Source organism: Candidatus Methylomirabilota bacterium, from assembly GCA_035709005.1.
GTDB lineage: Bacteria > Methylomirabilota > Methylomirabilia > Rokubacteriales > CSP1-6 > 40CM-4-69-5.
In genome coordinates, this window is sequence record DASTFB010000074.1 from 1 (window position 1) to 56720 (window position 56720).

General features: G+C 69.5%; 55 protein-coding genes (1 of these 55 running past the window's edge). 11 read left to right on the top strand and 44 right to left on the bottom strand.

Annotated features, from left to right (window positions below; translation table 11 throughout):
* Positions 1–171 precede the first annotated feature (171 nt).
* Complete coding sequence (locus VFR64_12220) at positions 172–2121, top strand: GAF domain-containing protein (GenBank protein HET9490505.1); 1950 nt, start codon at positions 172–174, stop codon at positions 2119–2121.
* On the top strand, positions 2121–4430 hold the full coding sequence (locus VFR64_12225; GenBank protein ID HET9490506.1) for a response regulator: 2310 nt from the start codon (positions 2121–2123) through the stop codon (positions 4428–4430). The genes VFR64_12220 and VFR64_12225 overlap by 1 nt, the downstream gene beginning before the upstream one ends.
* A gap of 23 nt (positions 4431–4453) precedes the next feature.
* On the opposite strand, the gene VFR64_12230 is transcribed toward VFR64_12225, so the two are convergent.
* Positions 4454–4930 (bottom strand): hypothetical protein, encoded by a 477-nt coding sequence (locus tag VFR64_12230; GenBank protein HET9490507.1) that lies wholly within the window; start codon positions 4928–4930, stop codon positions 4454–4456.
* A gap of 146 nt (positions 4931–5076) precedes the next feature.
* Between VFR64_12230 and VFR64_12235 the strand changes: the two genes are divergently transcribed.
* Positions 5077–5292, top strand: coding sequence for a CsbD family protein (locus VFR64_12235; protein HET9490508.1), 216 nt, complete (start codon positions 5077–5079; stop codon positions 5290–5292).
* Positions 5293–5904: 612 nt separating this feature from the next.
* On the opposite strand, the gene VFR64_12240 is transcribed toward VFR64_12235, so the two are convergent.
* The 4 genes from VFR64_12240 to VFR64_12255 all read right to left on the bottom strand — a co-directional run bounded on the left by VFR64_12240 (position 5905) and on the right by VFR64_12255 (position 9113).
* Entirely contained in the window at positions 5905–7050 is a 1146-nt protein-coding gene (locus tag VFR64_12240) for a thiolase family protein (protein HET9490509.1), read from the bottom strand.
* Positions 7051–7119: 69 nt separating this feature from the next.
* On the bottom strand, positions 7120–7959 hold the full coding sequence (locus VFR64_12245) for a DMT family transporter (GenBank protein ID HET9490510.1): 840 nt from the start codon (positions 7957–7959) through the stop codon (positions 7120–7122).
* A gap of 57 nt (positions 7960–8016) precedes the next feature.
* Complete coding sequence (locus VFR64_12250; GenBank protein HET9490511.1) at positions 8017–8919, bottom strand: TIGR00269 family protein; 903 nt, start codon at positions 8917–8919, stop codon at positions 8017–8019.
* The gene (locus VFR64_12255) at positions 8916–9113 is read right to left on the bottom strand and encodes a MoaD/ThiS family protein (protein ID HET9490512.1); all 198 of its coding nucleotides are present in this window, start codon (positions 9111–9113) and stop codon (positions 8916–8918) included. Before VFR64_12255 ends, VFR64_12250 begins: the two co-directional genes overlap by 4 nt.
* A 48-nt stretch (positions 9114–9161) precedes the next feature.
* On the opposite strand from VFR64_12255, the gene VFR64_12260 reads away from it, so the two are divergent.
* On the top strand, positions 9162–9719 hold the full coding sequence (locus VFR64_12260; protein ID HET9490513.1) for an NUDIX hydrolase: 558 nt from the start codon (positions 9162–9164) through the stop codon (positions 9717–9719).
* An 11-nt stretch (positions 9720–9730) separates the two neighbouring features.
* On the opposite strand, the gene VFR64_12265 is transcribed toward VFR64_12260, so the two are convergent.
* The 3 genes from VFR64_12265 to VFR64_12275 all read right to left on the bottom strand — a co-directional run bounded on the left by VFR64_12265 (position 9731) and on the right by VFR64_12275 (position 13341).
* Positions 9731–10024: a DUF6335 family protein gene (locus VFR64_12265; protein ID HET9490514.1), complete on the bottom strand. Its 294-nt coding sequence runs from the start codon at positions 10022–10024 to the stop codon at positions 9731–9733.
* Positions 10025–10493: 469 nt separating this feature from the next.
* Positions 10494–11789 carry a phenylacetate--CoA ligase family protein gene (locus VFR64_12270; GenBank protein HET9490515.1) on the bottom strand — a complete coding sequence of 432 codons (1296 nt, stop codon included), beginning with the start codon at positions 11787–11789 and terminating at the stop codon, positions 10494–10496.
* Between the two features lies 1 nt (position 11790).
* A complete protein-coding gene (locus VFR64_12275; protein ID HET9490516.1) occupies positions 11791–13341 on the bottom strand; it encodes a benzoate-CoA ligase family protein in 1551 nt (516 codons plus the stop codon).
* Between the two features lie 74 nt (positions 13342–13415).
* On the opposite strand from VFR64_12275, the gene VFR64_12280 reads away from it, so the two are divergent.
* On the top strand, positions 13416–13814 hold the full coding sequence (locus VFR64_12280; protein HET9490517.1) for a hypothetical protein: 399 nt from the start codon (positions 13416–13418) through the stop codon (positions 13812–13814).
* 30 nt (positions 13815–13844) lie between these two features.
* Here VFR64_12280 and VFR64_12285 read toward each other — a convergent pair whose 3' ends face one another.
* The 10 genes from VFR64_12285 to VFR64_12330 form a co-directional block, all read right to left on the bottom strand.
* Positions 13845–14309: a RidA family protein gene (locus tag VFR64_12285; GenBank protein HET9490518.1), complete on the bottom strand. Its 465-nt coding sequence runs from the start codon at positions 14307–14309 to the stop codon at positions 13845–13847.
* A gap of 29 nt (positions 14310–14338) precedes the next feature.
* The gene (locus VFR64_12290) at positions 14339–14740 is read right to left on the bottom strand and encodes a hypothetical protein (protein HET9490519.1); all 402 of its coding nucleotides are present in this window, start codon (positions 14738–14740) and stop codon (positions 14339–14341) included.
* 101 nt (positions 14741–14841) lie between these two features.
* Positions 14842–15075: a hypothetical protein gene (locus tag VFR64_12295; protein ID HET9490520.1), complete on the bottom strand. Its 234-nt coding sequence runs from the start codon at positions 15073–15075 to the stop codon at positions 14842–14844.
* A 356-nt stretch (positions 15076–15431) separates the two neighbouring features.
* On the bottom strand, positions 15432–16877 hold the full coding sequence (gene boxB / locus VFR64_12300; protein ID HET9490521.1) for a benzoyl-CoA 2,3-epoxidase subunit BoxB: 1446 nt from the start codon (positions 16875–16877) through the stop codon (positions 15432–15434).
* A complete protein-coding gene (gene boxC / locus VFR64_12305; GenBank protein ID HET9490522.1) occupies positions 16877–18547 on the bottom strand; it encodes a 2,3-epoxybenzoyl-CoA dihydrolase in 1671 nt (556 codons plus the stop codon). The genes boxB and boxC overlap by 1 nt, the downstream gene beginning before the upstream one ends.
* A gap of 6 nt (positions 18548–18553) precedes the next feature.
* Positions 18554–19102 (bottom strand): XRE family transcriptional regulator, encoded by a 549-nt coding sequence (locus VFR64_12310; GenBank protein ID HET9490523.1) that lies wholly within the window; start codon positions 19100–19102, stop codon positions 18554–18556.
* Complete coding sequence (locus VFR64_12315) at positions 19099–20115, bottom strand: xanthine dehydrogenase family protein subunit M (protein ID HET9490524.1); 1017 nt, start codon at positions 20113–20115, stop codon at positions 19099–19101. The genes VFR64_12310 and VFR64_12315 overlap by 4 nt, the downstream gene beginning before the upstream one ends.
* Positions 20116–20257: 142 nt before the next feature.
* Entirely contained in the window at positions 20258–22855 is a 2598-nt protein-coding gene (locus tag VFR64_12320) for a molybdopterin cofactor-binding domain-containing protein (GenBank protein ID HET9490525.1), read from the bottom strand.
* Positions 22852–23391, bottom strand: coding sequence for a (2Fe-2S)-binding protein (locus VFR64_12325; GenBank protein HET9490526.1), 540 nt, complete (start codon positions 23389–23391; stop codon positions 22852–22854). The genes VFR64_12320 and VFR64_12325 overlap by 4 nt, the downstream gene beginning before the upstream one ends.
* Before the next feature lie 27 nt (positions 23392–23418).
* Entirely contained in the window at positions 23419–24030 is a 612-nt protein-coding gene (locus VFR64_12330) for a cob(I)yrinic acid a,c-diamide adenosyltransferase (GenBank protein HET9490527.1), read from the bottom strand.
* 65 nt (positions 24031–24095) lie between these two features.
* On the opposite strand from VFR64_12330, the gene VFR64_12335 reads away from it, so the two are divergent.
* A complete protein-coding gene (locus tag VFR64_12335) occupies positions 24096–25277 on the top strand; it encodes an MFS transporter (protein ID HET9490528.1) in 1182 nt (393 codons plus the stop codon).
* 23 nt (positions 25278–25300) lie between these two features.
* Here VFR64_12335 and VFR64_12340 read toward each other — a convergent pair whose 3' ends face one another.
* The 11 genes from VFR64_12340 to VFR64_12390 form a co-directional block, all read right to left on the bottom strand.
* Positions 25301–25591 (bottom strand): LapA family protein, encoded by a 291-nt coding sequence (locus tag VFR64_12340; GenBank protein HET9490529.1) that lies wholly within the window; start codon positions 25589–25591, stop codon positions 25301–25303.
* Between the two features lie 3 nt (positions 25592–25594).
* A complete protein-coding gene (locus VFR64_12345) occupies positions 25595–27085 on the bottom strand; it encodes a UbiD family decarboxylase (GenBank protein ID HET9490530.1) in 1491 nt (496 codons plus the stop codon).
* 108 nt (positions 27086–27193) lie between these two features.
* On the bottom strand, positions 27194–29050 hold the full coding sequence (locus tag VFR64_12350; protein HET9490531.1) for a TRAP transporter permease: 1857 nt from the start codon (positions 29048–29050) through the stop codon (positions 27194–27196).
* Positions 29043–30716, bottom strand: a complete 1674-nt coding sequence (locus tag VFR64_12355) for an amidohydrolase (protein HET9490532.1) — start codon at positions 30714–30716, stop codon at positions 29043–29045. Before VFR64_12355 ends, VFR64_12350 begins: the two co-directional genes overlap by 8 nt.
* On the bottom strand, positions 30704–31681 hold the full coding sequence (locus tag VFR64_12360; GenBank protein HET9490533.1) for a TAXI family TRAP transporter solute-binding subunit: 978 nt from the start codon (positions 31679–31681) through the stop codon (positions 30704–30706). Before VFR64_12360 ends, VFR64_12355 begins: the two co-directional genes overlap by 13 nt.
* A complete protein-coding gene (locus VFR64_12365; GenBank protein HET9490534.1) occupies positions 31678–32463 on the bottom strand; it encodes a VOC family protein in 786 nt (261 codons plus the stop codon). The genes VFR64_12360 and VFR64_12365 overlap by 4 nt, the downstream gene beginning before the upstream one ends.
* A gap of 2 nt (positions 32464–32465) precedes the next feature.
* Positions 32466–33488, bottom strand: a complete 1023-nt coding sequence (locus tag VFR64_12370) for an LLM class flavin-dependent oxidoreductase (protein ID HET9490535.1) — start codon at positions 33486–33488, stop codon at positions 32466–32468.
* Between the two features lie 5 nt (positions 33489–33493).
* Positions 33494–34261: an enoyl-CoA hydratase-related protein gene (locus VFR64_12375; GenBank protein ID HET9490536.1), complete on the bottom strand. Its 768-nt coding sequence runs from the start codon at positions 34259–34261 to the stop codon at positions 33494–33496.
* Complete coding sequence (locus VFR64_12380; protein HET9490537.1) at positions 34258–35799, bottom strand: AMP-binding protein; 1542 nt, start codon at positions 35797–35799, stop codon at positions 34258–34260. Before VFR64_12380 ends, VFR64_12375 begins: the two co-directional genes overlap by 4 nt.
* Positions 35796–36815, bottom strand: coding sequence for a zinc-binding dehydrogenase (locus VFR64_12385; GenBank protein HET9490538.1), 1020 nt, complete (start codon positions 36813–36815; stop codon positions 35796–35798). Before VFR64_12385 ends, VFR64_12380 begins: the two co-directional genes overlap by 4 nt.
* Positions 36812–37255, bottom strand: a complete 444-nt coding sequence (locus tag VFR64_12390) for a carbon monoxide dehydrogenase subunit G (protein HET9490539.1) — start codon at positions 37253–37255, stop codon at positions 36812–36814. Before VFR64_12390 ends, VFR64_12385 begins: the two co-directional genes overlap by 4 nt.
* 180 nt (positions 37256–37435) lie before the next feature.
* Between VFR64_12390 and VFR64_12395 the strand changes: the two genes are divergently transcribed.
* Complete coding sequence (locus VFR64_12395; protein HET9490540.1) at positions 37436–37642, top strand: hypothetical protein; 207 nt, start codon at positions 37436–37438, stop codon at positions 37640–37642.
* Here the strand turns inward: VFR64_12395 and VFR64_12400 are convergent.
* The 5 genes from VFR64_12400 to recG form a co-directional block, all read right to left on the bottom strand.
* Complete coding sequence (locus VFR64_12400; protein ID HET9490541.1) at positions 37630–38493, bottom strand: Clp1/GlmU family protein; 864 nt, start codon at positions 38491–38493, stop codon at positions 37630–37632. The genes VFR64_12395 and VFR64_12400 overlap by 13 nt on opposite strands.
* The gene (locus tag VFR64_12405; GenBank protein ID HET9490542.1) at positions 38494–39684 is read right to left on the bottom strand and encodes a pyridoxal phosphate-dependent aminotransferase; all 1191 of its coding nucleotides are present in this window, start codon (positions 39682–39684) and stop codon (positions 38494–38496) included.
* Positions 39685–39686: 2 nt separating this feature from the next.
* Entirely contained in the window at positions 39687–40184 is a 498-nt protein-coding gene (gene coaD, locus VFR64_12410) for a pantetheine-phosphate adenylyltransferase (GenBank protein ID HET9490543.1), read from the bottom strand.
* On the bottom strand, positions 40184–40777 hold the full coding sequence (gene rsmD, locus VFR64_12415) for a 16S rRNA (guanine(966)-N(2))-methyltransferase RsmD (protein HET9490544.1): 594 nt from the start codon (positions 40775–40777) through the stop codon (positions 40184–40186). Before rsmD ends, coaD begins: the two co-directional genes overlap by 1 nt.
* Before the next feature lie 100 nt (positions 40778–40877).
* Complete coding sequence (recG, locus tag VFR64_12420; protein ID HET9490545.1) at positions 40878–42968, bottom strand: ATP-dependent DNA helicase RecG; 2091 nt, start codon at positions 42966–42968, stop codon at positions 40878–40880.
* A gap of 64 nt (positions 42969–43032) precedes the next feature.
* Between recG and rpmB the strand changes: the two genes are divergently transcribed.
* Complete coding sequence (rpmB, locus tag VFR64_12425; GenBank protein ID HET9490546.1) at positions 43033–43224, top strand: 50S ribosomal protein L28; 192 nt, start codon at positions 43033–43035, stop codon at positions 43222–43224.
* A 252-nt stretch (positions 43225–43476) separates the two neighbouring features.
* Here the strand turns inward: rpmB and VFR64_12430 are convergent, their stop codons facing one another.
* A complete protein-coding gene (locus VFR64_12430; GenBank protein ID HET9490547.1) occupies positions 43477–44430 on the bottom strand; it encodes a type IV toxin-antitoxin system AbiEi family antitoxin in 954 nt (317 codons plus the stop codon).
* 284 nt (positions 44431–44714) lie between these two features.
* Between VFR64_12430 and VFR64_12435 the strand changes: the two genes are divergently transcribed.
* The 3 genes from VFR64_12435 (at position 44715) to VFR64_12445 (ending at position 48476) form a co-directional block, all read left to right on the top strand.
* Positions 44715–45386, top strand: coding sequence for a helix-turn-helix domain-containing protein (locus VFR64_12435; GenBank protein ID HET9490548.1), 672 nt, complete (start codon positions 44715–44717; stop codon positions 45384–45386).
* A gap of 185 nt (positions 45387–45571) precedes the next feature.
* Positions 45572–46582, top strand: coding sequence for a TAXI family TRAP transporter solute-binding subunit (locus VFR64_12440; protein ID HET9490549.1), 1011 nt, complete (start codon positions 45572–45574; stop codon positions 46580–46582).
* A 10-nt stretch (positions 46583–46592) separates the two neighbouring features.
* Positions 46593–48476 (top strand): TRAP transporter permease, encoded by a 1884-nt coding sequence (locus tag VFR64_12445; GenBank protein HET9490550.1) that lies wholly within the window; start codon positions 46593–46595, stop codon positions 48474–48476.
* Between the two features lie 106 nt (positions 48477–48582).
* On the opposite strand, the gene VFR64_12450 is transcribed toward VFR64_12445, so the two are convergent.
* The 9 genes in view from VFR64_12450 to VFR64_12490 are tightly spaced (at most 43 nt apart) and all read right to left on the bottom strand, a layout consistent with a single transcriptional unit that may run on beyond the window.
* The gene (locus tag VFR64_12450; GenBank protein HET9490551.1) at positions 48583–48960 is read right to left on the bottom strand and encodes a metallopeptidase family protein; all 378 of its coding nucleotides are present in this window, start codon (positions 48958–48960) and stop codon (positions 48583–48585) included.
* Between the two features lie 19 nt (positions 48961–48979).
* Complete coding sequence (locus VFR64_12455; GenBank protein HET9490552.1) at positions 48980–51127, bottom strand: bifunctional (p)ppGpp synthetase/guanosine-3',5'-bis(diphosphate) 3'-pyrophosphohydrolase; 2148 nt, start codon at positions 51125–51127, stop codon at positions 48980–48982.
* Between the two features lie 42 nt (positions 51128–51169).
* Positions 51170–52111: a protein translocase subunit SecF gene (gene secF / locus VFR64_12460; protein HET9490553.1), complete on the bottom strand. Its 942-nt coding sequence runs from the start codon at positions 52109–52111 to the stop codon at positions 51170–51172.
* A complete protein-coding gene (gene secD / locus VFR64_12465; GenBank protein HET9490554.1) occupies positions 52108–53664 on the bottom strand; it encodes a protein translocase subunit SecD in 1557 nt (518 codons plus the stop codon). Before secD ends, secF begins: the two co-directional genes overlap by 4 nt.
* Positions 53657–54004 carry a preprotein translocase subunit YajC gene (yajC, locus tag VFR64_12470; GenBank protein HET9490555.1) on the bottom strand — a complete coding sequence of 116 codons (348 nt, stop codon included), beginning with the start codon at positions 54002–54004 and terminating at the stop codon, positions 53657–53659. The genes secD and yajC overlap by 8 nt, the downstream gene beginning before the upstream one ends.
* Before the next feature lie 6 nt (positions 54005–54010).
* Positions 54011–55171 carry a tRNA guanosine(34) transglycosylase Tgt gene (tgt, locus tag VFR64_12475; GenBank protein ID HET9490556.1) on the bottom strand — a complete coding sequence of 387 codons (1161 nt, stop codon included), beginning with the start codon at positions 55169–55171 and terminating at the stop codon, positions 54011–54013.
* Positions 55168–56202 (bottom strand): tRNA preQ1(34) S-adenosylmethionine ribosyltransferase-isomerase QueA, encoded by a 1035-nt coding sequence (queA, locus tag VFR64_12480; protein ID HET9490557.1) that lies wholly within the window; start codon positions 56200–56202, stop codon positions 55168–55170. The genes tgt and queA overlap by 4 nt, the downstream gene beginning before the upstream one ends.
* A gap of 43 nt (positions 56203–56245) precedes the next feature.
* Positions 56246–56572 (bottom strand): tRNA-binding protein, encoded by a 327-nt coding sequence (locus VFR64_12485; GenBank protein HET9490558.1) that lies wholly within the window; start codon positions 56570–56572, stop codon positions 56246–56248.
* A 20-nt stretch (positions 56573–56592) separates the two neighbouring features.
* Positions 56593–56720, bottom strand: partial view of a SpoIID/LytB domain-containing protein gene (locus tag VFR64_12490; GenBank protein ID HET9490559.1) — the 3' portion only. Its footprint extends 1030 nt past the window's final position; the window shows 128 of its 1158 coding nt (coding positions 1031–1158); its start codon lies beyond the right edge, outside the window — the gene reads right to left on this strand; its stop codon occupies positions 56593–56595.

The window sequence follows — 56720 nt, forward strand, 5'->3', positions numbered from 1 at the left end:
CGGCTCCGGCCTCGGTCTCACCATCTCCGCCGGCATCGCCGCGGCGCATCGTGCTAAGCTGCTAGCCTCCAACCGTCCCGGGGGCGGGGCGCTCTTTACGGTTGAGTTCCCGCTCGCCACCCAGGGTGGTCTGGCGAGCGAGGCTCGCGATCCGGGGATGAACGCTCGCGCATGAAGACGGTCCTGATCATTACGGGTGATGCGTCGCTGCTGGGGCGTCTGCAGCGGGCATTCGGGAACTGCACGACGTTCGTAGCTCGGAGCGACGCGGAGGCACTGAAGACCCTCCGGTCGGTGGAGGTCGAGGTTGTGCTCCGGGACACCCGGGGCCCGGCTAAAAACTTACCAGCCTTTGTCGCGCGAGCGAAAGAGCTCAGCCCGTCGGCACTGGTAGTGGCAGTGGGCGCCGGCGAGGAGGAAGCCGAGGCGGCCGACTTCACGATTCCGGCGGCCTTCACCCAGCGCGACCTGGAGGCCGCCCTGCGCCGGCTCGGCGACAAGCAACGCCTCCTGCGGGAGCTCGCCGTGCTGAAGACGCTGGCCCCGTTGGTCCCCGCCTCGCCCCAGCCACCACCGGAGGCCGCCCCCTCCACGCCCCCGGCGCTCCAGCATGTCCTCAAAGAGTTCAGCCGGGTTCTAGCCGCCGGGTTCGATCTGCCCCGCGTCCTCGACATGTTCCTCGAGGCGCTCGGCGAACTGCTGCGGCCGACCCGCTGCGCCGTGCTGATGCCCGACGGCGCCGAGATGTACCGGGTGCGGGCGCACCGGGGGCTGTCCCCGCAGGTTGCCGAGGCGGTGAAGATGTCGGCCTCTCACGGGCTGCCCCGCTGGCTGACCGTGCAGGCCCGCCCGGCGCGCCTCCAGGAGCTCTCGGATCCTGTCCTCATCGCCGAGCTCAAGCTGTTGGGTGGGGTGGTGGCGGTCCCGCTGCTAGCCCAGGGTGAGCTGGTTGCCATCCTGGTCGTGGGCCAACCGGTAGTCGGCGCCCCCTATGGTCGGCACGAGACAGAGATCCTCTTCGACCTGGCCACCCAGCTGGCCACGGCCATTCGGGACATCGATCTTCACCACCAGCTGCGCCAGGAGAAGGATTTCAGAGAGCGGATCCTCGCCCACATGTCGAGCGGGGTCATCACCATCGGCCGGGACGAGAAGGTGGGACTCATCAACCATCGCGCCGAGGAGATTCTCGGGCTCCAGGCGGCCGAGGTCATCGACCAGGATCTGCGCGCGCTGCCTTCCCCGCTGGGGGACCTGCTCTACGAGACGCTGACCCAAGGCCGCGCCCTGCCCAAGAGCGAGATCCAGCTAGCCCTGCGTCAACTCTGGCTGGAGGTCTCGACCTATCCGATCCACGGCGACGAGCCGGCCCCCCTGGCCGCGGTGCTGGTCTTCGAGGACCGCACCACGCAGAAGGAGCTGGCCGCCCAGAAGCGCCAGGCCGAGGAGTTCCAGCTCCTGGGCCGGACGATCGCGCGCATCGCCGACGAGATCAAGAATCCGCTGGTCTCGATCAACACGTTCGTCGAGCTGGTGGAGGAGCGCTACGACGATCCCGACTTCCGCAAGCTCTTCTCCTCGGTGGTCCGGCGCGACGTCCGCCGGCTCGTGCAGGTTTTTGAAAAACTTGCGGGGCTGGTCAGTGAAGGTGAGTTAAACTTCACAACGGTGGACGCGAACGCCGTCGTCGACGAAGTCGTGACGGCGGTCGAGGTCGACGACGGGGTGGGCAAGCGTCTCCAGCTTGACGTCAACCGCGACCGCTCTGCCCAGCTCATCCGAGTCGACACGGTCCAGTTCCGGAAAGCCCTTTCCTACCTGGTCTGGTACCTGACCCACAGCTCGCCGGGCGAGGACGCCAAAGTCTCGATTTCGGTGGGACGCCACGGCAGCCCCCAGGGCCCCGACGAAGTGCGCATCCTCGTCGGCTCGCGCACGGCCACGGTGATGGCCGACAGGCTGGAGCGCATCTTCGATCCCGTGCACATGGTGCAGGAGAACCTCATCGAGCTGGGGCCCGCGGTCAGCCAGCGCCTGATCGAGGCCCTCGGCGGTCGCCTCCTGGTCCGCCAGGGCCGGCACGAGCTGACCTTTCAGGTGACGCTCCCGCCCGCAGCCTGATGGCGAACGTCGCGGCGCCTCCCCTGCCCCGCCCGCGGGTCCTCATCGTCGACGACGAGATCGGTCCCCGGGAGTCGCTCCGGATGCTCCTCAAGCTCGCTTATGAGATCAAGACGGCGGACGGCGCCAACGCCGCCCTCCGGGAGATCGGCGAGTTCCGCCCGGATCTCGTCATCATGGACATCAAGATGCCCGAAATGGATGGCCTGGAGGTGCTGCGCCGCATCAAGCGCCAGGACCCGTCCATCGAGGTCATCATGATCACCGCGTACGCCTCGCTGGAGACGGTCAAGCTGGCGCTGAGCCACGGTGCCTTCGAGTACCTGATCAAGCCGTTTTCCCGGCAGGACCTGGACGACGTCGTCCGACGCGCCCTGCAGCGCCGGCAGGCCGATCTCGGGCAGCGCAATCAGGTGGCCCACCTGGTCGGGGAGATGCGCAGCCTGGCCGCCAAGACCCGGGAGCTGGAGGAAGCGGCGCGCCGGGAGGCGGCCGAGCAGTCGCTACGGGTCACCCAGCTTTCCATCCTCCGGGAGATGGCCCGCACCATCGTGGGCCAGCTCGTGCCATCCGAGATGACGTTGGCCGTGACCGACCAGCTCCGCCGGGCGCTCGGGTACGACGCCGTCGCCATCATTCCGGAGAGCGAGGCTCCGCCGTCGAGCGAGCTGCCGGCGCTGGTGACCTGCCCCATCCGCGATGCCGAGGGCCCGCTCGGGTACCTCGTCGTCGACAACCGGGCCTCCGGCCGGGCCATCGATCCCCGGGAACGCGAGCTGCTGGAGATGCTCTCCGAGTATCTGGCCATCGCCGTGCGCAACTCGCGGCTCTACACGGAGATCGCCACCACCAAGCGCTCCCTGGAAGATCTCATCGCCTCCGCCGGCGATGCCATCATCGCCGTGACCCGCGATGATCGGATCGAAGGCTGGAATCCCACCGCCGAGCGCATCTTCGTCCGGCCAGTGGCCGAGGCGCTGGGACGGCCGATCACCGACTTCCTGCCCTCCGGGCCCTACGCCGAAGCCAAGCGGCGGCTGGCCGAGGGCAGCCACGCGCATACCTTCGAGGTCACCTCGTCACCGGCGGGGAGGCCGCAAACCCTGGTGGTGACGCTGTCGGCCCTCGGCGGCGGTCAGGGCGAGTTCGAAGGGCTGATCGCCATCGTCCACGACATCACCATGCAGCGAGAAGTGGAGGGGCAGCTGCAGCAGTCCGAGAAGCTGAGCGCGCTCGGTCAGCTGGCCGGCGGCATCGCCCACGACTTCAACAACCTGCTGCAAGCGATCCTGGGCTACACCCAGCTCATGAAGCAGAACCTCTCGGACGAGAACCTGGTGTCCCGGTCGCTGAAGATCCTGGAGTCGGCGGCCCTGGACGGCTCGGAGACGGTGCGGAGGATCCAGCAGTTCGCCCGCCTGAGACCCGACGAGCAGTTCGTGGTGCTCGACGTCAACCAGATCGTGCACGACGCGGTGGCCATCATTCGGCCACGCTGGGAAGAGAAGACGGCCCATGAGAACCGTCCGCTCGACCTCCGCCTGGAGCTGGGGACAGTGCCGGCCGCCAATGGACGGCCGGCCGCGCTCACCGAGATGTGCACCAACCTCCTGCTCAACGCCATCGACGCCATGCCGAACGGCGGCCGGTTGACCGTGACCACCCGAACCGACAAGCGGGGCTGGGTGGTCCTCACCGTCGCCGACACCGGCATCGGCATGTCGGAGACCGTGCGCCGCCGGATCTTCGAGCCGTTCTTCTCCACGAAGGGGGAGGCCGGCTCCGGACTGGGCCTGGCCATGGTCTACTCGATCGTCAAGCGTCACGGCGGCGAGATCCGGGTCGACAGTGAGCCGGGGAAGGGCACCACGTTCACCATCACGCTGCCGGCGGCGACCGAGGCGCTGTCCGAGCAACGGGCTCCGGACCAGGAGGGCCCGCGCCGCCTGGCCCGCGTCCTCATGGTCGACGACGATCCCCAGGTCCTGTCCACCCTCGCCGAGCTCCTGAGCACGCTCGGCCACACGATCACGCAGGCCAAGAGCGGGCCCGTCGCTCTGGAGCTCTATACGCCAGGACGTTTCGACGTGGTACTGAGCAATGTCGGCATGGCGGGCATGAACGGCTGGGAGTTCGCCGGACGGCTGCGCGAGGTGGACGCCTCGGTGCCGATCCTGTTCATTACCGGCTGGGGCCTCCGCGAGGACGATCACGCGCGGCTGGTGGCGATGAAAATCCACCGGTGCCTGTTCAAACCCGTCCGCCCTGCCGAGCTCGACGCCGCGATCCAGGCCGCGCTTCCCGCCTGACCTCGGTCCGGCGCTCGTGAAGCTCACGCCGCCGAAACGGCGGCCGCACTGACCTCCAGCCGATCGTCCACCCGATAGAACGACCGCCGCCGTCGTAGCTCCCGCTCGACGACGTCGATGACGGCATCGCGCTGCGCGCTGGTCGACACCGCCCCGGTAACCTCGAGAACGACCGGCGACCCGCCGGACGTCGGCACGCGCGCCGCGAGGGTCACCGGCAGATGCCCGACGTCGCGGCGCAGGGCGCTGGAGATCACGGTCTCCAGCCGTCTCGCCTCCTCCTCGCGCCGGGGGCCGACATCGAACAGGGCGAGAGCCACGCCGACCACGAGCACGCCCATGAGCACGACCAGCCCCGCCACCAGGCCGAGCGCCACGACGCCGCCCGGCGATTGAGCGGAGGCCGCCGGGATGCCGCGGACCGCGCCCCACAGAAAGCGCGCGGCAAGCAGGACCGCGACCACGGCTGCGGCGATCCCGAACGTGCGGACCACCCTCATGCTCGGGGCAAGAGCGTGCAAGCACCATGCCTTCGACTGAGGGCCCGGATGGGCGCGATCTCTCACCGGTATCCGCCTTGCAACAACATTTCCCGTACGAACTCCCCAGGAAACCAACGACGGGATTGTGAAAGGAGCTTCCATCAATGAATCGCGACACGCTGAAGGGTCAGTGGACACAGCTCAAGGGCAAGATGCGCCAGCAGTGGGGCAAGCTGACCGACGATGAGATCGATCAGATGCAAGGCAATGCCGAAATGCTGATCGGCAAGCTCCAGGAGCGGTACGGGTACGAGCGTGAGCAGGCCGAGCAGGAAGTGGATCGCTGGCTCAGCAGCCAGGAGCAGCGCCGGGCGTCCTGACGTCGGCAGACGCCGCTGCGAGCCCCGCAACGGGCTCGCAGCGGCACGTCACGCATTCGGTCGCCGGCTCAACTCGACCGCGCCCGTGGGCCCCCAGTAGAAATCCGACTTTCCCCGTCCGACCAGCCGGTCCGCCTCCACACGGGTCAAGTTCAGCTGTTGCAGGCCGTGGGACGTCTGGGTCTGCACGAGAAGGGTCACGGCGCTACCGGTAGAACCGAGCCAGCCTCGGGCGCTGGTCGTAACTTGGTTGCCGCCGATGGTGGACGTCATTATCCCGACAATACCCGGGACCCGCTGATCCAGCGGGAGGGGACCGAGATACACTCCGCCGGCGGGGCCCAGTGCGGTCTGCTCGGTCACGACGAGCGTGAGCGGGGTCCCCGCCCAGGTCCCCGACCAGGTGCCCCGAAAGTCCGGCGGTGGCGGAGCCATTGCCGGCCGGGGAGCCTGCCCCAACTCACTCGCGCAGCCGGCGAGCAGCAGGGCAAGAGCGACGACGAGGTGCGTCACGCCCGCTTCATGGGCCGCCCGCAACAGATCTTCTGGACAGGGGCGACCTTGAAGCACTTGGGGCAGCGGAATCCGGCCATGTGCAGGTTCCTTTCCCTTCTACAGGCGCTCGATGATGGTGGCGATGCCCTGGCCGAAGCCGATGCACATGGTCTGCAACCCGTATCGCCCGTCCGTCCGCTCCAGCTGGTGCAGGAGCGTCGTCATCAGCTTGGCCCCCGAGCACCCCAGCGGATGGCCGAGCGCGATGGCCCCGCCGTTCATGTTCACCCGGTTCATGTCAGCGTCGAGCTCGCGCTGCCAGGCCAGGACCACCGAGGCAAACGCCTCGTTGATCTCGATCGCCGCCATGTCGTTCAGCCGGAGCCCGGCCCGAGCGAGCACGCGCCGGGTAGCCGGGATGGGCCCCGTGAGCATGAGGGTCGGATCCACACCGGCCAGGGCGGTGGCGACCACACGGGCGCGCGGCCGGATGCCCAGCGCCCTGGCTCGCTCCGTCGACATGAGCATGAGGGCGGCGGCGCCGTCGGAGATCTGGGAGGAGTTGCCGGCAGTGATCACGCCGTCTGGCTTGAACGCGGGCTGAAGCTGGGTCATCCTCGCGCGATCCACTGGCACGCGCACGCCCTCGTCGGTGTCGAAGATGGAGCCGTCGGGCAGCGTGAGCGGCATGATCTCCCGCCGGAACCGGCCCTCGGCGATCGCCCGCCCGGCCCGCTCGTGACTCTGCGCCGAAAACTCGTCGAGCTCGCGCCGGCTGAGTCCCCATTTCTCGGCGATCAGCTCGGCCGAGAGGCCCTGCGGAATGATCTGGTAGCGCTCCTGAAGTCGCGGCGACAGCGGGCCTTCGCCCGGCCCCATGGCGTTGGCTCCCATCGGCACTCGGGTCATGTGCTCGATGCCGCCGGCGATCACGCAATCGTACTGCCCGGCCATCACGCCCATGGCGGCAAAGTTGGCGGCCTGCTGGCCGGAGCCGCACATGCGGTCGAGGGTGGTGCCGCAGACGTCGAGCGGCAGGCCGGCGATGAGCGCGGCGTTGCGGGCGATGTTCATGCCCTGCTCGCCGAGTTGGTCCACGCATCCCAGGATCACATCCTCGATCTCGGTCGGCTCGATCCCGACCCGCCGGACCAGCTCGCCGAGCACGAGGGCGGCGAGGTCGTCCGGTCGCACGGGCGACAGCCTGCCGTTGCGCTTGCCGACGGCGGTGCGGACGGCGCCGACGATCACTGCATCTCTCATGAGCTCCTCCCGCGCCACTGAACGACGATTCATCTTATCACGCAGCTCGGGGCGCCTCGGACCGTGGGCTCATCCCGCGCGAGCCACGACGACGATCGCCGCCAGCACGCAAACCCCGCCCAGCAGATGCGAGGCCTCGATGGGTTCGCCGAGGACCAGATAGGAGAGCGTCACCGCGCTCACCGGCAGCACGCCGGTGAACACGGCTGCGGCGCTCGCTGGTACCCGGGCCACCCCTCGGGCCCACAGGAGGAAGGCGAGCACCGTCACCACGACACCGTAGTACCCGATGGCGAGCCACTGGCCGGGCGCGAGGTCGACGAGGCTGACGTGACGCAGGTCGTAGAGGGCAAAGGGCAAGAACATCAGCAGGCCCAGGATGCTGATGCCGGCGGCCACGACCAGCGGAGGCAGCCGCTGGGACAGCACCCGGCTGCAGATGACGAAGAGCCCCTCACCGACGACGGCGCCGAAGACCAACAGGTTACCGAGGACAGGGTGGGCGCCCCGCCCCGCGGTAGACGCCGCGAGGTTGATGGTCAGCAGACCGAGCACCGCCAGCCCGATGCCCAGCGCGCGCGGCCGCGTCCACGGCTCCCGCAGCAGAGCCACCGCCAGCGCCGCCGTCACGGCCGGCGTCGTGCTGGTCACGATGCCGCTTTCCGCGGCGCTGGTGAGGGTGAGGCCATACAGCAGCAGCGTGTTGAACAGGAAGATCCCCGTGAAGGCCTGCAACACCAGCACCTTCACATCGCGCTCGCCGAGTCTCGGCCAGCCCCGCTCGGTGATGAGCACCAGGGGCAGCAGGATCACCGAGGCGAGAGCGAAGCGGAGGCCGCCGATGAGGAACACCGGCAGCGTGGCCACCATCAGCTTGCCCACGACGACTGAGCTGCCCACGATGGCCATGGCGGCCGTGAGCTCGAGGTAGGGGCGCAGTGGGCGGTCCCGGGAGCGTCGCTGACGCTAGGTGGCGCGCTTGACCTGGTCGCTCAGCTTGCAGAACGCGCACACGGTGCCGGTGGTCACCTGCCCGCAGCGCGTGCACTCCCGCAGGTCCACCGCCTCCGCGCGTTCGAACGCGGCGCGCGCCTTGTCCAGAAAGCCGAACAGGAAATTGTGCTTGGCCCCCGGCGACGCGTCTTCCATCCGATTGAGGATGTCCTTGTGGAGGATCGAGGTGGCCCCCCTGGCGAAAGGACATTCCTCGACGATGTAGTCGATCCGCCGCAGGAAGGCGTAGGCGGCCGTCTCCCGCTCCGACAGCCTGTAGAGCGGCTTCACCCGGCGCACCAGCTTGGGGTGGGTCGAGGGCAACGCGGGCGACTGGCGGGGCAGGGCCTCCATCTGCCAGTGCAGGACCGAGCCGAGCAGCGTGGCGGCCTCGTCGTCCAGGTTGTGACCGGTGGCCACTACCGGAAAGTCGTGCTCGAGGGCCACCCGGTTCATCAGGTAGCGCTTGCTCAACCCGCAGCCCGAGCAGGGCGGCCGGCGGGTCACCTCCTGGATGGTGGGAACGGGGGCGCCGACCTCGTCGGCGACGCGGCTGATCAGAAGCGGCACGCCACGCCCGGCGGCGAAGCGCTCGCAGCGCACGCGTGACTCCACCGAGTAGTCGAAGATGCCGAGGTCGAGATAGAGACCGCTCGCCTGATAGCCGTCCTCGAGCAGGACGTCCCAGAGCGCCAGGGAGTCCTTGCCCCCGGATACGGCCACCAGCACGCGCTCCTCGCGGGTGAACATGCGGTGGCGGCGGATGGCCTCACGGACCTGGTTGCGGAAGAACTCGAGGTAGTCGGGCGCGCAGAAGGCGGCGTTGTGCCGCCGCAGCTCCAGGACCGCAGCACCGCCGCACTTGCGACACTTCATCGTCCGCCGGACATGACGGGGCGCAGCTCGATCGTGTCGTGGTCGTCCACGACCTGGTCGTGGGTGATCAGGCTGTCGCCGCGGATCACCAGCACAGATTCCGGGATGACAGCCAGGTCCCGCAAGATGTCCTTGACGCGGCGGCCACCGGGCACCTCGACCTCGCGCCGTGGGTTCCGGAGCACGACCTTCATGCCCGCCCGAGTATACTCTCGACCTGTGCTAGAGTGGCGCCCCCAAATATGCCCGACGGATCGTCGCTGGCCCGCACCCCCTGGAAAACCCTGAGCAGCCGTCGAGTCTACGAGAACCGCTGGATCGCGGTGCGCGAAGACCTGGCCCAGATGCCCGACGGCCGCACCACCCCGTACGGGGTCGTCGAATGCCGGCCTTGTGTCGGCGTGTTGCCCTTGCTGGACCGCTCGACGGTCCTGCTGGTGGGGCAGTACCGGTACGTGGCCCGCGGCTTCCTCTGGGAGATGCCGACCGGGGCGATGCATCCGGGGGAGCTCGAGGAGGCGGCCGCCCAGCGTGAGTTGCGCGAGGAGACGGGCTACGAGGCCGCCAGTCTGGTCAAGCTCTGCCACTTCGATACATCGAAGAGCGTGGTCGACGAGACCGCACATCTCTACCTCGGCGAGGGCCTGCGCCCGGCCCTCCGCGAGCCCGACCCCACCGAGTTCATCGAGCTGGGCGTGTTCGGCTTCGATGAGGTGCTGCGGATGGTGGAGCGCAGCGAGATCCGGGACGCCATGACCGTAATCGCCGTGCTGCACGCGGCCCGGCGGCTCGGGCGCTGACGGGCGGCGCGTCAGCGCCCGGGGATGTCCTCGTCGTCCCAGCGGTTGCGGTCGCGCGACTCCAGAATCTCGCCGGACGTGCGGAACTCCTCATCCGGACTGCGGCGCAGACCCAACGCCTCACCGATCTCGTCCACGCGGTCCTGATCGGGCGTCGCCACCGTGCCGCCTGCCGATTCCTCCCCGACGCTCGCCGCCCGACGCCAGTCGGCATCGACGTCGCCCGCCGTCAGCTCCGGGCTGGTCTCGGTGTAATCGGCCAGCTCTTGCGCCGCGCGCCGTTCCTCGTCGCTGCGGATCAGCATCGCCTCTCGCGGGGGCGGACCTTGGAGCGCGTCCTGGGACCTCGTCTTTCCGCTCCGCTTGCCACGCCTGACCGGTCTCTTCCTCCGGGCCATACGCCAGCGAGGCAAGCGAATCACGTGCCAGCGACCTCGCGCTGACGCTTGCAATCTGCTTCCGCGGTGTCCCCGCTGGTGATCGAGATCGGCACCGCGACCGGATGGTCGGCGCTCGCCATGGTCCTCGAGCGTCCGGCCCGGACCGAGGTCCTCCATCACGAAGACCCGCGCGTCGGCATCGCCCCCGAGGAAGCGCGGCGCAATGGGGGGCTCGAAACTCCGCTCGGTGAGGAAGGCCAGCGCGGCCCATTCGTCGAACCCCAGCTCGGGATCGCTCTTGAACCGCTCGACGATCACGGAAGCAGGCAGGGAACCCGGACTCCGGTGGCGGCGCCCAGCACCACCTGGGCGCGCTCGATCGGCTCGGGAAGGGTCAGGCGGAGGCCGACGGCTGCGGTTTCCTCACCAGGCGGCGGGCCTTGAGCTCGTGGCGCGGCAGCGTACGGGGCGCGACGGCGCACACGTCCAGGCGCAACCCGATCTCGGCGCGGAACGCCTCCTGGACGGCGCGGGTCAGCGTGGCGTCCGCGGCCTCGATGACCACCCGCACCTCGTCGAGCTCGCCGGCACGGAACACCTCGATCTGGAACTCCTCCACGTCCCGGAACCGGCGCACGATGGCCTCGATGGCCGAGGGAAACACGTTCACGCCGCGGACGATCAGCATGTCGTCCAGTCGCCCCAGAATGCCGCTTTCCAGCCGGAGGAACGTGCGACCGCAGCCGCAGGAGCTCTCGGCGAGACGGACGCGATCTCCCGATCGATAACGGATCGCCGGGGAGCCGAGCCGGCCCAGATTGGTCAGGATCAGCTCGCCCTCTCGAGCCGGCCGCCCCGTCTCCGGGTCGATCACCTCGGCGATGAACTCGGTCTCGTTGACGTGCAGGCCGGCCTGGGCGGCGCACTCGTATCCGTAGGCCCCCATCTCAGTCATCCCGGCGTGATCGAAGGCCCGGGCCCCCCAGCCTTGCTCGATCCGGACCCGCACCGGAGGAATACTCGCGCCGGGCTCGCCGGCGTGGACGGTGGTGCGCACGGCCAGCTTGCGCGCGTCCAGGCCGCGCTCGCGCGCCACCTCGAGCAGGTGCAGCGCATAGGACGGGGTGCAGACCAGCGCGGTGACGCCGAGCCGGTCCATCGACGAGAGCCTGGCCGCCGAGTCCTGGCCACCCCCGGGGACGGCCAGCGCGCCGATGGCGCGCGCACCCTCGAATCCGGCCCAGAAGCCGATGAACAGACCGAACGAGAAGGGGAAGAAGACCCGGTCGGTGGCCGTGAGCCCGGCGCCCCGCAGGACGAAGCCCCAGCACCGGATCCACCAGTCCCAGGACTCCTGGGTGTCGAGCCAGCGGATGGGCGAGCCGGAGGTGCCCGACGTCTGGTGGACGCGGACATAGCGCTCGGGCGGACAGGTCAGATTGGTCCCGAACGGCGGGTGCGCCGCTTGATCCTCGATCAGCTCGGCCTTGGTCGTCAGGGGCAGGCGGGCGAAGTCGTCCCACGATCGCAGGTCGTCGGCGGCGGCCAGGCCGGCATCGGCCCACTTGCGCTTGACGAACCGGTTGTCGCTCTCCGCCCCCAGCAGCGTGGCAACCATGGCGCGCAGCTTCCGCCACTGCAGCTCCCGGAGCCGGTCGCGAGCCAGCGTCTCCAGGCCGGCATCGAACATCTCAGCTCCGCAGCTTGAAGCGCTGGATCTTGCCCGTCGCCGTCTTGGGCAGCTCGCTCACGAACTCGATCCAGCGGGGATACTTGTAGGCCGCGATCTTGTCCTTCACGAAGGACTTGATCTCCTCGGCCAGCGCCGCCGACGCCTGGGCCGGCTCCTTGAGCACGACGAAGGCCTGGGGCTTGACGAGTCGGTCGCTGTCTTCCCTGCCGACCACGGCGGCCTCCAGGACGGCGGCGTGCTTGATGAGGGTCGCCTCGACCTCGACCGGCGAGACCCAGATGCCCCCCACTTTGAGCATGTCGTCGGCGCGCCCGGCGTACCAGAAGTAGCCGTCACGGTCCTGAGAGTATTTGTCGCCGGTCTGGATCCAGGACCCGAAGAGCGTCTCCTTGGTCTTGTCGTGCTTGTTCCAGTAGTACGCCATGGTGGAGTCGCCCTTGACCCGAAGGTTGCCGATCTCCCCCGGCGGCACCGGCCGGCTCTCGTCGTCGACGATGATGGCCTCATAGCCGGGCACCACCTGGCCCGACGAGCCCGGCCGCGCCGCGCCCGGCCGGTTCGACAGGAAGATGTGCAGGATCTCGGTGGTGCCGATCCCGTCGATGATCTCGACGCCGAACCGCTCCCGCCAGCGATGGTAGATCTCCTCGGGCAGCGCCTCACCCGCCGACACGCAGAGGCGGAGGGACGAGAGGTCGAACCGTTTGTCGGCCTCCTTGGTGGCCAGCATCGCGGCGTAGAGAGTCGGCACGCCGAAGAAGATCGTCGGACGGTGGCGAGTCAGGATGTCGAAGACGGCTTCCGGAGTCGGCCGGTGGGGAAAGAGCACGCTCTGGGCGCCGACACCCATGGGAAAGTAACCGGCGTTGCCCAGGCCGTAGGCGAAGAAGAGCTTGGCGGCCGAGAATACCCGGTCCGTGGGGCGGATGCCCAGGACCTGTCGGGCGTACGTGTCCAGGCAGACCCACATGTCGTGATGCAGGTGCACGGTACCCTTGGGAAACCCGGTCGACCCCGAGGAGTAGAGCCAGAACGCGCTCTCGTCGCGGGACGTCACCGCGGCGTCGAGATCGGACGCGGCCCGGGCCACCTCCTCTTCGTAACTCAGGTACGGGCCGGGAGGGCCTCCGGCGACCAGCACGTGCTTGACGTGACGGGCGCGCCCCAGCACGGGGCCGAGCTCGGCCATGAGCGGCGCCGAGACGACCACGGCCTTGGCGCGACTATCCTCGAGGAGGTACAGGTAGTCGGGCCCCCGTAGGAGCGTGTTCACGGGGATCGGAATCGCACCGATCTTGATCGCGCCCCAGAACGCGCCGAGAAATTCCGGCGCGTCGAGGCACAGCACGAGAACCCGCTCTTCCCTCGCCACGCCCCGGGCCTTGAGGACGTTCCCGGTGCGGTTGGTCACGTCGAGGACGTCCGCGTACGTCAGCACGCGGTCCTCGCAGATGAAGGCGACCTGGCCGCCCCGTCCCTCGCTCACGTTGCGGTCTACGAAATACGTCGCGACGTTGAAGTGCTCGGGAAGCCGCTCGGATGCGTTCATCCGGACTCCTTGTCAACTTTACCAGCGCTGCATGGCATCCCGGTTGCTCGACTCCTCAGGCAGGAGGAACGCGTATGAAAACCCTCGTCATTTCAGCGATCTCCACGCTCCTCGGCCTGGGTCTGGTGGCCGGCGCGGAGGCGCAGGCCACAGGTCAGCCCGGCTCGGGCACGGCGCTCGAACGTCCGGCGCCCCCGCCGGGCGACCGGCCCTCGACAGCGCCAGGCGCGTCGACCGATCGGCCCGACGTCAACGTCGATGCCAGGACGGGATCCGGGAACGGGGCCCGTTCCGAAGACGGCGGCGCCGCGCTGCCGCGGCAAACCTCGCGCGAGACGCCGGGGCTCTTCGGCCTCAGCCCCACTACGGCGGCCCTGCTGGCCGCCGCGCTGTTCATCATCGTCGTGCTGGCCGTCGTGTCCATGACCCGCGGCCGGTCCGATACGCGAGTCGACCTGGACCGTAGACTCTAACCCGGCCGAGGCGATGGCCGGCGCCCTCGCTCAGCGGCGAGCCCGGCGCCGTTTGGACGTGGCCTTGATTTTGCGGCCACGGGCGGCGGTCCGGGCCGGCCGCACGGCCATCGCCTCGATCTCCACCAGCAGTTCCGGACGCACCAATCGGCTGATGATCAGTAGCGTGTTGGGCGGGTACGTCTTGTCCGGGAAGTATTCCGGAAAGACCTCGGCCCGGGCCTTCATGAAATCGGCGATGTCCTCGGCGCGAGTCAGGAACGTCTGCAGGCGAACGATGTCGCGCATCGTGGCGCCGGCCGCTTCGACCACGGCCCGGACATTCTCCAGCGCCTGCTTGGTTTGCGCGATGACATCTCCGGCCGCCGCCTGGCCGCCCGGGGGGAGGCCGACCTGACCGGCCACCAACACGAGCTCACCGGATGGCACCACCATCCCGTGGGAGTACATCCCGAGCGGCGCTCCAAGGCTCTTCGGCACGATGGGTTTGGGCATGGCTCAGTCTCCCCGCGCTCCGGGATCGATCACGGCCGGCATTGTACTCTCGGCCTGCGCACGAAGGCGAAGCGGTAGTCTCGCCCCCACACGCCATCGAACCCCTCCAGGCCCAGCTCCCGGCGGGCGGCGTTGCTCCAGAGACACAGGACGTCCCGACGGCCGAAGAACCCGAACCAGGGATCGTGGAGAAACACCACCGGGCGCCGCCGCTGCACATCGGGATGCTCGACGCCGAAGTACAGCGCGTCCTCGTACACGGGGCGCTCGAGGCCGAGCCCGCTCGCGGCCGCGATGGCGGTCTCCGAGGTCACGTCGGCCGTGAATTCCACCAGGACGATCTCGCGTCGGCCGATGTTCCCGAAATGCCGCGCGGGAAAGTTCTCGGACGTCACGCACGAGTGGGCATAGCCATAGTCGCCGGCGGCCACCAGCTCTTCGGTCGAGCGGCCGTCCCCGGTCGTGATCCAGTACGTCTCCGTGACCCGCGCTCCGCCATCGAGGTTCAGCCGGGACTCAGCCTCCTGACGCCTCAGCGGAGCCGCATGGGCGATGCTCCACCGGTCAGCGCGAGGATACCCCAGAACACCAGAGCCAGGCCGACGCAGAAGTAGAGCGCGAGAAAGAAACGGAAGGCCAGCGGATTGTCGTCGCGGTTCGGCCGATAGGGACGAAAGTAGGCGGTGCGCGCGGGCAGCACGCCGGAGACGCAGCCTCGTCGCGCGACGACGAGCAGGACCACGCCCGCCACCAGCAGAAAGAGCACGCTGAGTGCGCGTTCCCTCAGTTGCGCGCGTGCGCGAATCGCCGTGCAATTTTCAGAGCCGCCATGAAGGCCAGACTGATGGTCCCGTACATCAGCACTTCGAACGGCCACAGGTTATGCGACGTCGGGTCGTGGGCCGTCTCGACCACGATCCTCAAGGACCACGAAGCCCATCAAGGCCGCCGGGACCGCGGCCGCCATCCGCCAGCCCTGGCGCCACTTCCACAGCGCTGCTCACGCCGGCAAGCCACGCAACGAAGAGGCGAGGACGATGCGCTTGCTCATACGTGTACTCTGCTACGAGCCGCCAAGAGAAGTCCGCCGGTCGGCGGCCGCGTCCCAGGCGCGGCCGGGGCTCAGGGCCGGGTGTCGGCGCCGGCGACCTTCCGTAGCCTGACGTACTCGAAATCGAGGGGTTGGCCGTTGATGCCGCGGGGCGGCGGGGCGATCCAGCCGGCGAACCGGCCCGGCTCGGTGACCGGCACCATCAGGCTGCTCACGTAAGCCTGGTCGCGCTCGGTGGGCAGCCACGCGGCCTTCCTGGCGTTCCATTCGGCCTCGGTGATGACGCGTCCGTCCGGCGAGATCCGGGCCTCGGCGAACGAGCCGATGGCCCGGTGAAACCCCTTGTGCGGCAACCGGAGCTCGAGGTCGATCCCGTGCTTCCTGATGATGGCGTTCCAGCGGTCCACGCCCCGCTGACAATCCGCGATGTAGTCGTCGCGCAGGCGCTCGTTGACGGTGACCAGCGCCGGCAGGTCCTTGGTGACGATCCGGTCGCCTTCCAGCACCGTGACCGGGTAGGTGGCGTCCGTGAGCGTGTGGTCGTCGTCCTTCTTGGGCTCGTCGAACCGTCCCTTGAGGCCCATGGTGTAGTAGGTGGCCGCGTTGGTGGAGACCTCGGAGCCGAACAGGTCGAGGGAGACCGAGTAGTGGAAGTTGATGTACCGCTGAATCGTCGGCAGGTCGATCCCGCCGTGGATGCGGACGTCGTCGCTGCGGTGCTGGCGCATGAGCTCGCAGGCCCGCTGCACGATGCGGCCCACCCCGGTCTCGCCCACGAACATGTGATGGGCCTCCTCGGTGAGCATGAAGCGGCACGTGCGCGACAGCGGATCGAAGCCCGACTCCTGGAGGCTGGCCAGCTGGTACTTGCCGTCACGATCGGTGAAGAACGCGAACATGAAGAAGCTGAGCCAGTCGGGCGTGGCCTCGTTGAAGGCGCCCAGGATGCGCGGCTTGTCGCGGTCGCCAGACCGCCGCTGCAGCAGCGCCTCGGCCTCCTCGCGGCCGTCCCGCCCGAAGTAGGCGTGGAGCAGATAGACCATGGCCCAGAGGTGCCGTCCTTCCTCCACGTTGACCTGGAAGATGTTGCGTAAATCGTAGAGCGAGGGACAGGTGCGCCCGAGGGCCCGCTGTTGCTCGACCGAGGCCGGCTCGGTGTCGCCCTGCGTGACGATCAGCCGCCGCAGCGTGCCTCGATGCTCCCCGGGCACCTCCGCCCAGGCCGGCTGCCCCTTGTGGTCACCGAAGCCGATCCGGCGATCCGCCTCCGGCTCGGCCAGAAAGATGCCCCAGCGATACTCGGGCATGCGCACCCAGTCGAAGACCGCCCAGCCCTGAGCATCCACGCTGACTGCGGTGCGGAGATATACCTCGCTGGCCTGGAAACCGGTCGGCCCCATTTCCATCCACCAGTCGAGAAACCGCGGCTGCCACTCCTCCAGGGCGCGGAGCAGGCGACGGTCGTCCTTGAGGCTCACGTTGTTGGGGATCCGCTCCAGATAATCGGCCCCGCTCATCACACTCTCCTCCGATCGAATTCAGCCCGCTGTCCCGTGCCATACACCTGGAGCGCGCCCTTGGGGCCCACCGCGTTCGGACGCTGGAAGGTCCAGTTTTGCCAGGCGCTCAGGCGCCCGAAGATCTTGCTCTCGACGGTCTCCGGCCCGGCAAAGCGCAACGACGCTTCCATGCCGGTGAGCGCGTCGGGCGAGAAGGCGGCGCGCTCCTCGATGGCGAGCCGGATTTCGTCGTCCCAGTCGATATCGTCCGGGGTGAACGTCACCAGCCCCGCCCCGGCAGCGGCGTCGGCCTCCAGATCCTGGCCAATACGCCCCTTGAAGTCGTCCACCCATCCCGGCTCGCCGAGAAAGCGCTGGGCCAGCCGGCTCAGCCCGTTGCCCATGGGGTAGGCCCCGAAGTTCATGGTGGTGAGCCGCACCGTCGCCGGCGGCCGGTCGTCACCCTCGCGCCGGCCGGCCAGCATGTAAACGCGGTCGGCGGCCAGGGCCAGCTCGAGCAGCGTCCCCGCGAAGCCCGACCCCGGCTCGATGAGGGCGAAGACCGAGCGCGAGGACACGTCGATCCGCTTGAAGACCCGCTTGAGGTACAGCCGAATCTCCCGGATCAACCAGTGGGCGGCGTGGTCGGCGAGCAGGCGGTCGTAGGCTTCCACCAGGTCGGCCCGCCCCGTGGTGCGGAACACCCAGAGCCCGACGGCCTCCTCGTTGGCGCGCAAGTGCAGGATCAAGTCGTCGAGCTCGCGAGCCACGGCCAGCGGCCAGAAGGCCACGCCCCGGGTCTGCACGCCGGCCGGGTCGGACGGCGGTTCCTCGGACGGGCCGGCGACGGTGATCTCGGCCACACCCCGGGAACGGTCGAGCGCGCAGACCACGGTGGCGTAGCGGATGCCGTCGTCCTCGACCCTCCGCGACACCGGGGTCAGCGCGATCCCCGGCGTGTGGGCCGGCCGATCGGTGCGGGCGGCGAGCTCGGACGCGCGCTGGCCCACCGTTGCCTCCAGCCGCGAGCGCGGGACCAGCTCGTCCACCAGGCCCCATTCGACGGCCCGCCGACCCTTGACGCCCTCTTCCAGAGTGCAGAACACGTCGGCGCGGTCCCGCCTAACCCGCCGCTTGTCCACCAGCCGGGTGAGGCCCCCCGTGCCGGGCAGCACGGCCAGCAGCGGGACTTCGGGCAGGGCCACGGAGGTGTTGCCGTCGTCGGCCATGACGATGCGCTCGCAGGCCAGGGCCAGCTCGTAGCCGCCGCCGGCGCAGGGGCCGTTGACGGCGCACACGTAGACCTGCCGCGACTCTGCGCTGGCCTCCTCCATGGCGTTGCGCGTCTCGTTCGTGAACTTGCAGAAGTTCACCTTGAAGCCGTGCGAGGACTGCCCGAGCATGCGAATGTTGGCCCCCGCGCAGAACACGCGCTCCTTGCCGGAGGTCAGGATCACGGCACCGACTTCGGGGTGCTCGAAACGCAGCCGCTGGATGGCGTCGTAGAGCTCGATATCGACCCCGAGGTCGTACGAGTTGAGCTTCAGCTCGTAGCCGGGCCGCAGCCCGCCGTCCTCCCTGACGTCCATCGTCAGCGTGGCCACGCGGCCGTCGATCCTGAGCCTCCAGTGCCGGTAGCGGGCGGGATCGACGCGAAAATCGACCGGCGGATGCGTGGTGTCAGCCATGACGTCCTATCCGAGGATGACCCAGAGCGCGGACGCTTTCCGGGTTCCGAGGTTCTCCCAGCCGTGCGGCAGCCCGCCGTCGAGCAGCGCGCTGTCGCCAGCGTCCAGGATGTGACGCTCGCCGTTGTAGTGCAAGGCGACCTTTCCGTCCAGGACGTAGAGCAGCTTCAGCTGGCCGGGCTTGATGACGACCTTGTCGGTGGCCACGCCGCGGGATTTCCCGGGCAGCGTGGAGATGACCCCGCGGATCTTGCCCTGGAAGAGGCCGGCGCCCAGGACCGTCCAGCGCTCGCTGGAGCCATCGAAGGAGACCACCGGGCAGTCCTTCCGGCGGGTGACCACCACGCTGCCCGGCGGCTGCCCGTCGAAGAGCGCGCCCACGGCGACGCCGAGCGCGTCGGCGAGCCGGCGCAGCGTGTTGAGCGAAGGCGTGAGACGGCCCGACTCGATCTGGGACACCATGCTGGGCGTCATCTCGGCATTCTCGGCCAGCTGGCGCTGCTGCAGCCCGCGGTCCCGGCGCAACGCTCGAACCCGCTCGCCCAGGGTGGTCACACAACCTCCTCGTGGGCTGCGTGATCGCCGTCGAGCCCGGCCAGCCGGCAGAGAGCACGGCTCACGAACACGCGGGTCATTCTCTTGCGGTAGTAGTGCGCGTAGTCGGTATTGTCGAGCGGGCGGGCCGGTCCCGCCGCCAGATCCGCGGCGCGGGCGATGACGTCCGGCTCCAGCCGTTCACCCACCAGGGTGGCGCCGGCGGCCCCGGCTTCGCGGGGTGTCGACGCGACGGCCCCCAGCACGATGCGGGCGTCGCGCACGACGTCAGCCTCCAGGCGCAGGGCGACGGCCACGCCCAGGACGGGAAAATCGAACGAGCCGCGCCGGCGCAGCTTGAGATACACCGAGCGCCAGCCGTCGGCGGGCGGCAGGTGGATCTCCGCTAGCACTTCGTCGGGGCGTTTGGCCAGGTAATCGATGCCGTCGTCGCGGTAGAGCTCACTCATTCGGATCGTGCGCTCCCCACCGGCTCCGACCAGGCGCACCGACGCCCCCAGGCTCCAGAGGACGGGCGCCGTGTCCGAGGAGGACACGGCCCAGCACCGCGGGCTGCTCGGCGCCACCAGGCAGATATCCCCGTCCTTCTTCATGCAGAAGCCGATGGCCTTCCGCCAGGCGTGGCTCTGGTTGTAGTAATTGCAGCGCGTGTCGACGCAGACGTTGCCACCGATCGTTCCCGCGTTTCTCAGCTGGGGGGAGGAGACGAGGCCGGCCGCCGTGGCCAGCGCCGCGTAGTGGCGGGCGATCTCGGGGTGGCGTGAGACGGTGGTCAGCGTGGTGGTCGAGCCCAGGCGCAGCCCGGCCCGGGCGTTCCCCGCCACCCCCTGCAGCTCGCCGATCCCGCCGAGCGCGACCAGCACCCGCGGCTCGAACTGACGCCGCTTCATGTTGGGATAGAGGTCGGTTCCGCCGGCGACGAGCATCGCCTGCGCCCCGTGCTCGGCCATCTGGCGGGCCGCATCCTCCACCCGGCGCGGCGCCAGGTACGTGAACGGCGGCAAGCGGATCATGGTAGCGGGGTCGGCGAGCTCGGCTCGCTCCGTGGGTGCGCTGCTCTGGGTACGATGCGGCTGCGTGTTCTTCCCCGATTGAATGAGCTGGGGTCGCGATTCATTGAATGCGGGCCCAGATTCATTGAAATCGCGCGGCCGCTCATTGGTCTCGCTCGTCCGCGAAGGGTCTCTGGGCGATGGCGTCGGCTGGTTGACCGAAGGCGGATTCCACGACGATCGGCTCCTTGAAGGTGAAGCGCGGGAGGCGTTCCGGCCCGATCCGGGGCGTCCGCCCCTTCCGCTTGAGCTCGAGACCCTTGAGGATTTTCTCGGGGTCGATGGGGATCTCGTCGACCCGAATCCCGATCGCGTCGTACACGGCGTTGGCGATGGCGGGAATCACGGGGAGCAGCGGGCCCTGCCCGGCCTCCTTGGCCCCGAACGGGCCTTCCGGATCGTCGGTCTCCACCAGGAGGGTGTGGATCTCAGGCGTCTCCCGTGTGGTCGGGCTCTTGTACTCCAGCATCGAGGGCTGCTTGTGCAGGCCCTTGCGAAAGACCTGGGCCTCCATGAGCGCCTCGCCGATACCCATGTACACCGAGCCTTCCACCTGCCCTTCCACCAGCAGCGGGTTGATGGCGCGCCCGACGTCATGGGCGATCCACACGTCGTGCAGGTCGATCTCGCCGGTCTCCTCGTCCACCGTGAGCTCGACCACGCACGCCGAGTACGAGTAACAGGGCGACGGGCCGACCCCGCCCCCTTTGTACTTGCCGGCGCGCCGGGGCGGCGCATAGGAGCCGGGAAAGGCCAGCACCCCGTGCACCGCCTCCGCGAGCTCGACGGCCCTGGCGAAGGGCATCGCCTTGTCCCAGTCGTCGGGCACACCGACCTTCCGTTCGCGGAAAGCCAGGGTGTCTGCGGTGACCCCGAGCTTCGTGGCCACCGCGTCGGCCATGACCCGCTTCAGTCGCTCAGCGGCCTGGATCGCCGCCATGCCGCACATCAGGGTCACCCGCGAGGAGTAGGAGCCGAGGTCGACGGGCGTCAGCGCGGTGTCGGCCGGGTGGACGTGAACGTCTTTCGGCTCCAGACCGAGGATCTCGGCCGGCAGGTAGGCCAGGATCGAGTCCGAGCCCTGGCCGATGTCGGTGGCCCCGCACAGGATGGCGACGGCGCCGCTCCGGTCGGCCCGGAGGACGACGCCCGAGTGGGGCATGCTGTTCCAGTAGATCGCCGTCCCGGCCCCCGTCATGTACGCCGAGCACGCGATGCCGATGCCGCGTCTTCGAGCGCCGGCAGTGCCGATGCTGGACTTATTGTTGGAGGGGGCAAGCGCGGCCCCCTTCAAACCTCCCCGCTCGCGTGAGGTGCCACCACCCTTCCAGCCGCGCGATTCCGGATTGGAGGGGGCAAGCGCGGCCCCCTCCAAACCTCCCCGCTCGCGCGAGGTGCCACCATCCTTCCAGCCGCGCCACTTGCTACTCCAGGCCGAGGCGTCGGTGACTTTGTCGATGCACTCTCTGAGGCCGATGGTGGTGATCGTCAGGTGGTTGGCGGTCTTGGTGAAGGGATCGGCGACGATGCGGCGGCGCATGTCGGCCGGGTCGAGCCCGAGCTGCTCGGCGGCCTTGTCGAGCTGGCATTCCAGCGCGAAGCGCGGCTGCGGGGTGCCGTGCCCACGCTTGGGACCGCAGGGGGGCTTGTTGGTGAAGATCCGCGCCCCCTCGAACTTGTAGACGGGGATCTTGTAGCTCACGGGGTTGACGACGCCCGTGTAGAAGATCGAGGCCACGCCGTAGGACCCGTACGCCCCCCCGTCCAGCCAGGTCTTGAGGTGGCAGCCCGTGATGTCGCCGGCCCTCGTGAACCCGGTCTTCATCCACATGAGCACCGGATGCCGGCCGCGATGGACGTAGAAGACTTCCTCACGGGTCAGCGTGATCTTCACGGGGCGGCCGGTGAGCTGGGCCAGCTTGCAGGCGGCGATCTCGTGGGCGAAGGGATCGAGCTTACCGCCGAAGCCGCCGCCCACGGGCGTGGCGATCACCCGGATGTGCGCGGCCGGGACGTCCAGGATCGTGGCCAGCAGCCGGTGCACGTAGTGCGGCGTCTGGGTCGACGACCACAGCGTGAGCTTGCCGTCGGCGCCCCATTGCGCCACCGCCGCGTGCTGCTCCATCGGCAGGTGGGTGTTTCCCTCGTAGAAGAAGACGTCCTCGCGGACCAGATCGGCTCGGGCCAGCGCCGCGTCCACGTCGCCGAACTGCAGGGCCACCACCTTGTGGACGTTGGGTCCGTCGCCGTACTCGTGAATGCGCACCTCGGGGCGGGCCAGGGAGTCCTCGATCGACATCAGGGCGGGCAGCGGGTCGTAGTCCACCTCGATGAGCTCACAGGCGCGCTCGGCAGCCTCCTCGTCGACGGCGGCCACGGCGGCCACCGCGTCGCCCACCATGCGAACCTTGTCGCGGCAGAGCGCCTCCTCGTCCTGGGACACGGGCAGGATCCCGAACTTCACCGGGGGCAGATCCTGCCCGGTGATCACCGCGTAGACACCGGGGGCGGCCCGCGCCCGCGCCGTGTCGATGCGCCGGATGCGGGCATGGGGGTGGGGGCTACGCAGCAGCTTGGCGTACGCCATCCGGGGCAAGCTCAGGTCGTCCGCGTACCTGGTGTCGCCGGTGACCTTGGCCCAGGCGTCGACCTTGGGAAGCGGCCGGCCGATCACGCTGAAGTCGTGCTTGGCCTCGCTCACCGTCGCGCCTCGGTGCGAAGAGCGGCCAGCTCCACGGCCTCGAGGATCTTGGTGTAGCCGGTGCACCGGCAGAGGTTGCCGGCCAGCGCCTCCTTGATCTGCTGGCGCGTGGGGGTGGGCACCTCCGCGAGTAGCGCCTGCGCGGTGAGCAGGATGCCCGGCGTACAGTAGCCGCACTGGGCCGCCCCCAGCTCCGCGAAGGCCTCCTGCAGGGGATGGAGCACGCCGCCGCGAGCCATTCCCTCCACCGTGGTGATGGCTCGACCCTCCAGCTCCACCGGCAAGGCCAGGCACGACAGCACCGGCACTCCGTCGACGAGCACCGTGCAGGTGCCGCACTCGCCCAGCTCGCAGCCGTGCTTGGTGCCCGTCAGCCCCACGTCTTCGCGGAGCACCTCGAGGAGAGTCTTGTGGACGGGCACCAGGACTTCGCGCGTTTCGCCATTGACGGTGAGCTCCAGACGGCTCTTGGGGAGGCGCGGGGCCGAGTCTGATTCACTTCGGCTTAACACGACTTCAAAAATACTGAACTGCACGGTCCCCGTCAAGGGGCCCCCGGCGGCTCACATCCGCGGGCGCGTGTGGCTCTGGAGTCCCCGCTCCCAGAGGTACTCGTGCTCGCCCATCCGTCGGGCCGCCCACCGGCCGAGGACGAAGAACGTGTCGCTGAGACGGTTGACGTAGGTGAGGACCCACTGATTGACGGGCTCTCGCCGGGAGAGCGCGAGAATCTGACGCTCGGCCCGGCGGCAGACGACCCGCGCCTGGTGCAGGAACGCGTTGACGCGGCCGCCACCGGGCAGGATGAACGAGCGCAGCGGCTCCAGCTCCTGCTGGCAACGGTCCATCAGCTGCTCGAGCGCCGTCACCTGCTCGGGCCCGGCCCGAACCATCCCCTCGTACTCCGCCTCGGGAGGCGTGGCCAGCTCGCTGCCCAGGTCGAACAGCTCGTTCTGGATCTTCCGCAGCACCTCGTCGAGCCAGCGGTGATGCTCACCCTCGGCCAGGCGCTCGGCGTTGAACGTGCGCGCGAGGCCCACGGCGGCGTTCAGCTCGTCGACGGTCCCATAGGCGGCGATCCGGGGCGAGTCCTTGGGTACCCGCTTGCCCCCGACCAGGGCCGTGTCGCCCTTGTCTCCGGTCCGCGTATAGACGCGAGTGATGCTGATGGGCATGGCGCCCCCCCTCTGAACAGGTATTCTACTTGAACGGCTCGGGCGCCTCGGGGATGATCGACGCTGTGACTTCCCGTGCGCGAGCGGTGCTGGCCCTGGCGTGCAGCATGCACCTCTTGCACGACGGCTTCTCGGACATCGTCTACGTGTTCCTACCTCTCTGGGCCACCGAGTTCGGCCTGAGCTTCGCCCAGGTCGGCGTGATCCGGACCGTCTACACCGGTGGCATGGCGGCCTTCCAGGTCCCCGCCGGGTTCCTGGCCGAGCGCTGGGGCGAGCGCCGACTGCTGGCTGCCGGCACGGCGCTGACGGCAGTGGGGTTCGTGGCGGCCGGCTGGGCCGGCGGCTTCGGCGCCCTGCTGCTGGTCCTGTTAATGGCCGGGCTCGGCTCCAGCGTGCAGCATCCGCTGGCTTCCTCCCTCATCTCCAAGGTCTATGAGGGCCGCGGACAGCGCGCGGCCCTGGGCACCTACAACTTTTCCGGGGACGTGGGCAAGGCCGGCGCCGCGGCGGTGATCGCGCTGGTGGCGGCCGCGGCGGGTTGGCGTACGGCCGGCGCGGCCTACGGCGCCCTGGGGCTCGTCGCCGCAGTCACGGTGTGGTTGGTCCTCAGCCGGCTGCGCGCCGGCGATGCCAGCCCGCCCACCGATGGCGACGGCGCACCGGTCCGCGGTTGGGGTATCCGCGACCCCCGGGGGTTCAGCGCCCTGTCCGGTATCGGCATGATCGACAACGCCACCCGCACCGGGTTCATCACCTTTCTGCCCTTCGTCCTGATGGCCAAGGGCTCCACGGTCGCGGGCGTAGGCACCGCGCTGGCGCTCCTGTTCGTCGGCGGCGCCGCCGGCAAGTTCCTCTGCGGGCTGGTGGCGGAGCGGGTGGGCGTGATTCGCACCGTAATCCTCACCGAGGCCGCGACGGCGGCCGGGATCGCGACGATCATCGTGGCGCCGCTCCCCCTGGCCCTCGTCACCCTGGTGCCGCTCGGCGTCGCCTTGAACGGCACCTCCTCGGTCCTGTACGGCACTGTGGCCGACCTCGTGATGGCCGAGCGGCGTTCCCGCGCGTACGGCCTCTACTACACCGTCACCGTCGGCTGCTCCGCCCTGGCGCCGACCCTCTACGGCCTGGTCGGCGACGCGGTCGGCGTCGGGCCTACGCTGGCGATCATCGCCTCGATCGTGCTGGCGACCTTGCCACTGTGCCTCGTCCTTCGTCCCGCCGTCGCGGCTCCGGCCAGCGCCTGACGGCACCGCGGCGGAGCAGCCGCTCAGGTCCTCACGGAAGGCGGCGGCGAACCGGGCGGCGGAGGCGGTGAGGGCTCGGCCGGAAGGGCGGTCTGCTGCTGGGCTCGGACCAGCCGTCGCCGGAGGCGCCAGACCTTGAACCAGGCGGGGATGCCCGCGGCCAGGACGCCGAAGCCGAACGAGGCCAGCACCACGGCGGCCACCGGAACGTCGGCGATCTGCCAGACCAGGAAGTTCACCGCGACGTGCTCGGTGTTCTGCATCGCGAACACGGCGACCGCGACGGCCACCACCGCCGTGACCAGGTAGCCCACCGCTCAGAGATCTCCCAGGCCGTACTCGGCCCAGCGCTCCCGCACCCGCGCCTCATCCTCGGGGGCCGGCCGCACGGTGGGCGGAAAGCGCTCATTGTCCCATTCCGGCCGGCGGGCGAACTTCCAGTTGCGGGTGGCGTCGATGAGCACGCGGTTCCAGAGGCCGCTGCCCAGCTGGGCCACGTCGCGGTCCTCCAGCGGGGTGCTGGGATCGATGGGCGAGCCGAAGCTGCCGGGGAAAACCACGATGCCCCCTTCCCCGGCGTTCACCCGGTGGGCGATGGCCCAGTCGACGTGCTCGTAGGACGACGGGTCGATGTCTTCCTCGACCACGATCACGTGCTTGTACCGGAACTGCGCGGCGCTCGCCCCCCACAGCGCGGCGGCGATCTGCTTGGGCTGCCCCTGGTAGTGTTTGGTGATCTGCACGTGGATGTTTACCCCGTTGGTGATGGGGGGCACGTACACGTCCCGGATGCCGGGGATGCCGGCGCCGGTGAGAATGGTCCAGGCGATGCCGGCCCGCTGGACCGACGACATCACGCTGTTCTCGCTGTAAGAGCCGGGCAGCGTGCCTTCCAGGCAGCCTCGGAAGATGGGGTCACGCCGGTGGCTGATGCAGGTGACCCGCATGGTCGGCCGCGGGGTGGGAAGGTCGGAGACGTAGCCGGTGAACTCTCCGAACGGTCCCTCCAGCTCCCACGTGGCCGGGTCGTCGCTGATGAAGCCCTCGATGACGATCTCCGCGGTGGCCGGAACCTCCAGGTCGACCGTCTCGCAGCGCACGAGCTGAGCGGGCTCGCCCCGATAGGCGCCCATCACGTCCCACTCGCAGACGCCCGCCGGGACCGGCGAGCCGGCCAGGAAAGGCATGATGGGGTCCCAGCCGATGACGCAGGCCACCGGCATCGGCTCCCCCCGGGCCGCGTACTTCACGAAGTGCTGGCCCCAGTGCTGGCCGCCCTTGATGAGGAGCATGGGCGCCGTGTGCTTCTGGCCGATCATGCCCCGGTAGATCCCGACGTTCATGACCCTGGTCTCGGGATCGCGGGTGACGATGCCGGAGAAGGTGTGGATGTAGCGGCCGCCTTCGCGGAAATGCCAGCGGGGGACGGGAAAGTCCGTCTGGTCCACGGCATCGCCGCGAACGACCACCTCCTTGACCGGCCCCGTGGGCACGGTCACTGGCGGGATCGTTTCCCGGTTCTTGTGCATCACGTACTGGACCAGCTCACGATTCGGGACGTCTTTGCCGAAGCCGAGCGCGAGGGCCAGTCGGCGACGGTCCCCGAGCCCACCCGTGAAGAGCTTGGTGCAGCGTCCGGTCTGGTACCCCCGGATGGCCTCGAACAGGAGCGCGGGGCCCTTCTTCTCCAGCACGCGCCGCGCGATGGCGCCGATCTCGCGGTCCCAGTCCACCTCGGCCTTGACCCGTCGCAGCTCCCCCTCCCGCTCGAGGAGCGCGATCCACTGCCGCAGATCCATGAACGCCATGCCTTCACCTCACCCCCGTCGCCGGTCCGGGAGAGCGACCGGCCGACAGGCGAACTATAACGGCAGCGCCCGGCTTTTTCACGGTCGGGCCGCCATCCCGCCGCCGGCTCAGCGAAGGGCCGGTGCGGCGGCCTGACGGCGCGCCAGCCGCTGGCTGAACAGCACGGCCAAGAGGCAGCCAGCCCCCACGAGGTCGCCGACCAGCCCCGGGAAGATCAGGAGCACGGCGCCCCCGAGCAGCGCCGCGCGCTCCCAGGGCCGGGTGGGCGCCCGCAGGTAGCCGATGACCCCCGCGCCCAGCATGAGGATGCCCAGCGTCGCGGCCACCGTCCGCAACGCGATCCCGACGGGTCCGGCGCCGATCAGCAGGAGGGCCGGGTCGTACGCGAACGAGAACGGGATGATGAAGCCCGACAGCGCGAGCGTCATCGCCTTCCACTGCGTTTCCCAGACGCTGGCCCGGGCGATGGCGGACGTCGCGTAGGCGGAGATGGCGGTCGGCGGCGTCAGGTCGGCCAGGATGCCGAAGTAGAAGACGAACATGTGCGCGACGAGCGTGGGGACGCCCAGCTGGACCAGGGCGGGGGCGGCCATGATGGACGTGATGATGTAGGTGGCCGAGGTGGGCAGGCCGGTGCCCAGCACGAGGGCCGCGATCATGGTCAACACCAGCGTGGCGAAGAGGCTGCCCTGCGCGATGCCCACGATCCCGGTGGCCAGCTTGAGTCCCAGCCCGGTGAGCGACACCACGCCGACCACGATCCCGACGGTGGCGCAGGCCAGCGCCACCGGCATCGCGTTCCGGGCGCTATCCCGGAGGACGGCCAGGGCGCCGGCAGGGCCGATGCGGGTCTCGCGCCGTATCCAGCTCATCATCACGGCGACCACCAGCGCCCAGAAGCCGGCAAACAGCGGGGAGCGGCCTTCCACCAGGAACCACAGCAGCACTGCCGGCCCGGCCAGCAGGTGCAGGTCTCGTCGAAGCACCGGGGCCAGGCGGGGCAGCTCGGAGCGCGGCAGGGTCGGCAGAGCCGTTCGCGCCGCCTCGAGGTGGACCATCATGCCGACCGCGATGAAATACAGCACGCCGGGGATCGCCGCCGACAGCGCGATGGTCGCGTACGGGACCCCAAGTGTCTCGGCCATGATGAAGGCCGCCGCGCCCATTACCGGCGGGATGAGCTGGCCGCCCATCGAGGACGTCGCCTCGACCCCGGCGGCGAACGCCGGCCGGTAGCCGGAACGGACCATCAGGGGGATGGTGAAGCTGCCCGTCGTCACCGCGTTGGCGATGGCGCTGCCATTCACCGTGCCAAAGAGCCCGCTGGAGATGACGGCAACCTTCGCCGCCCCGCCCTTGGTCCATCCGGCCACGGCCAGAGCCAGGTCGGTGAAGAAACGCAGCAGGCCCCCCTGTTGCATCACCGCGCCGAAGACCACGAACAGATAGATGAACGTCGCCGACACCAGGGCGGGGATCCCGAAGATGCCCTGCGTCGTCAGCATCTGCAGGTCGATCAGCTTGAGGGCGCTCACGCCGCCGTGAGAGAGGAAGCCGGGTAGCCAGGGTCCGAGGAACGCGTAGACGACGAAGACCAGCGCCAGGATCACCAGGGCGCTGCCGATGTGACGTCGCGAGGCTTCCAGCAAGAGCGCCACGAAGACCAGGCTGACGACCACGTCGATTCGCCAGGGGTCGTCCACCATCGCCATGCGGCTGGCCAGTCGCTCGTTGTGGACGACGAAGTGGGCCGCGCAGGCGAGCGCCAGCATGGCGGCCGCGCCATCCAGCCACCGCCGCCAGAGTCCCGGGGGGGCCTCCCCGGACGGCGTGAGGAATCCCACAGCGACGGCGAAGGCGACATGGACGGGGAGCTGGACGAGGAGGTCGAACATCCCGGCGTATGCCGTGTAGAGCTGGAACAGCGACCAGGCGACGGCCAGCCAGACCTGTGGGCTAAGCATCGCCGTGGACGATACGCCCGCCGACCATGGTGAGCCGGCAGGCGAGCGAGGCCATCTCTTCCAGCGGATGGGTGAGTGGATCCTGCTCCAGCACGGCCAGGTCGGCGCTGAAGCCCGGCGCGAGCACGCCGCGCTCGCGCTCGGCGAAGGTCACGCATGCGCCGCCCACGGTGAGGGCCCGGAGCGCCTCCAGCCGCGTCAGCCGCTCGCCGGGGCCCAGCACCTCGCCGGTCGTCATGTCGCGGCGGGCGACCGCGGCGGCGAAGGCCAGCCACGGGTCGGCCGGCTTGTTGTCGGTGGCCAGGCCGAAGGGGATGCGACGGCGAACGAGGCTCTTGTGCGGGATCAGGGTGTGGGCGGCGCCCCCGACCTTGCCCACCTCCTCGGCGGCCGAGCGCCACAGGTACGAGATGGGGTTGGTGGTGACCACGGCGCCCAGGCGCTCGAGGCGCGCCAGCTCGTCGGCGGTGCCCACGTTGAGGTGAACGGCCACCCACCGCAGATGCCGGATCGGCGTCTCCGCCGCGATCGCCTCCCAGGCGTCCAGCACGGCCGGCAGGCTCCGCGTGACCAGCGTGCTGACCCGCAGTCCGCGCCGCGCGGCCAGCCGCGCCTGCTCGCGGTACTCGGCGGGCGAGTTGGCGCTCTCCACGAAGCCCGCCCAGCCGGTGTACGGCTGGGCGGCATGCAGGATGCGCGCGACTTCGGGATCGCCGCCATAGTGCAGGCAGACCCCGCAGAGCCGCAGGCGGTCGTCGCCCACGCCGCGGCCCCCGGCCCAGGCCGCCCACTGCGGGATGACCCGGGCCGCCTCGTCGAGGTCATCCCAGGTGGGGCTCAGCGCCAGCGTGGCGCGCAGGACCAGCCGCCCGCGCTCGTGCGTCTCGCGGTAGACCGCGAGCACCTCCGGGGCGACGCCGTGCCCCTCGTATACCGCGGTGACGCCCCGCGCGGCGTAGCGACGCTGAGACTCCACCAGCGCCCGCAGGCGGTCGGCGTGGGTGAAGCGCGGCGCCTGTTTCATCAGCGTGAACTCGATCACCTGGATGAGGTTGTGCTCGACGAAGACCCCGGTGGGCTCGCCGGCCGCGTCTCTCAGGATGTCGATCGCCTTGGGCGCCACGGTGTCGCGGGTGATGCCGGCCCGCGCGAGCGCGGCGCTGTTGGCGACGGAATACACGGGCGGCTTGTTCCAGTAGCCCCAGATGCCCCGGATGTAGACGGGATGGTCCGGGGCGGCCCGATCCAGGTCGGCCCGCGTGGGCCAGCGCTTGTCCGCCAGTCCCCCGGCCTGGTTTAGGTAGAAAGGCGCGCGGCCTACCGGCATCGTGACGATCCACTCGCCCCGCGGCCTGCGCTTGGCACAACCGGCGATGACCCGCTGGATGTCCGCGATGGAGCGACACCGGGCGAGGCTCGGGCCGAGGCCCTTGAGACCCTCGCGATCGAGGTGGGCGTGGGCGTCGACGAGTCCCGGCATCACCGTGGCGCCCTTCAGATCGATCACGCGGGTGTGGCGACCGCGCCAGGGCCGGACGTCGGCCCCCGTCCCGACGGCGGCGATCCGGCCCCCGGCGACCGCCAGCGCCGCGGCCCGTGGGCGCCGGGGATCGAGCGTGAGAACGTGGCCGCTCTGGAGGATCCAGTCGGCCGCTATTTCATCCATCCTTTCTCGCGGTACGCCCGCGCGGCTCCCGGGTGCAGCGGGATGCCGACTTTCTCGGGCCGCCACGCGGTCTGGGGGTCGAAGGCGCTGAGGCCGGCGTGGCCGCGCACGAGGGCGTCCTTGCTCTCGATGAGGGTCTTGGTCACGGTGTAGGCCACCGGCTCCGGCAGGTCCTTGTTGGTGATCAGCACCGTGGGAAAGCCGACCGTGCGCACAGGCTCGCCCTGTTTCTTGAACGTGTCCGCCGGCATGGTGGACGGCGTGTAGCCCAGCGGGGCGAGCCGCTCGACGATCTCGGGCTCCAGGCCCAGGAACATCACGTCGGTGAAGCTGGCGATCTCCGACACGGACGGGTGCTTGGGCGTCACCACGGCCAGCAAGACGTCGGCGCGCCCGTCCTTGAACGCGTCGACGATGACGTTGTAGCCGACGTGGGTCGTCGAGCCGCCGGCCGCCTTGATGTCGGCGTACGAGAGCCCGTAGGCGTGCAGCAGTTGCCGGCCGCCGAACTCGCCCAGGGAGCCGACCGGCAGGGTGTAGATCTTGACGGGACGCTTCTTGTCCTTGATGTCGCGCAGCGACCGGATGTCGAGCTTCTTCTGGGCGACAGCCAGCAGATAGTAGGTGTCGAGGCCGCCGACCAGCCCCCGCAAGTTGTCGAGCTTGGTGTCGTAGGCCTCCGTGCCCTCGAAGGCCCAGCGGTTCGTCACCGTGAAGGACAGCCCCAGCGGCGTCTCGTTCCGGGCCACGAGCTTGGCGTTACCGACGCCGCCGGCGAACGGCTTGACGTCCACGTTGGAGCCGGGCGGCAGCGCCTTGCGGAGCAGGTCGGCCATAGTGGCCCCGTAGACGTACCAGGCGGTCCCGGCGTTGAGGCTGGCGAACGCGAGGGTCACGGGCTGCTGGGCCCCGACGGCCGTCACGCCCGCCGCCAGCGCCAGGATCAATGCGAGTATCGTCTTCATCGTGTCCCCTCCTCTGCAACGAGTGCGAGCCGGGCGCCCAGCGTCCGGCTCGGATCGAGTGGGCCCCGTTCGGCCGCCGTGGTCGTCAGCGTGGCCGCGAACGGGGAAGGACCGCGATCGGCCAGCCACCGGGTGAGCGGGCTGCCCGTCTCGCGGGGCGCCAGCACCTCCAGCGCGTGCGGGCCGATGGTGAACCGAACGCCGCCGGCGGCCAGGTCGGTCCGGAGGACGGGCTGGCCGGGGCGGCCCAGGGCCTCTTCGTACCATCGGCGCACAGCGGCGACGTCCTCGACGGCGATGGTCAGAACATCGATCCCCACGACCCCGTTGGCATGCCGGTGCTGCCCGGGCACGCGCTCCTCGCGCGGCGTCTCGTCCTGGATGAGGAACGGCACCACGCCCTTGGCATCGCGGGGAATGGAGAGCACCCATTGGAGCTGGTAGCCGTCGGGGCGAACCCGCGACAGCGGTGACGGGTCATCGATGGCGACACCGGCGCGCCGCCAGGCCGCGGTGTCGCCGAGCAGGTCGTCGGTCTGCATGCAGAAGTCCACGAGCCCGCCCCCCTTCTGGAGCGGCTGCCACCACTTGTGCCGGGGGCTTGGCTCGTAGAAGGAGATCAGCTCGAGGTAGGCGCCGTCCGCCAGCCCGATCAGAGCATTGTGGCTGCCCACCGGGTGTCGGCCGCCCGGCACGACGGTGAAGCCAAGCGCGCCGTAGTTTTTCTGGGCCAGATCCAGGTCGGGAACGGCGATGACGAGATGGTCGATCCCCCGCAGCATGGCTAGGCGCCTGGCCGCGGGGCATTGAAGGCCGGGGCCACCTCGCCCAGAAACCGCTTGAGCTGCCCGTTCTGGTCCCACGAGGTCAGCCGCAGGGCGACGTGGCCGAGGCCGGCATCCAGGTAGGCCCGGAGCTGCTCGATGCACTGCTGCGGTCCACCGGCCACCGTCCACCCTTCGACGAAGGCCGGGCTGAAGTTCGACGTGTAGTAGGTGTCGAGGAACCGCTTCGACTCCTCGAGCGCCGCCTGGCGGTCCTCGTTGATGTTGATGTTGTGATAGAGGGCACTGCCCAGCCGGGCGGGATCGCGGCCCTCCTCGCGGGCCATCCGGCAGATCTCCGCCCACTGCCGCCGGAACTCGTCCGGCGACACCTTGTTCGTCATCCAGCCGTCGGCGTACCGGGCGACCCGGCGGAAGCCGCGCTCCACCGCGGCCGCCGAGGCGCTGGCGCCGCCCTTCCAGGTGAGCCCGGTGGGGTTCGAGGCGATCCAGATGGGGCATGGCTGCTGGACGGGCCGCGGCTCCAGGGGGACGCCTTCGAAGCGGTAGAAGCGCCCGGCATGCGAGGCCGAGCGCCCATGGAACAGGGCGCGCAGAATCGTGATGCCCTCCTCGAGCCGGGCCACCCGCTCGCTCGACTGCACGCCCATCACCGCGTGCTCGAGGGCCTGGGCCCGGGATTGCTCATCGGGGCCCCCGAGGCAGACGGCCAGCCAGGTGCGGCCGCCGGAGAGCACATCGAGGCTGGCCCACTGCTGGGCGAAGAGCACGGGGTGGCGGTGCACGAAGGTCGCCAGGCAGCCGACCCCGAGCCGCACCCGCGACGTCGCCGCCGCCAGCGCCGAGAGCAGCGTCACCGACTCCAGCCGGGGCTTGGCCAGCAGGCTGTCACCGACCCACACGGCGTCGAAGGCGCCGGAGGCCTCGGCAGTTACGGTGAGATCGATCAGATCGCGGGCCTTGATCACGCCGAGCACGACGGCGCGGTTGGTCAGCGTGAGCCCGAACGGTGAACGCGCCATGGTCCTCACCTCCCCGTGAACTTGGGCGGTCGCTTCTCGAGAAAGGCCCGGATACCTTCCTCGTAATCGCCGGTCGAGCGCAGCCAGGCGTAGGCCTTGCGCTCCAGCTCCAGCGCCGTCTCCAGCGGGGCATCCGCGCCCCGATTGAGGACGGTCTTGAGGGTCCTGAGCGCCAGGGGGGCCCGCTCGGCCAGCTCGCGAGCGAGCCTCAGGACCGCCTCGTCGAGCTTGTCGTCGGCGACGGCCTCGGTGATGAGGCCCCAGGCCTCGGCCTGCCGGGCGGGAATGCGCTGGCCCGTCATCATGAAGAGCTTCGCCCGCGTCATGCCGATGAGGCGCAGGGCGCGCTGGGTGCCGCCGCTGCCCGGGATCATGCCCAGCCTGATCTCCGGGAAGGCGAACTCCGACCGCTGCGTGGCCACGCGGAAGTCGCAGGCCAGGGCCAGCTCCAGCCCCGCGCCCATCGTGAAGCCGTCGATGGCCGCGATCACCGGCTTGCGACAGCGTTCGGCCCAGGACAGCGTGTCGCCCCACTCCTCGAGAGCGGCCGGCGCCAGGGTCAAGAACTCGGCGACGTCGCCGCCGGCGCTGAAGGCCCGGCCGCCGGCGCCGCGCACCACCACCACGCGCACGGTGTCGTCGCGGTCGAGATCCCGGAACAACGCCGGGAACTCCTCGCGCATGGCCACCGTCATGGTGTTCATCTTGGGCTGGCGATCGATCCAGATGGTCGCGATGGGCGGCGTCTGCTCCACCTTGAGGAAGTCACTCATCGGGAGGGCTCCGTGTACCGGCCCTCGCGCAGCAGCCGGCGCAGGATCTTGCCCGAGGCCGTCTTGGGGATGTCGGTCACGAGCACGATCCGCCGGGGGCGCTTGAACCGGGCCAGCCCGGCGCCCTCCCGGCAATACTCGTCCAGCGCCGCCGGCGTCAGATCGGGCGCGGCCGGGACGACGAAGGCCACGACGCGCTCGCCCCACCGCTCGTCGGGCTCGCCCACCACCGCCACGTCGCGGACGCCAGGGTGCCGGGCCAGGGCTTCCTCCACCTCGACGGGATGGATGTTCTCCCCGCCGCTGATGATCATGTCGTCCACCCGCCCGGCGACGTAGAGCTCGCCCTCGGCATCCACGTATCCCATGTCGCCCGTGAAGTACCAGCCGCGGCGCAGCGCTCGGGCGTCGGCGTCGGGACGGTTCCAGTACCCGGCGAAGGCCTCCGGAGAATCGAGGCGGGCGATGATCTCACCCTTCTCGCCGGCCGGCACCACCTCGTCGGGCTCCACGCGGCGCTCCGTGCTGGCGCGGACCACCCGCAGAGCGGAGTGCAGACCCGGGCGCCCCGCGCAGCCCGGCTTGAGGTGCACGTCGGGCCGGACGGAGAACGTGTAGATCTCCGTGGAGCCGTAGTGGTTGACGAACACACGGGGCCGGAACGCCTTCAGGCACGCCTCCGTCAGCGGCGCCAGCATCGGCGCGCCCGCATAGGCCAGCTTGCGCACCGAGGCCACGTCGGTCCGGGCCAGCTCCGGCGCGTGCACGAGATCGTAGAACAGCGTGGGAATCAGATAGAGGGCGCTCAGCCGCTCGTGCTCGATCAGCCGTAACGCGTGAGCCGCGGCCCAGTCCGCCTGACAGACGAAGCAGCCGTTGACGGCGACCATGCTGGTGAGCGCGTGAATGCCCATCGTGTGATAGAGCGGCATCACGCCCAGGGTGCGTTCCCCCCACTCGTAACCGCACTGGACCACGTGGGCCAGCGTCCCCGCGTAGTGATTGCGGTGGGTACGCGGCACGCCCTTGGGGCGACCGGTGGTGCCGGACGTATAGAGGATCAGCGAGAGGTCGGCGTCCATGGGCGCCGGGGGCCGCGCCGCCGCCGTCTCGTCCGAGAGCTGGGCAAAGGTGAGCTCGCCGGCCGCGGCCTGGGAATCCACGGCGATCAGGCGGACGTCGAGGCCCCGGGCCGCCTCGCGCACGCTCGGGGCCGTGGCGGCCTCGAACAGCGCCACCCGGGCCTGCGAGTCGTCGAGCAGGTAGGCGAGGTCCCCCGGCGTCGACCGGAAGTTGACGGGGACCGGCACACCCCCCAGGCGCTGCAAGGCCCAGTACGCGAGCACATGCTCCAGGCGGTTCTTGAGCACGAGCAGCACACGGTCGCCGCGGCCAAGGCCCAGCCGGCTCAGGCCTCGCGCCAGGGCAGCGGTCCCGTCGCCCAGCTCGGCGTAACTCAGCCGTGTGTCCCCGTCGACGACCGCGTCAGCGCCCGGATGTCGCAGCACCGCGCGCTCGAGCAGGCTGGCCAGGGTCACGGGACGAGGATGACCTTGCCCTTGTTCTTGCGGTCCAGCACGTACTGCACCGCGGCCGGGGCGTCGGCGAGCGGGAAAGTACGGTCGATCACCGGCCGGAGCCGCCCGGCCACGACGTGATCCAGGATCGTGCGCAGCTCGAGGATGGTGCCCAGGTTCGTCCCCACGATCGTGAGGTTCTTGGAGTAGACGTGGCGCAGGTCGAGCCGACCCCAGTGCGTGTCGTGAGAGCCGATGGAGACCAGCGTGCCGAGCCGGGTGAGGGCGTACGTGGATCGCTCGAAGGTCTCGCCGCCGATGTGCTCCACGACCACGTCCACGCCCCGCTTGGCCGTCCAGCGCCGAACCTCCTCGACGAAGTCCTGCCGCCGGTAGTTCACCACGTGCTCGGCGCCCAGCCCGCGGGCGAACTCGATCTTGTCGTCGCTGCCCACCGTGGTGATCACACGGGCCCCGGCCAGACGGGCGATCTGGATGGCCGCGCTGCCGACTCCGCTGCCGGCGGCCTGGACCAGCACGGTCTGTCCGGGCCGGAGGGCCGCCTTCACCACCAGCGCATGCCACGCGGTGAGCATGGCCAGCGGCAATGCAGCGCCGGCTTCGAAGGAGAGCCCGTCGGGCAGCGGCAGGACGTTGGCCGTCGGCACTTTCACCAGTTCGGCGTAGCCGCCGTCCTTGTGGGCGCCGAGATAGCCGTAGCGCAGGCACACCGTTCGTTCCCCGCGCAGACAGAACTCGCACTGGCCGCAGGACAAGCCGGGGAAGACGACGACCCGCTGGCCCCGAGGATGCCCCCCGGCCGCGGCCTCCAGCGTACCGGCGACCTCGCAGCCGTTGATGTGCGGCAGGCCCTCGGGCGGCGGGAAACGGCCGTCGAGCAGCAGCATGTCGACCTGGTTCAGCGCGCAGGCCCGGACCCGCACGAGCGTCTCGCTGGGGCCGGGGACGGGATCGCGATGGTCGTCGTAGATGATCTTGTCGGCGCCGCCGTGCTCCTTGAAGAAGGCCGCTTTCATGAACCGGCCTGGAGGAGTTGGCTCATACGACTGAAAAACTGGTCGGCCAGCATCTTGGACACGCCGCCCAGCATCCGCTGGCCGACGCCGGCGATGAGGCCCCCCACCTGGACGTCGGCGTTGTAGCTGACGCGCGTGCCGTTCTCGATGTCGCTGAGGGAGATCAGCGTCTCGCCGCGCACGAACCCGGGACCGCCGCTGCCCTCGACCATCATCCGGTACGAGTTGGGCGGCGCTTTGTCGGTGATCTTCACCTTGCCTTCGAAGGTGCCCTTCACCGCAGCGACGCCGATCTTCATGGTCGCCTTGAACTCGTCGTTGCCGATCGCCTCGAGCTTCTCGCACCCCGGGATCGCCTGGCGCAGCTGCTCGGGATCCAAGAACGCATCCCACACCTTCGCGCGCGGCGCAGGCACGTCGTGTGCACCTTCGATCTTCATCCGACTCTCCTTGTCGGAACGGGCGTTCCGGAACGCTTAGTGTATCAAGATGAGCGCTGCGTGGCACTGGCCTTGCAGCGTGGTGAGGCCGGGCCTCAGGCAGGCCCAGGAGGGCAATCTGATGAAAAGATTTCTCATCGGCATAGTCGCGCTCTTCGCAGGCGCGAGCCTCGTGGCTGGTTGTTCCGAGTCGCCGAACGACCGCATGGGCGGAGAGCGAAGCGATCGTCCACCGGCGGCATCGCCGCCGACGACGACGTCGCCGCCTACGATGACATCACCGCCGTCCACCACGACTCCATCGACCGGTTCGCCGTCGACCTCGCCATCGGGTTCTCCGCCGAGCCCGTCGGGCGGAACCACCAAATAGCCGCTCAGGCGGGGTAGGACTCCCTGCCGATCACTACCGCGGCGACCCTGGCCTCGGAGATCGGCGTGTCGACGTGCAGCGCCCCGGCGTCGATTCCGCGCACGATCCCGAGGCCGAGGGTCGCCCGCGTCGTATCGAGCAACCCGATCAGCGTCCCCTCCGCCAGCGAAGTGTTGGGGCCCGGCACCACCACCGCGCCACCCGAGTCCGTCACGCACACGCGGGTCAACGACAGCGTGATCCGGCGCGCCGGGGCGAAGTAGTCGTCGAGCCGCCGTTTCCGGTGGCGACGGCGGTCCTCCTGGCTGCGGGGGCGCGCGGCCGACCCCGCCGGCACACGCATCACGACCGGCCGCGTCGCGCCCGCGTAGGCGGCGACGATGTGGCCACACTCCCCGGCGCGCTCCAGGCAGATGACGAGGTCGGGGTCGGTCACTTCGATCTTGGCCTGCTTGAGCGCGCGCCCGAGCGGACCGCTGATCAGCCCACTGGTGTCGATGACGATGCGCCTGAACTGTCCGCGTCGCGCGCGGTCGAGCATGCGCCGCGTGCCGACGATCACGCGCAGCAGATGACGGGCCGGCGAGGTCACGCCGACGAAGTACAGGGCCACGACGTCGGCGTCGGCCAGGCGGCCGAGCCGGCGACGGACGCGACCCAGACCGATCGTCGTCGGCGGTCCGATCTCCGACTGGCCGAGGTCGGCATCGATGACGGCAACGCCCAGGCGGCGGGCGCGAAGGCTGTTGGCGATCGTGGTGACGAGCGTCGTCTTGCCGGTGTCGCTCTCGCCGACGACCATCGTCACCCCGGCCCTGGCCGCGCGCCGGACGGCCTCGCGCCATTCGGCAGGGACGACGACGACCAACTACTCGAGCGTGCGCAGGGCGCGGTCCATCCGGGCCAAACCTTCGCGGATCAGTTCGGCGCTGGTCGCGTACGACAGGCGGATGTGGGCGTCCGAGCCGAAGTCGAGGCCGGGCACCACGGCCACGCGCCCCTGCTCGAGCAGAAACTCGGCCACGTCGAGGGAGGAGGCCAGCCCCTTGTCGGCGGCCGTGCGCCGCCCCAGGAGCCCGGCGACGTTGGGAAAGGCGTAGAAGGCCCCTTTGGGCATCACGCAGCGGACACCGGGCAGCGCGTTGAGCCCGGCGATGATGATCCGGCGCCGTCGATCGAACTCGGCGGCCATCCTGGCCACGTCGTCCTGAGGCCCGGTCAACGCCTCCACCGCCGCCCACTGAGCGATCGACGCGGGATTCGAAGTGACCTGGCTCTGGACGTTGGTCATGGCGCGGATCAGCTCCCGGGGGCCGGCCGCGTAGCCGATGCGCCAGCCGGTCATGGCGTAGGCCTTGGAGCAGGTGTTGACCACCAGGGAGCGGGCCTTGATCTCCGGCCCCAGCTGGGCGATGGAGGCGTGGCGTCCCTCGAAGGTGAGGCTCTCGTAGCACTCGTCGGAGATCACCCAGAGTCGGTGCTCGACGGCCAGCCGCGCAACGGCCTCCAGCGCCGGGCGAGAGAAGACGGCGCCCGTCGGGTTGTTCGGGCTGTTCAGGATGACCGCCTTCGTGCGAGGCGTCAGGGCGGCGGCCAGGCGGGCGGGCTCGAGGTCGAAGCCCGCGTCCTCGTCGGTGGGCACGGGCACGGCCACCGCCCCGATCAGCGCAATCTGCTCGGGGTAGGACACCCAGTAGGGCCGCGGCACCAGCACCTCGTCACCGGGATTGAGCAGGGCCACGGCGGCGTTGAACAGGGTGTGCTTGGCCCCGACCGAGACGAGGATGTGGTCGGGATCGTAGTCCAGCCCGTTGTCTCGTTTGAACTTCGCGCACACCGCGGCCTTCAACTCCGGGATGCCGCCGACCTCCGTGTACTTGGTCTGCCCGCTCCGCATGGCCTCGATGGCGGCCTCTTTGATGCGCGGCGGCGTGTCGAAGTCGGGCTCGCCGGCGCCGAAGGAGATGACGTCGATGCCCTGCGCGCGCAGCGCTTTGGCCCGGGCCTGGACGGCGAGCGTCGACGACGGGGCCAGCGTCTTGATGCGCTCGGCGAGCACGGTCAGGCGGAGGCCTTGGGCGGGAACTTCTCGGCCAGCCGCTTCTCGACGACCGGCGGAACCAGCCCGGCCACCGCGGCGCCGTAGCTGGCCACTTCCTTGATCAACCGCGAGGAAATATAGGTATACCGCTCGTGGGGCATCAGGAACACCGTCTCCACGGTGCTGGACAGCTTGCGGTTCATCAGGGCCATCTGGAACTCGTACTCGAAGTCAGAGACGGCGCGAATGCCCCGGACGATGCAGTCGGCCCGCTCGCGCGCCACGAGGTCGATGAGCAGCCCGTCGAAGGCCACGATCCGAAAGTTGTTCTTCAGCTCGGCGGTGGCCTCGTCGATCATCTCCATCCGTTCCTGCCCGGAGAAGAGCGGCTGCTTGGCGGGATTGGCGACCACGGCGACGATGAGCTCGTCGAAAATGCGAAGGCTCCGCTGGATGACATCGATGTGGCCGTTGTGGATCGGATCGAACATCCCCGGATACACGGCGCGCTTGGCCACTAAAGATCTCCCGGCGGCGGCGGTTCGGACGGGGCATCGTAGGCTGGCCCCCGAAAGAAAGTCAAGGTTGTCTCCCCGAATCGCCGCGCCCGCAGGACGCGCAGCACGCCGACCTCGGCGCTCGGCGGCCGCTTGGTGAGGTGCTGGACGATCACGAACGCCGGCGGCGACAGGAGCCGGCCCGCCCCCAGCGTCTTCAGGACCGCCGAAGCCAGCTCCGACTCGTAGGGAGGATCCAGGAACACCACACCGAAGCGCTCCTGCTGGCGCTCCAGCCGGCTCAGCGCCCGACGCACGTCGATAGGCAGGATCCGGGTCGCCGAGGCCAGTCCCAGGGTGGCGACGTTCCGGCGGAGCGCGTCCACGGCCCTGGCGTCGTGCTCCACGAGCGTGGCCTGAGCGGCGCCGCGCGACACGGCCTCCAGCCCGACCGCGCCGGCGCCGGCGAACAGATCCAGGAACCGGACACCGGCGAGCCAGGGCGTCAAGGTGTCCATGAGCGCGATGCGCACCTGATCGGCCGTCGGGCGCGTGGTGGACCCGCGCGGCGTGACCAGACGGCGTCCCTTGAACGCGCCGGCGACGATTTTCATTGAACAGGGTGCGGGCACCCGGGCTTCGCCACGCCCGTGCCCCGCCGCAATCGCCCGCGAGGTTGTTCCGTTACTCGGCCCGAGTCGCGATCATCCACGGTCAGCCGACCGAGGCCAGGGCGAGCTTGCCGCGCCAGCGGGCGAGCAAGCCTTCGCGCAGGGCGCGGTGCTCCGGGTTCCGCAAATCGGGGTCGACGGCCACCAGAGCCTGGGCCTCGCGTCGCGCCTCCTCGAGCAGCGGCGCGTCCCGCAGCAGGTCGGCGACGCGGAACTGGGGCAAGCCCGACTGGCGGGTGCCGAAGAACTCGCCGGGCCCGCGAAGCTGCAGATCGACTTCGGCGATACGGAAGCCGTCCTGGGTGGCCACCATGGCCTCGATCCGGCGGCCAGCGTCGTCGGTAAGGTGGCCGGCGTGGAGCAGGATGCAGTAGGACTTCCAGGGCCCGCGCCCCACGCGCCCGCGTAGCTGATGGAGCTGGGACAGCCCGAAGCGCTCGGCGTGCTCCACCAGCATGACGGACGCGTTGGGCACGTCGATGCCCACCTCGATGACGGTGGTGGAGACGAGCACGTGGATCTCGCCGGCCTTGAACCGGCGCATGATCCCCTCTTTCTCCTCGAAGCCCAGGCGCCCGTGCAGGAGGCCGACGCTGAGATCGGGAAAGACCTCGCGGGCCAGACGGCGGGCCATGTCCGTGGCTGCCTTGAGGTCGACCGCCTCCGACTCCTCGACCAGGGGATAGACGACGTACACCTGCCGTCCCCCCTTCACCTGCTCGCGCAGAAACCGGTAGATCTCGCTGCGCTTGGTCTCCGTCCGCGCGACGGTCTTCACCGGCCGGCGACCCGGGGGCAGCTCGTCCAGCACGCTCACGTCGAGGTCCCCGTACAGGGTCAGGGCCAGCGTCCGCGGGATGGGGGTCGCCGTCATGACCAGGAGGTCCGGCTGCTCGCCCTTGGCCTTGAGCCGCGCGCGCTGGGCCACCCCGAAGCGATGCTGCTCGTCCACCACGGCCAGCCCCAGCCGGCGGAACTCCACGGCCTCCTGCACGAGCGCGTGAGTGCCGATGACGCAGGCGATGCGACCGGCGGCCACCTCGGCGCCGCGATCGGCGCGCTCACGCGCCTTCACCGATGCCGTCAACAAGGTAGTGGGAATGCCGAGGGGCTCGAGCAGTCGCCGGAACGTCAGGAAGTGCTGCTCGGCCAGGATCTCGGTCGGGGCCATGACGGCCGCCTGATGTCCAGCCTCCACGGCGGTGAGCACGCCGAGCGCGGCCACGACCGTCTTGCCCGACCCCACATCGCCCTGCAGCAGTCGGTGCATGGGTGCCGCCGCCGCCATGTCGCGGCGGATCTCCTCCCAGACGCGCTCCTGCGCGCCCGTGAGCGGCCACGGCAAGGCCGCCCGCAGCCGGGCCACCAGGGTTCCTGGCGGGTCCATGACGATGCCGCGCGCGCGCGCCGCACGGGACTTGAGAATGGCCAGCCCCAGCTGAAGAAACAGGAAATCGTCGAAGGCGAGGCGCCGCCGGGCCGCCGCCTGCGCCTCTTCGGTCTCCGGGAAGTGCCCATCGCGGATAGCGACCGGCAACGACACCAGCCGTCGCCGCCGGCGCACGGGCTCGGGAAGGATTTCCGGGACGTCCCCGACGAACCGCTCCACCAGGCTGCTCATGAGCCGGCGCAGCGGGCGCTGGGTGAGCCCCTCGGTCGTCGAGTACACGGGAACCAGGCGGCCCGTGTGCAGCCGGTCCTCGTCGTCGTTGTCGACGATCTCGAAGTCGGGATGCTGGAGCGTGATGACGCCGCGGAACCGGCCCACGCGGCCGTGCAGGACCAGGCGCTGGCCGCGCTTGAGGACCCGCCCCAGATACGCCGCCCGGAACCAGCTCGCCGTGACGAAGCCGCTGTCATCACGCAGGACGGCTCGGAAGGGCACCCCCGGGCGCCCGGGTGGCGGGGGGCTCAGTCCGACGATCACGCCGGAACAGGTCTGGGCCTGTCCGGGCTGGAGCTTCTGGAACAGGGTGAGCCGCGTGCGATCCTCGTGGCGCAGGGGCACGAAGAACAGGGCGTCTTCCACGGTGTGGAGCCCTTTTCTGGCCAACAGCGCTGCCCGATGCGGCCCTACGCCTTTGAGATACTGCAGCGGCGTGGCGATAGCCGCCGCGGGCGATGTTTGCGTCATCCCGTGGGCCATGCTATAAGCAGGGGCTGCCGTACGGCGACCGATTCATACCCGAGGGGTAACCATGGCTCAGCGGTGCGACGTCTGCGGGAAAGGGCCCGCGGTCGGCAATAGCGTCAGCCACGCGCACAAGCTCACGCGGAGGCGCTGGCTGCCCAACCTTATTTCGATGCGGGCCATGGTCGCCGGCAAACCGCAGCGCGTTCGCGTGTGCACTCGCTGTCTCAAGGCGGGCAAGGTCACCAAAGCTATTTAAAGCACCAGGGGCACAAACGGGAGGGGGCTTTCGCCCCCTCCCGGTCCAGTTGCAAGGTGGGAGGCCGCCACCCCCCACCAGGGGCACAACCCTACTTCTTCTTTTTGCCGGCCTTTTTCTTCTTGGCCATGTGCGCTCTCACCTCCTCTCGCCGTGGAGTGCTCGTCGGCTCTTGTTGTCGGCCTTACTTCTTCTTCTTCTTGGCCGCCTTCTTCTTGGCCATGGACGGGTTCACCCCCCTTCCTCTCACCCTCAGTAGCCCATCGCTTCGCGGCGCAGATGCTCGGCCTGCTCCGCCCCCCTGCGCTCGTAATGCAGGAGGTCGACGTAGAGCTGGGGCAGGCACACGACCTTGAGGCCGGCCTTCTCCAGCGCTCCGTGGAAGACGCCAGGATCGTAGGGGGTGAGCAGGTACAGCCCTCCCTCCCCCTCCGTAGTCGGCCGCAGTCCCAGGGCCGCGGCCACCGGGGCCGGATCACCTTCCAGGTAGCAATGCACAGCCGGGATCCGGATGTGCGGCGCCACCAGGGAGAGCCCGGCATTGAGCGAAAAGGCGTAGCGCTGGCCCGCCGCCGTGGCGGCTCGGGCCACCTCGCCCATGAACGTGCGGGTGACGCGCGCGGGCACGAAGTAGGACGAGAGCTCGTTCTCCCGATAGGTGTAGGACTCGCCCCAGTTCTCCAGCAGGTCGGCGGGCTTGGCGAGCCGGATCCGCTGCCGATCGTCGTGCTCGACCCAGGCCAGCTCCTCGAGGCGCTTGATGACGTTGTGCGAGTGGCCCAGGCTGACCCCGGCGGCCCGGGCCAGCTCCTCCAGCTTCCAGGCGCGCCCGGGCTCGGCGAGAAGAACACGGACCACGCGGGTCGCCCGCGGCGCGAACAGCGACCGGAGGGGGCGGGTCGACGGCCGGATGTTCCGCTTGCCCTCCTTCTCGATATGGACGTTCTCCAGGGCGAGGTAGCAGTTGCCGGACAGATCGATGTAGCCGAGGTTGTTCGACTTGAGGATGCGAGCGCTCTGCGGGCCGATGTACACGGCGGTAGCCATCGGATAGGCCGAGGGCAACTCCCTGCGGAGCTCGCTCAGCCGCGTGACGGCAGCCCGGATCTGCCGGGGCTGCCCCAGGGAGCAGACCTCAAGCACCAGGCGGTGCTCCTGCTCGCCGAGCCGGAACGTGACCTGCAAGTCCGCGGTCTGGTTGCCCACCTGTACATCGGTTGCTTCCGACCAATCCTTTGCTCTCGGGAAGATTTCCCGCAGCCGTTGAGCCGCCTGCCGCCGAATCTCCCCGGATTTCAGCATGTTTCGCTTGCCCCATCCCTTTCAGCATCTGCTGAAACCATAAGGAATGTTGAAAGTGGCTGTCAAGAGGAAAGTTTTCGGCGTGGCCTAGAACACTCCGGGAGTTGGACCTGACACCCGACGCGGCAGTGGCGAAATCCGAGGGCATCCAGAGTTGTTAAAACGAATCATGTGGTAGCTTTTAAGAAGTGCTGCTACTCTCGGACGCATTGGCCCACTTCCGCTATCCGCAATTCTGCGCCCTGGCCCGGGCGGCCGAGGTCGTGGGCGAGCGCTGGACGATGCTCGTCGTCCGCGAGCTGCTGCTGGGGCCGCGGCGGTTCAGCGACCTGCGTGAGCGGCTGGACGGCATCAGCGCGAGCGTCCTGACCGAGCGCCTCGCCCGCCTGGAGTCCGGGGGCCTCGTTGTCCGGCGCGCCCTGGAGCGCCCGGCCCCGGCGGTCGTCTACGAGCTGTCCGAGACGGGACGCGGCCTGCAGCCCGCCGTGTCCGCGCTGCTGCGGTGGGGAGCGCGGTTCCTGCTGCCGGCTCGTCCCCGGGAGCGGGTGGAAGCCGACTGGCTGCGGCTGGCCTTGAGCGCGTGTGCGCGGCGGGAGCCGACCCTGGAGCGCGCATTTGTCCTGCGCATCCGGGACCGGCGCGTCGAGGTGCTCCTGAGCGTGGTCGGTGGGCCGGGCGGCACCCGCGTGAGCGACCAGATCGAACCGTCCGGCGTCACGGTCGTCGCCGACCCGGCGACGTTGTGGGCCCTGATCAGCGGGACCTTGAGCGCCCGGGTGGCCCAACGCGAGCGGCGGGTCGAGCTGACCGGCGACGCGCAGGCCCTGGAGGCGTTGCCCGCCCTGTTCGAGGTCGGCTAGTCGCCCTGCCCTTCCGATCTCCCGTGCGCCGCGCGCCAGGCCGCTCAGCGCCGGCAGGAGTCGGTGATATATTCCCCCAGTCCGCGAAGGGGCAGGGCCCGCCCCGGAGAACGTCCGTCGCTCGATCTGGCGCGCGCACTGGGCCCGGGACGTCCCCGGGCCGGTGACGAGAGAGGGGGACATTCATGAGCATCACCCGCAGGCACTTCCTCAGGACGACGGGCGCGGTCGGCGGCGCCCTGCTTGCGCCGCGGCTGTTGACGGCGGCGCGCACCGAGGCGGCGATCTCGGCCACGCTCCGAGCCGGCGGCGGCACGGTGGGCGGCATCGGCTACGTCGAGATGACCGGCTTCGCGAAGACCGTCGGCGACGTCTACCCCGGCATCAAGATCAGCGTCGTGCCGGGCGGCTGGATCGGCAACATCCCCCGGACGAACAAGGGAGAGCTGGATCTCGCCTCCACGACCCGGATCATGACCAAGCTGGCCGTCCAGAAACAGGGCGCCTTCAAGCAGGACTACCCCAACGTCCGGGCCATCATGAACGTGCAGGACGAGTACCAGTTCATCGCCGTCGTCCGCAAGGACATCCCGGCCAAGACCGTGGCCGACATCGTGAAGCAGAAGATGCCGCTCAAGCTGACGACGCTGGCCAGGGGCAACGCCACCGAGTGGATCTGGCGAACCGCCTTCGAGGAGATGGGCGGAAGCTGGGACAAGCTGGGCGACTGGGGCGGCAAGATGAGCCACGTGGCCTGGGCCGACGGCGTCAACCTGATCAAGGACGGCCACGCCGACGGCATCCTGGCCGTGGTCACCGGCAAGATCGGCTGGCTGGTCGAGCTGACGACCGTGCGCGAGATGAAGTTCCTTCCCTGGGATCAGGACCTGCTCGATCACCTCACGAAGAAGTACGGCTTCGTGCAGGCCACGCTGCCGGCCGGGGAGTTCCGCGGGCAGAGCGAGCCGGTGAAGGCCCCCAGCGACGGCGGCGTCTTCGTGGCCCGGGCCGGCCTCGCGAAGGAGGTCGTTCACGCGTGCCTCAAGGCCGTCGCCGAGAACAGCGCCAAGTTCAAGACCTTCCACGCGGCGCTGACGCCCTTCAAGCCCGAGGCCATGGCCGAGCACCTGGGTGGCTTCCCCCTCCACGACGGCGCCCGGATGTTCTACCAGGAGAAGGGCCGGCTGAAGTCCTGACCTCGCGCTCATGATGCTCGACGCGCGGGCGGCGCGGTGGATGATCGGCGCGCTGGCGGTGGCGCTGTCGATCTTCCACCTGTGGGCCGGAGCGTTCGGAGCGTTCGAGTCGATGCTCCAGCGCACGGTCCACCTCATGACGCTGCTCGCGCTCTGCTTCCTCACCGTTCCCTGCTCTCCGCGCCTACCCGCGCGCGTCGCCGAGCGGATCGACCTCCCCCTGGGCCTGCTGGCGTTGGCCATCGACGCCTACCTCATCGTCGAGCACGACCGCATCGTGCGCCGCGAGTGGTACTACGGGCCGATGACGACGCTGGACGTCCTCTTCGGCGCGCTCACCATCGTCCTGGTCCTGGAGGCCGCCCGCCGGACCACGGGCTGGCCGCTGCCCACGATCGCCGGCGCCTTCGTCCTCTACGCCCTCCTCGGCAACCACTTCCCATCGCCGCTGACGATCCGCGCCACGGACCCCCTGACCCTGATCGACCACATGTTCCTGACCCCCCAGGCGATCTTCGGGACGCCGACCGGCGCGTCGGCGACGTTCGTGTACCTGTTCATCGTGTTCGGCGCCTTCCTGCAGGTCACCGGCGGCGGACGATTCTTCATCGACGTGGCCATGGCGATGGTCGGTCGCTTCACCGGAGGCGCGGCCAAGGTGGCGGTCATCTCCAGCTCGCTGTTCGGGACGATCTCCGGGCACTCCGTGGCCAACGTCTACGGCACAGGCACCTTCACGATCCCGCTCATGAAGCGCTTCGGGTACGGCGCCAACTTCGCGGGAGCGGTGGAGGCGGCGGCCTCCACCGGCGGGCAGATCATGCCGCCCGTCATGGGGGCGGCGGCCTTCATCATGGCCGAGTTCCTCGGTGTGGCCTATCTCAGCGTGATGGTGGCCGCCATCCTGCCCGCCTGCCTCTTCTATCTCTCCGTCTACCTCGGCGTGCACAACGAAGCGGTCAAGAGGGGGCTCCGGGGAGTGCCGGCCGAGGAGATCGACCCGCTGGCCGCGGTGCTCCGGCGCGGCGCCCACTTCGCCGTGCCCCTGCTCGTCATGCTCGTCCTGCTCTTTCGCGGGTACACGCCGTTCCGGGCCGCGTTCGCCGCCATCGTCACGCTGGTCGCGGTGGCGCTGCTGCGGCGGGCCACGCGGATCGGCCCCCGCCAGGCCTGGGAGGCGCTGGAGGCCGGCGCCCGGGGCTCCATCATGATCGCCACCACCGTGGGGTGCGCCGGGCTCATCGTCGGCGTCCTCGACCTCACCGGGCTCGGCATCAACTTCATCAGCGCCATCCTCGGGCTGTCCGGCGGCCTCTACCTGCCGACGCTCGTGCTCATCCTGCTGGCCTGCTTCGTGCTGGGGATGGGAATGCCGACGGCGCCCGCCTACATCATCGCGGCCCTGATCGGCGCGCCCACGCTGATCCAGATGGGCACGATCCCCATGGCCGCCCACATGTTCGTGTTCTACGGCGCCTTGCTGTCTTCCATCACGCCCCCCGTCGCCCTGGCCGCCTACGCGGGCGCGGCCATCGCCGGAGGCGATCCGTTCCGCACCGGACTCATCGCGGTGCGCCTCGGCTTCGTGAAGCTCCTGGTGCCCTTCCTCTTCGTCTACAATCCCGTGCTGCTCTGGATCGGCGGCTGGCACGAGATCGTCCAGGCCACGGTCACCGCAACGGTCGGGGTGTTCGCGCTGTCCTACGGGTTCGACGGCTGGCTGTGGGGCCCGGTGGGCCCGCTGCTGCGGGCGGCGTTCCTGGTGGCCGGCCTGGCGCTCATGGTTCCCGAGCTTTACACCGACCTGGCCGGAGCGGCGCTGTTCGTCGCGATCTTCGCCCTCCGGCTCCGGCACAGGCGGCCCCTGGCCGCGGCGCCGGTGCCGGCGGAGTAAGGAAGGCTGCGGGTCCTCGCAGCGCGGTTGGGCGGTCGCCGGCTCCCAGTCGGTCCTGCTGCGAGCGGATCAGGTCATCCAGTAAGCCGGCGCGCCGGATGGCGCACTAGTCGCCCTGCCCTTCCTCGATCTGGTGCATGGTCTCGTCGTCGAGCCCGAAGTAGTGGCCGATCTCGTGAACGACCGTCTCCCGCACCAGGTCCGTCATCTCCTCGCGATTGCGGCAGTCCTCCTCGATCGGTCCCTGGTAGATGGTGATGGTATCCGGCAGCACGTTGCCGTACGACGAGTCCCGTCGGGGCAAATCGACCCCGCGGTAGAGCCCGTACAGCGTGTCGGGCGGCTCGATGCCCATGTCGGCCAGCGTGTCGTCGTCGGGCCAGTCCTCGATCACGATCACGATGTTCGCCAGCCGTTCGCGGAAGGGGCGAGGCAACCGCCGAAGCGCCTTCTCGACCAGGGCTTCGAACTGCTGGCGGGTCATCGCGACGAGGAGGCGCGGCTCAGAGGCCGCGGACGCGCTCGACGTTGATCACGTCCGGGACGTCCCGGATGGCGGTCATGATGCCCTGGAGCTGCTCCAGGTCGGCGACCTCGACCACGAAGTGGTTCGTGCCCCGGCGGTCGTCGGTGACCGTGACCTCGGCCTTCGTGATGTTGCCGTTTTTCGAGGAGATGGCGCCGGTGATCTCGGACAGCAGACCGGGGCGGTCGCGGCCGATATAGACGGCGATGCGGACCGGCCGCGTCGCCGGCGCCTCCACGTCCCATTCCACGTTCACCAGGCGCTCGCGGTCCAGCACGCTTTTGGCCACGGTGAGGCACTCACGGGCGTGGATGGTGAGGCCGCGGCCCCGGGTGATGAAGCCGACGATGGCGTCACCGGGCAGCGGGTTGCAGCACCGGGCGAAGCGGACCAGGAGATCGTCCACGCCCCGGATCCGCACCCCCTGTTCGGCCTTGGGCCGGGTGGCGCTGGCCGCCTTGGGCTTCTCCGGCGGCTCCAGCATCGCCGCCGGCGGCGCCAGGCGGTGCAGGAGTTGGGAGACGGAGCTCTTGCCGTACCCCAGGGCCGCCAGCATATCGTCGACGCTGGGGTGGCCCAGGTCGGCGGCCACCTTCCGGGTCTCGTCCCCGCTCAGCAGGGCCGCCCCGTTCAAACGGTACTTCTTGGCCTCGCGCTCGAGGAGCTCGCGCCCGAGGGCGATGGACCGCGCGCGCTCCTCGATCTTGAGCCACTGGTTGATCTTCGAGCGGGCCCGGGACGACTTGACGATCTGCAGCCAGTCCCGGCTGGGGTGCTGGTTGGGCGACGTGACGATCTCCACGATGTCGCCCTGCTGGAGCGTGGTGCGTAGGGGCACCAGCTTGCCGTTGACCTTGGCGCCCACGCAGTGCTCGCCGACCTTGGTGTGCACGGCGTACGCGAAGTCGATGGGGGTGGACCCCTCGGGCAGGGACTTGACGTCCCCCTTGGGGGTGAACACGTACACCTCGTCGGGAAACAGGTCGACGCGAACGGTGTCGAGGAACTCCTGGGGATCTTTCAGCTCCTGCTGGGTCTCCAGGAGCTGGCGTAGCCAGAGGAGCGAGTCGTCGAGCTTGTCCTTCCCGGTCTTTCGTTCCTTGTACAGCCAGTGGGCGGCGATCCCCTCCTCGGCGATCCGGTGCATCTCGGTGGTGCGGATCTGGATTTCCACCGGATCGCCCTTGGGGCCGATGACCGTCGTGTGCAGCGACTGGTACATGTTGACCTTGGGCATCGCGATGAAGTCCTTGAAGCGGCCGGGCACCGGCTTCCACAAGGAGTGAATGACGCCGAGGGCGCCATAGCAGTCCCGCACGGAATTGGTGATCACCCGCACGGCGGTGAGATCGTAGATCTCGTCGAACTCGCGGCCCTGATCGTGCATCTTCTTCCAGATCGAGTAGAAGTGCTTGGGCCGCCCGCGGATCTGGGCCTCGATGCCGACCTCCGAGAGCTTGCGCTCGATGATCGCGATGGCCTGCCCGATCTCGGCCTCCCGCTCCAGCCGTCGCTTGGCCACCCTGCGCTGCAGGTCCACGTAGGCCTCGGGATGCAGGGCGCGCAGGGCCAGGTCCTCCAGCTCGGCCTTGACCCGGGCCATGCCCAGGCGGTGGGCCAGCGGGGCGTAGATGTCCAGCGTCTCCTGGGCGATCTTCCGGGCCTTGTCGGCGGTGAGGTATTGCAGGGTCCGCATGTTGTGCAGCCGGTCGGCGAGCTTGATCATCAGGACCCGCAGATCCCGCGCCATCGCCACCAGCATCTTGCGGAAATTCTCGGCCTGGCGCTCCTCCCGGGACGAGAACGCGAGCTTGCTCAGCTTGGTCACGCCGTCCACCAGGTCGGCGATCTCCCGCCCGAACTCCCGCTCCAGGTCGGCCTTGGTGGCCTTGGTATCCTCGATGACGTCGTGCAGGAGGCCGGCGGTGACCGTGACGACGTCCATCTTGAAGTCGACCAGGAGCCGGGCGACCTCCAGCGGGTGCGAGACGTAGGGCTCACCGGATGCTCGCTGCTGGCCACGGTGAGACTGCTCGGAGAAGCGGTAGGCGCGATGCAGCAACTCCAGGTCGGCGCCTGGCTGGTACTTCGGAACCTCCTCCAGCAGCGTCTCGAGTCGCGTCACGGCGCGTTAACCTCTGATTAAACATGTAATTTTACATGCTCGTCAGGCCTTGGCCACCGCTTTTTTCGGGCGCCGAACCCTGCCCTCCACGTAGCTGGTCCACTCCACGATGAGGGCGCCCGCGATGTAGATCGTCGAGTACGTGCCCGTGATCACGCCGACGAAGAGCGCGAAGGCGAAGTCCTCGAGCACCTTGCCGCCGAAGAACAGCAGGATACCGGTGGCGAAGAACGTGGTGAGCGCCGTGAGCACCGTCCGCGACAACGTCTGGTTGATGGCGACGTTGATCTGCTGGGCGAACGTGCTGCCCTTCAGCTGGCCGTGCCGGCTACGGTTCTCGCGCAGCCGGTCGTAGGCCACGATGGTGTCGTTCACCGAATAGCCGATGATGGTGAGGATGGCGGCCAGCACCGGCAGCGAAAACTCGCGATCGGTCAGGCTGAGCGCGCCCAGCGACACCAGGACGTCGTGAAAGACCGCGACGATGGCGGCCACGCCGCCCTTGAGGTCGAAGCGGATCGCGACGTAGATGAGAATGCCGATCAGCCCGGCGATGACGGCGTAGACGGCCTGCAGCTGCAGGTCGCGTCCGACCTGGGGACCTACGAACTCGATGCGACGGATCTCCATCTGGCCGAGCGTGGGATCGGCGGCTACCGCCTCCTGGACCCGGCGGCCGATCGCCTCGCTGCTGGTCCCGGCCAGGGGCAAGCGGATGACGAACTCGCGCGCGTCGCCGAACTCCTGGATCACGCTGTCCCCGAGCTCGATGCGGGCCAGGGCGGCCCGGATCCGTTCGACCGAGGGGGGCTCGGAGAAGCGCACCTGGAGCAGGGTGCCTCCCGCGAAGTCGATGTCGTACCGCAGCCCGCCCTTGGCGATCATCGAGGCCAGCCCGATGGCGATGAAGACCACCGAGATCAGGTACGCCCAGCGCCGCTTGCCGATGAAGTCGTAGCTCGGATTGGGAAAAAGCTGGATCATATGGAGATTCGTTCCAGCTTGCGGCGGCGCATGTAGAGGATGTCGAAGATGAGGCGGGTGAAGAACACGGCCGTGAACAGGCTAGCCGTCAGCCCGGTGAAGAGGGTCACGGCGAACCCCCGCACGGGGCCCGTACCGAAGTTGTAGAGGATCAGGGCCGTCACCAGCACCGTCACGTGGGTGTCTATGATGACCCGGAAGGCCCGCGTGAAACCGGCGTCGATGGCGGCCCGGGGGGTCTTGCCCACCCGCATCTCCTCGCGGATCCGCTCGAAGATGAGGACGTTGGTGTCGACCGCCATGCCGATGGTCAGCGCGATGCCGGCCAGCCCGGGCAGGGTCAGCGTCCCGCCGAAGGCGGCGAGGGCCGCCAACAGGAGCAGGAGATTCAGGCCCAGGGCCAGGTCGGCGATGAGGCCGGCCAGCTGGTAGTACACCAGCATGAAGGCGAACACCGCCATGCCCGAGGCGCTGATGGCGATCAGCCCCTGCCGGATGGAGTCCCGTCCCAGCGACGGCCCCACCGTGCGCTCCTCCAGCATCGTGACCGAGGCGGGCAGCGCGCCCTCCCGCAGCACGATGGCGAGATCGCGGGCCTCCTCGATGGTGAACTGCCCGGTGATGACGGCGCGGCCGCCGGGGATGCGCTCGTTGATGCGGGGGGCCGAGTACACGCTGCCGTCGAGGATGATGGCCAGATGGCGGCCCACATTCTGCTCGGTGATCTCGGCGAACCGCTGGCCCCCGGCCGCGCTGAACGTGATGGAGACCTGCCAGTTGCCCGGAGAGTTCGGGTCGGCCTGCACGCTGGCGTCGGTCAGCTCGGCGCCGGTGAGGAGCGTCCGCTTCTGGACCACGTAGGGGACCTTGCGCTCGGTCTCGCTCTCCCGGTCCCGCCGCCGCTGGTAGAGGATTTCGGAGGTCTCGGGCAGACGCCCGGCCAGGGCGTCCTCGACCGAGGTCTGCTCGTCGAGCAGCCTGAATTCCAGCAGGCCGGTCTGACCGATGAGGGCCTTGGCCCGCTCGGGATCCTGCACCCCGGGAAGCTGGATCAGGATCCGATCGCTCCCCTGCCGGGTGATGGTGGGCTCGGACACGCCAAACTTGTCGACCCGGTTGCGGATCTTCTCCAGCGCACCCCGGACGGCGAGGTCGCGCTGCTGCTGCTGTTCTCGCTCCTGCATCACCAGCGTGAAGCGGGCGGCCGCCTGGTCTTCGTCGCGCCGATCGAACGTGGAGAACTCGTTCACGACGGTGAGCGCGTCGTTCCAGTTCTGAGCGCTGGCGAGCTGCACGGCGATGGCCGCGTTGCCCTCGCGGGCCACCCGGCGGACCGCGATGCCCCGCCGCTCCAGCGCGGCCTTCAGGTCTTCGGCCACCCGTTCGGTCTGGGCGGCGATCGCCTTGTCCGCCTCCACGCCCAGCACCAGGTGGATGCCGCCCTGGAGGTCGAGGCCCAGGTTGATGCTGGAGCGCAGCGGGTACAGGTACCACAGGGAGCCCAGGATGACGGCGAGGACCAGACCGCTACGCCACCAGAGGTGTTTAGGCATCTTTCTCCGACGCGCCCGCCGTCACGATGCGACCTACGGAGGCGCGGTCGAACTCCAGCTTGACCTGATCGGCCACGCGCAGGGTGACGGTGTGCTCGGTGAGGCCGGTCACCGTGCCATGCAACCCGCTCGTCGTCACGACCCGGTCACCCCGCTTGATGGCGCTCAGCATCTGCTCCCGCTCTCGCTTCTGCTTCTGCTGCGGGCGGATGAGGAGGAAGTAGAAGACGGCGAAGATCGCGGCGAAGAAGAGCAGCTGCATGGCGATCGCCCCGCTCCCCGCGCCCCCCGGCGGCGCCGACGAGGCCAGAGCGATGTCCGCGGCATGAACCACATCCATGGAAGGTCAGGCCTCCGATTCCGACTCCAGTGAAACGCCTTCGGATGATACAAGAGTTTGGGCCAAAAACCGAGCCCGGAATGGCCCGAAGGCTCCCGCCGCGATGGCCGTTCGCATCTGCGCCATGAGGCCGAAGAAGAAGCGCAGGTTGTGGATCGTCAGCAGGCGGTAAACCAGCAGCTCGGCCGAGACGAAGAGGTGGCGCAGGTAGGCGCGCGAGAACCGCCGACACGTGTAGCAGTCGCACTGCTCGTCCAGGGGACGGCCGTCGCTCACATAGCGCGCCTGTTTGATGACCAGCGGACCCTCGGCGGTGAAGCACTGGCCGTTGCGGGCGTTGCGTGTGGGCAGCACGCAGTCGAACATGTCCACACCACGGGCCACGCACTCCACGAGATCCTCGGGCTTGCCGACGCCCATCAGGTAGCGCGGCTGATCAGCGGGCAGCAGGGCGGTCGCCGACGCCGTGAGGCCGTACATGACCGGCTTGGGCTCCCCCACCGCCATGCCACCGATCGCGTAGCCGTCACAGCCCAGCGCCACGGTTTCCTCCACGGCGCGGCGGCGCAGGTCGGGGTAGCTGCCGCCCTGTACGATCCCGAAGAACGCCTGGCCCGTGGGTCCGTCCTGGGCATGGGCCGCCCAGGCCCGCCGCGACCAGCGGCCCGTGAGCCCCAGCGACCGCTCGGTCTCGGCGTGGCTGGCCGGGTAGGCCAGACACTCGTCGAGGGGATGGACGATGTCCGAGCCCAGCGCCCGCTGGACCTCGATGCTGAGCTCCGGCGAGAGGAAGTGCGCGGAGCCGTCGATGGGCGACTGGAACTCGACCCCCTCCTCGGTGATCTTTCGCAGCCGGGCCAGGCTGAAGACCTGGAATCCGCCCGAGTCGGTCAGGATCGGGCCGTCCCAGCCCATGAACCGGTGCAGACCGCCGAGCTCGCGCACGAGCCCCGGCCCGGGCCGGAGCAGCAGATGGAAGGTGTTGGCCAGCACGATCTGCGCGCCGACCTCACTCAGATCCTCCGGGGTCAGGCTCTTCACGGTGCCCCGCGTGCCCACGGGCATGAACGCGGGGGTCTCGATCGGCCCGCGCCGGGTGAGGAGGCGGCCCCGGCGCGCGTCCCCATCGCGGGCGAGCAGCTCGAACTGCACCGGGCTGGCGCTCATACGATCAGCGTGGCGTCGCCGTACGAGTAGAAGCGATAGCCGCGGGTGAGGGCATGGCGATAGGCGCGGAGGACGAGGTCGCGCCCGGCGAAGGCGGCCACCAGGACCAGGAGCGACGAGCGGGGCAGATGGAAGTTGGTGAGCAGTGCGTCGACGACCCGGAAGCGGTACCCGGGCGTGATGTAGAGGTCGACGTGTCCGTCTGTGGGGTGCACCTGGCCGTCCGCAGCGGCGGCGCCCTCGAGCGCGCGGGTGGTCGTCGTGCCCACCGCGACGACTCGCCGGCCTTGCCGCCGGGCGGTGTTGACCGCGGCGGCGACGGCCTCGGGAATCGCCACCGGCTCCGGGGCCAGCACGTGGTGCTCCACGTCGCGCGCCCGGATCGGCCGGAATGTCGCCGGCCCCACGTGCAACGTCAGCTCGTGGACCTCGATGGCCCGGCCGCGCAGCGCCTGCAGCAGGTGGGCCGTGAAATGCAGCCCGGCCGTGGGCGCCGCCACCGAGCCGGACGGCTTCGCGTACACGGTCTGGTATCGCTCCCAGTCGTCGGGGGTAGGCTTGGCATGCCGCGCGATGTACGGCGGCAGCGGCGGCAGCCCGTGAGCGTCCAGCAACTGGGCGATGGTGCCGTCAGGCCGCTCGAGCACGCGCGATCCGTCGTCGGCCACGCCGACGACGGTCAGGCGAATGCCCGGCTCGCCTCCCGCGCGCAGGCGGGCGCCGGGAAGGCAGCGGCGTCCCGGGCGGACCAGCGCCCGGCCGCGGGACGCCGCCTCGGCGTCGAGGAAGAGGAGCTCCACGGGCCGGTCGGACTCGTCACGCGCCATGACCCGGGCGGGGATCACGCGCGAATTGTTGAGGACCAGGCAGTCGCCCGGGCGCAGGAGGGACGGCAGGTCCATGAACGTCCGGTCGGTGAGGGCGCCGGTGCCGCGGTCGATCAGCAGCAGCCGCGCGGCGTCACGGCGCTCGGCCGGGGCCTGCGCGATCGCCGCGGGCGGCAGCTCGTAGTCGAACGCCTGCAGTTCCACAACCGCCTCAGTCTACATGCCCCCGGCCGGGATGCCGATCCGGTCAGCCGATCCGCGAGCCCGGGGCCACGGGCCGTTCCGGCTCCAGCAGCACGACTCCGCCCTCGCCGTCGTAGGCCCCCAGCACCAGGACCTCGGACAGGAACGGGCCCACCTGCTTGGGCGGGAAATTGACGACGGCGACGACGTGGCGGCCGATCAGCTGGTCGAGCCGGTAATGCCGGGTGATCTGGGCGCTCGAGCGCTTGACGCCGAGCGGGCCGAAGTCGATCCACAACCGATAGGCCGGCCGGCGGACTTCGGGAAACTCACGAGCGTCGGTGACGACGCCGACGCGGATGTCGACGGCGTCGAAGTCGGACGGGGCGATGGGCGGGCGTGGCTCCGTGGCTAGCGCTCGTCGAGCAGGCCCACCGTGGCGCCCGGATAGTAGAAGCTGAGGATTTGGCGGGCGGAGTACCCTTGCTCCCCCATCGCCCGGGCGCCCCACTGACACAATCCCACGCCGTGCCCGTAAC

Coding starts and splice junctions, on each gene's coding strand:
- VFR64_12220 (HET9490505.1), top strand. CDS start 172: ATGAAGACGGTCCTGATCATTACGGGTGATGCGTCGCTGCTGGGGCGT.
- VFR64_12225 (HET9490506.1), top strand. CDS start 2,121: ATGGCGAACGTCGCGGCGCCTCCCCTGCCCCGCCCGCGGGTCCTCATC.
- VFR64_12230 (HET9490507.1), bottom strand. CDS start 4,930: ATGAGGGTGGTCCGCACGTTCGGGATCGCCGCAGCCGTGGTCGCGGTC.
- VFR64_12235 (HET9490508.1), top strand. CDS start 5,077: ATGAATCGCGACACGCTGAAGGGTCAGTGGACACAGCTCAAGGGCAAG.
- VFR64_12240 (HET9490509.1), bottom strand. CDS start 7,050: ATGAGAGATGCAGTGATCGTCGGCGCCGTCCGCACCGCCGTCGGCAAG.
- VFR64_12245 (HET9490510.1), bottom strand. CDS start 7,959: ATGGCCATCGTGGGCAGCTCAGTCGTCGTGGGCAAGCTGATGGTGGCC.
- VFR64_12250 (HET9490511.1), bottom strand. CDS start 8,919: ATGAAGTGTCGCAAGTGCGGCGGTGCTGCGGTCCTGGAGCTGCGGCGG.
- VFR64_12255 (HET9490512.1), bottom strand. CDS start 9,113: ATGAAGGTCGTGCTCCGGAACCCACGGCGCGAGGTCGAGGTGCCCGGT.
- VFR64_12260 (HET9490513.1), top strand. CDS start 9,162: ATGCCCGACGGATCGTCGCTGGCCCGCACCCCCTGGAAAACCCTGAGC.
- VFR64_12265 (HET9490514.1), bottom strand. CDS start 10,024: ATGCTGATCCGCAGCGACGAGGAACGGCGCGCGGCGCAAGAGCTGGCC.
- VFR64_12270 (HET9490515.1), bottom strand. CDS start 11,789: ATGTTCGATGCCGGCCTGGAGACGCTGGCTCGCGACCGGCTCCGGGAG.
- VFR64_12275 (HET9490516.1), bottom strand. CDS start 13,341: ATGAACGCATCCGAGCGGCTTCCCGAGCACTTCAACGTCGCGACGTAT.
- VFR64_12280 (HET9490517.1), top strand. CDS start 13,416: ATGAAAACCCTCGTCATTTCAGCGATCTCCACGCTCCTCGGCCTGGGT.
- VFR64_12285 (HET9490518.1), bottom strand. CDS start 14,309: ATGCCCAAACCCATCGTGCCGAAGAGCCTTGGAGCGCCGCTCGGGATG.
- boxB (HET9490521.1), bottom strand. CDS start 16,877: ATGAGCGGGGCCGATTATCTGGAGCGGATCCCCAACAACGTGAGCCTC.
- boxC (HET9490522.1), bottom strand. CDS start 18,547: ATGGCTGACACCACGCATCCGCCGGTCGATTTTCGCGTCGATCCCGCC.
- VFR64_12315 (HET9490524.1), bottom strand. CDS start 20,115: ATGATCCGCTTGCCGCCGTTCACGTACCTGGCGCCGCGCCGGGTGGAG.
- VFR64_12330 (HET9490527.1), bottom strand. CDS start 24,030: ATGCCCATCAGCATCACTCGCGTCTATACGCGGACCGGAGACAAGGGC.
- VFR64_12345 (HET9490530.1), bottom strand. CDS start 27,085: ATGGCGTTCATGGATCTGCGGCAGTGGATCGCGCTCCTCGAGCGGGAG.
- VFR64_12350 (HET9490531.1), bottom strand. CDS start 29,050: ATGCTTAGCCCACAGGTCTGGCTGGCCGTCGCCTGGTCGCTGTTCCAG.
- VFR64_12355 (HET9490532.1), bottom strand. CDS start 30,716: ATGGATGAAATAGCGGCCGACTGGATCCTCCAGAGCGGCCACGTTCTC.
- VFR64_12360 (HET9490533.1), bottom strand. CDS start 31,681: ATGAAGACGATACTCGCATTGATCCTGGCGCTGGCGGCGGGCGTGACG.
- VFR64_12365 (HET9490534.1), bottom strand. CDS start 32,463: ATGCTGCGGGGGATCGACCATCTCGTCATCGCCGTTCCCGACCTGGAT.
- VFR64_12370 (HET9490535.1), bottom strand. CDS start 33,488: ATGGCGCGTTCACCGTTCGGGCTCACGCTGACCAACCGCGCCGTCGTG.
- VFR64_12375 (HET9490536.1), bottom strand. CDS start 34,261: ATGAGTGACTTCCTCAAGGTGGAGCAGACGCCGCCCATCGCGACCATC.
- VFR64_12385 (HET9490538.1), bottom strand. CDS start 36,815: ATGAAAGCGGCCTTCTTCAAGGAGCACGGCGGCGCCGACAAGATCATC.
- VFR64_12390 (HET9490539.1), bottom strand. CDS start 37,255: ATGAAGATCGAAGGTGCACACGACGTGCCTGCGCCGCGCGCGAAGGTG.
- rsmD (HET9490544.1), bottom strand. CDS start 40,777: ATGAAAATCGTCGCCGGCGCGTTCAAGGGACGCCGTCTGGTCACGCCG.
- recG (HET9490545.1), bottom strand. CDS start 42,968: ATGACGCAAACATCGCCCGCGGCGGCTATCGCCACGCCGCTGCAGTAT.
- rpmB (HET9490546.1), top strand. CDS start 43,033: ATGGCTCAGCGGTGCGACGTCTGCGGGAAAGGGCCCGCGGTCGGCAAT.
- VFR64_12440 (HET9490549.1), top strand. CDS start 45,572: ATGAGCATCACCCGCAGGCACTTCCTCAGGACGACGGGCGCGGTCGGC.
- VFR64_12445 (HET9490550.1), top strand. CDS start 46,593: ATGATGCTCGACGCGCGGGCGGCGCGGTGGATGATCGGCGCGCTGGCG.
- VFR64_12450 (HET9490551.1), bottom strand. CDS start 48,960: ATGACCCGCCAGCAGTTCGAAGCCCTGGTCGAGAAGGCGCTTCGGCGG.
- secF (HET9490553.1), bottom strand. CDS start 52,111: ATGATCCAGCTTTTTCCCAATCCGAGCTACGACTTCATCGGCAAGCGG.
- secD (HET9490554.1), bottom strand. CDS start 53,664: ATGCCTAAACACCTCTGGTGGCGTAGCGGTCTGGTCCTCGCCGTCATC.
- yajC (HET9490555.1), bottom strand. CDS start 54,004: ATGGATGTGGTTCATGCCGCGGACATCGCTCTGGCCTCGTCGGCGCCG.
- tgt (HET9490556.1), bottom strand. CDS start 55,171: ATGAGCGCCAGCCCGGTGCAGTTCGAGCTGCTCGCCCGCGATGGGGAC.